Source organism: Pseudomonas sp. ICMP22404 (assembly GCF_006227205.1).
Classification (GTDB): Bacteria; Pseudomonadota; Gammaproteobacteria; order Pseudomonadales; family Pseudomonadaceae; genus Aquipseudomonas.
On record NZ_VCNG01000012.1, the window covers coordinates 112,028 to 169,698 of the forward strand.

General features: G+C 61.2%; 44 protein-coding genes, 4 tRNA genes and 1 riboswitch (2 of these 49 running past the window's edge). Of the genes, 37 read left to right on the top strand and 11 right to left on the bottom strand.

Going from position 1 to position 57,671, the window contains the following annotated elements:
- The 7 genes from FGE05_RS20710 to astE form a co-directional block, all read left to right on the top strand.
- Positions 1 to 70, top strand: partial view of an aspartate aminotransferase family protein gene (locus FGE05_RS20710; protein ID WP_139647832.1) — the end only. Its footprint begins 1,151 nt before the window's first position; only the last 70 of its 1,221 coding nucleotides appear in the window; its start codon lies beyond the left edge, outside the window; the stop codon is at positions 68 to 70.
- A gap of 190 nt (positions 71 to 260) precedes the next feature.
- Entirely contained in the window at positions 261 to 1,280 is a 1,020-nt protein-coding gene (aruF, locus tag FGE05_RS20715) for an arginine/ornithine succinyltransferase subunit alpha (RefSeq protein WP_139647833.1), read from the top strand.
- A gap of 46 nt (positions 1,281 to 1,326) precedes the next feature.
- Positions 1,327 to 2,352: an arginine N-succinyltransferase gene (gene astA / locus FGE05_RS20720; protein ID WP_041023505.1), complete on the top strand. Its 1,026-nt coding sequence runs from the start codon at positions 1,327 to 1,329 to the stop codon at positions 2,350 to 2,352.
- Positions 2,349 to 3,818, top strand: a complete 1,470-nt coding sequence (gene astD, locus FGE05_RS20725) for a succinylglutamate-semialdehyde dehydrogenase (RefSeq protein ID WP_175384715.1) — start codon at positions 2,349 to 2,351, stop codon at positions 3,816 to 3,818. Before astA ends, astD begins: the two co-directional genes overlap by 4 nt.
- A 172-nt stretch (positions 3,819 to 3,990) precedes the next feature.
- On the top strand, positions 3,991 to 5,337 hold the full coding sequence (astB, locus tag FGE05_RS20730) for an N-succinylarginine dihydrolase (protein WP_139647834.1): 1,347 nt from the start codon (positions 3,991 to 3,993) through the stop codon (positions 5,335 to 5,337).
- Positions 5,338 to 5,406: 69 nt separating this feature from the next.
- Positions 5,407 to 5,694, top strand: coding sequence for a hypothetical protein (locus FGE05_RS20735; protein WP_024776525.1), 288 nt, complete (start codon positions 5,407 to 5,409; stop codon positions 5,692 to 5,694).
- A gap of 12 nt (positions 5,695 to 5,706) precedes the next feature.
- Positions 5,707 to 6,714, top strand: a complete 1,008-nt coding sequence (gene astE, locus FGE05_RS20740; RefSeq protein ID WP_139647835.1) for a succinylglutamate desuccinylase — start codon at positions 5,707 to 5,709, stop codon at positions 6,712 to 6,714.
- Positions 6,715 to 6,769: 55 nt separating this feature from the next.
- On the opposite strand, the gene FGE05_RS20745 is transcribed toward astE, so the two are convergent.
- Positions 6,770 to 7,276, bottom strand: a complete 507-nt coding sequence (locus FGE05_RS20745) for a 6,7-dimethyl-8-ribityllumazine synthase (protein WP_139647837.1) — start codon at positions 7,274 to 7,276, stop codon at positions 6,770 to 6,772.
- 100 nt (positions 7,277 to 7,376) lie between these two features.
- Positions 7,377 to 7,545: riboswitch (FMN riboswitch) on the bottom strand.
- Between the two features lie 242 nt (positions 7,546 to 7,787).
- On the opposite strand from FGE05_RS20745, the gene ltaE reads away from it, so the two are divergent.
- The 7 genes from ltaE (at position 7,788) to FGE05_RS20780 (ending at position 13,751) form a co-directional block, all read left to right on the top strand.
- A complete protein-coding gene (gene ltaE, locus FGE05_RS20750; protein WP_139647840.1) occupies positions 7,788 to 8,792 on the top strand; it encodes a low-specificity L-threonine aldolase in 1,005 nt (334 codons plus the stop codon).
- Positions 8,793 to 8,937: 145 nt separating this feature from the next.
- Positions 8,938 to 11,559: an alanine--tRNA ligase gene (gene alaS, locus FGE05_RS20755; RefSeq protein ID WP_139647842.1), complete on the top strand. Its 2,622-nt coding sequence runs from the start codon at positions 8,938 to 8,940 to the stop codon at positions 11,557 to 11,559.
- A gap of 87 nt (positions 11,560 to 11,646) precedes the next feature.
- On the top strand, positions 11,647 to 12,888 hold the full coding sequence (locus FGE05_RS20760; RefSeq protein ID WP_139647844.1) for an aspartate kinase: 1,242 nt from the start codon (positions 11,647 to 11,649) through the stop codon (positions 12,886 to 12,888).
- A gap of 187 nt (positions 12,889 to 13,075) precedes the next feature.
- The gene (csrA, locus tag FGE05_RS20765; protein ID WP_003178872.1) at positions 13,076 to 13,264 is read left to right on the top strand and encodes a carbon storage regulator CsrA; all 189 of its coding nucleotides are present in this window, start codon (positions 13,076 to 13,078) and stop codon (positions 13,262 to 13,264) included.
- A gap of 62 nt (positions 13,265 to 13,326) precedes the next feature.
- Positions 13,327 to 13,417 (top strand) — tRNA-Ser (locus FGE05_RS20770).
- A gap of 108 nt (positions 13,418 to 13,525) precedes the next feature.
- Positions 13,526 to 13,602, top strand: a tRNA-Arg gene (locus tag FGE05_RS20775).
- Positions 13,603 to 13,674: 72 nt separating this feature from the next.
- Positions 13,675 to 13,751 (top strand) — tRNA-Arg (locus FGE05_RS20780).
- A gap of 40 nt (positions 13,752 to 13,791) precedes the next feature.
- On the opposite strand, the gene FGE05_RS20785 is transcribed toward FGE05_RS20780, so the two are convergent.
- Complete coding sequence (locus tag FGE05_RS20785) at positions 13,792 to 14,295, bottom strand: outer membrane protein assembly factor BamE (protein ID WP_139647846.1); 504 nt, start codon at positions 14,293 to 14,295, stop codon at positions 13,792 to 13,794.
- A gap of 457 nt (positions 14,296 to 14,752) precedes the next feature.
- Here FGE05_RS20785 and mgtE point away from each other — a divergent pair, with 457 nt between their 5' ends.
- Positions 14,753 to 16,195 (top strand): magnesium transporter, encoded by a 1,443-nt coding sequence (gene mgtE / locus FGE05_RS20790; RefSeq protein ID WP_041023496.1) that lies wholly within the window; start codon positions 14,753 to 14,755, stop codon positions 16,193 to 16,195.
- A gap of 308 nt (positions 16,196 to 16,503) precedes the next feature.
- Here mgtE and FGE05_RS20795 read toward each other — a convergent pair whose 3' ends face one another.
- Positions 16,504 to 16,830 (bottom strand): Arc family DNA-binding protein, encoded by a 327-nt coding sequence (locus FGE05_RS20795; RefSeq protein ID WP_047701087.1) that lies wholly within the window; start codon positions 16,828 to 16,830, stop codon positions 16,504 to 16,506.
- A 530-nt stretch (positions 16,831 to 17,360) separates the two neighbouring features.
- Between FGE05_RS20795 and FGE05_RS20800 the strand changes: the two genes are divergently transcribed.
- The 10 genes from FGE05_RS20800 to FGE05_RS20850 all read left to right on the top strand — a co-directional run bounded on the left by FGE05_RS20800 (position 17,361) and on the right by FGE05_RS20850 (position 36,654).
- Positions 17,361 to 17,437: transfer RNA gene (locus tag FGE05_RS20800), tRNA-Arg, on the top strand.
- Between the two features lie 284 nt (positions 17,438 to 17,721).
- Positions 17,722 to 19,503, top strand: coding sequence for a ShlB/FhaC/HecB family hemolysin secretion/activation protein (locus tag FGE05_RS20805; RefSeq protein WP_139647848.1), 1,782 nt, complete (start codon positions 17,722 to 17,724; stop codon positions 19,501 to 19,503).
- A gap of 9 nt (positions 19,504 to 19,512) precedes the next feature.
- Positions 19,513 to 20,031 carry a toxin-activating lysine-acyltransferase gene (locus tag FGE05_RS20810; protein ID WP_042728505.1) on the top strand — a complete coding sequence of 173 codons (519 nt, stop codon included), beginning with the start codon at positions 19,513 to 19,515 and terminating at the stop codon, positions 20,029 to 20,031.
- A gap of 47 nt (positions 20,032 to 20,078) precedes the next feature.
- Positions 20,079 to 29,297, top strand: a complete 9,219-nt coding sequence (locus FGE05_RS20815; RefSeq protein ID WP_139647850.1) for a hemagglutinin repeat-containing protein — start codon at positions 20,079 to 20,081, stop codon at positions 29,295 to 29,297.
- The gene (locus FGE05_RS20820; RefSeq protein WP_139647852.1) at positions 29,297 to 29,629 is read left to right on the top strand and encodes a hypothetical protein; all 333 of its coding nucleotides are present in this window, start codon (positions 29,297 to 29,299) and stop codon (positions 29,627 to 29,629) included. Before FGE05_RS20815 ends, FGE05_RS20820 begins: the two co-directional genes overlap by 1 nt.
- 524 nt (positions 29,630 to 30,153) lie before the next feature.
- Entirely contained in the window at positions 30,154 to 31,050 is an 897-nt protein-coding gene (locus FGE05_RS20825; RefSeq protein WP_139647853.1) for a PoNe immunity protein domain-containing protein, read from the top strand.
- A 321-nt stretch (positions 31,051 to 31,371) separates the two neighbouring features.
- On the top strand, positions 31,372 to 32,979 hold the full coding sequence (locus FGE05_RS20835) for a tetratricopeptide repeat-containing response regulator (RefSeq protein ID WP_139647858.1): 1,608 nt from the start codon (positions 31,372 to 31,374) through the stop codon (positions 32,977 to 32,979).
- Positions 32,972 to 33,664: a sensor histidine kinase KdpD gene (locus tag FGE05_RS20840; RefSeq protein WP_139647860.1), complete on the top strand. Its 693-nt coding sequence runs from the start codon at positions 32,972 to 32,974 to the stop codon at positions 33,662 to 33,664. The genes FGE05_RS20835 and FGE05_RS20840 overlap by 8 nt, the downstream gene beginning before the upstream one ends.
- A gap of 341 nt (positions 33,665 to 34,005) precedes the next feature.
- A complete protein-coding gene (locus tag FGE05_RS20845; RefSeq protein ID WP_175385819.1) occupies positions 34,006 to 35,247 on the top strand; it encodes a glutamine synthetase family protein in 1,242 nt (413 codons plus the stop codon).
- Positions 35,248 to 35,316: 69 nt separating this feature from the next.
- Positions 35,317 to 36,654 (top strand): MFS transporter, encoded by a 1,338-nt coding sequence (locus FGE05_RS20850; protein WP_139647864.1) that lies wholly within the window; start codon positions 35,317 to 35,319, stop codon positions 36,652 to 36,654.
- 122 nt (positions 36,655 to 36,776) lie between these two features.
- On the opposite strand, the gene FGE05_RS20855 is transcribed toward FGE05_RS20850, so the two are convergent.
- The 4 genes from FGE05_RS20855 to flgA form a co-directional block, all read right to left on the bottom strand.
- On the bottom strand, positions 36,777 to 37,523 hold the full coding sequence (locus FGE05_RS20855) for a flagellar brake protein (RefSeq protein ID WP_139647867.1): 747 nt from the start codon (positions 37,521 to 37,523) through the stop codon (positions 36,777 to 36,779).
- 92 nt (positions 37,524 to 37,615) lie between these two features.
- On the bottom strand, positions 37,616 to 38,083 hold the full coding sequence (locus FGE05_RS20860) for a flagella synthesis protein FlgN (RefSeq protein ID WP_139647869.1): 468 nt from the start codon (positions 38,081 to 38,083) through the stop codon (positions 37,616 to 37,618).
- A gap of 46 nt (positions 38,084 to 38,129) precedes the next feature.
- On the bottom strand, positions 38,130 to 38,435 hold the full coding sequence (flgM, locus tag FGE05_RS20865) for a flagellar biosynthesis anti-sigma factor FlgM (protein WP_139647871.1): 306 nt from the start codon (positions 38,433 to 38,435) through the stop codon (positions 38,130 to 38,132).
- A gap of 171 nt (positions 38,436 to 38,606) precedes the next feature.
- Complete coding sequence (gene flgA, locus FGE05_RS20870; RefSeq protein WP_041024270.1) at positions 38,607 to 39,371, bottom strand: flagellar basal body P-ring formation chaperone FlgA; 765 nt, start codon at positions 39,369 to 39,371, stop codon at positions 38,607 to 38,609.
- Positions 39,372 to 39,449: 78 nt separating this feature from the next.
- Here flgA and FGE05_RS20875 point away from each other — a divergent pair, with 78 nt between their 5' ends.
- The 6 genes from FGE05_RS20875 (at position 39,450) to flgE (ending at position 44,578) form a co-directional block, all read left to right on the top strand.
- On the top strand, positions 39,450 to 40,376 hold the full coding sequence (locus FGE05_RS20875; RefSeq protein ID WP_139647873.1) for a chemotaxis protein CheV: 927 nt from the start codon (positions 39,450 to 39,452) through the stop codon (positions 40,374 to 40,376).
- A 53-nt stretch (positions 40,377 to 40,429) separates the two neighbouring features.
- On the top strand, positions 40,430 to 41,257 hold the full coding sequence (gene cheR, locus FGE05_RS20880) for a protein-glutamate O-methyltransferase CheR (protein WP_024779771.1): 828 nt from the start codon (positions 40,430 to 40,432) through the stop codon (positions 41,255 to 41,257).
- Positions 41,258 to 41,639: 382 nt separating this feature from the next.
- The gene (gene flgB, locus FGE05_RS20885; protein WP_024779770.1) at positions 41,640 to 42,047 is read left to right on the top strand and encodes a flagellar basal body rod protein FlgB; all 408 of its coding nucleotides are present in this window, start codon (positions 41,640 to 41,642) and stop codon (positions 42,045 to 42,047) included.
- Positions 42,048 to 42,050: 3 nt separating this feature from the next.
- Positions 42,051 to 42,494 carry a flagellar basal body rod protein FlgC gene (gene flgC, locus FGE05_RS20890; protein ID WP_139647875.1) on the top strand — a complete coding sequence of 148 codons (444 nt, stop codon included), beginning with the start codon at positions 42,051 to 42,053 and terminating at the stop codon, positions 42,492 to 42,494.
- Between the two features lie 15 nt (positions 42,495 to 42,509).
- On the top strand, positions 42,510 to 43,232 hold the full coding sequence (gene flgD / locus FGE05_RS20895; RefSeq protein WP_139647878.1) for a flagellar hook assembly protein FlgD: 723 nt from the start codon (positions 42,510 to 42,512) through the stop codon (positions 43,230 to 43,232).
- 29 nt (positions 43,233 to 43,261) lie between these two features.
- Positions 43,262 to 44,578, top strand: a complete 1,317-nt coding sequence (gene flgE / locus FGE05_RS20900) for a flagellar hook protein FlgE (protein ID WP_139647880.1) — start codon at positions 43,262 to 43,264, stop codon at positions 44,576 to 44,578.
- Positions 44,579 to 44,847: 269 nt separating this feature from the next.
- On the opposite strand, the gene FGE05_RS20905 is transcribed toward flgE, so the two are convergent.
- Positions 44,848 to 47,739: a ribonucleoside-diphosphate reductase subunit alpha gene (locus tag FGE05_RS20905; RefSeq protein ID WP_139647881.1), complete on the bottom strand. Its 2,892-nt coding sequence runs from the start codon at positions 47,737 to 47,739 to the stop codon at positions 44,848 to 44,850.
- 761 nt (positions 47,740 to 48,500) lie between these two features.
- On the opposite strand from FGE05_RS20905, the gene FGE05_RS20910 reads away from it, so the two are divergent.
- Both FGE05_RS20910 and FGE05_RS20915 read left to right on the top strand, forming a co-directional pair.
- The gene (locus FGE05_RS20910; protein ID WP_139647883.1) at positions 48,501 to 49,223 is read left to right on the top strand and encodes a response regulator transcription factor; all 723 of its coding nucleotides are present in this window, start codon (positions 48,501 to 48,503) and stop codon (positions 49,221 to 49,223) included.
- A complete protein-coding gene (locus FGE05_RS20915) occupies positions 49,220 to 50,830 on the top strand; it encodes an ATP-binding protein (protein WP_139647885.1) in 1,611 nt (536 codons plus the stop codon). The genes FGE05_RS20910 and FGE05_RS20915 overlap by 4 nt, the downstream gene beginning before the upstream one ends.
- A 117-nt stretch (positions 50,831 to 50,947) precedes the next feature.
- On the opposite strand, the gene FGE05_RS20920 is transcribed toward FGE05_RS20915, so the two are convergent.
- Together FGE05_RS20920 and FGE05_RS20930 are read right to left on the bottom strand one after the other, a co-directional pair.
- Positions 50,948 to 51,673, bottom strand: a complete 726-nt coding sequence (locus FGE05_RS20920) for a 4'-phosphopantetheinyl transferase (RefSeq protein WP_218938877.1) — start codon at positions 51,671 to 51,673, stop codon at positions 50,948 to 50,950.
- Positions 51,674 to 51,886: 213 nt separating this feature from the next.
- Positions 51,887 to 52,678 (bottom strand): dienelactone hydrolase family protein, encoded by a 792-nt coding sequence (locus tag FGE05_RS20930; RefSeq protein ID WP_139647888.1) that lies wholly within the window; start codon positions 52,676 to 52,678, stop codon positions 51,887 to 51,889.
- A 155-nt stretch (positions 52,679 to 52,833) separates the two neighbouring features.
- On the opposite strand from FGE05_RS20930, the gene FGE05_RS20935 reads away from it, so the two are divergent.
- The 3 genes from FGE05_RS20935 (at position 52,834) to FGE05_RS20945 (ending at position 55,560) form a co-directional block, all read left to right on the top strand.
- Positions 52,834 to 53,433: an outer membrane beta-barrel protein gene (locus FGE05_RS20935; protein ID WP_047701062.1), complete on the top strand. Its 600-nt coding sequence runs from the start codon at positions 52,834 to 52,836 to the stop codon at positions 53,431 to 53,433.
- Between the two features lie 106 nt (positions 53,434 to 53,539).
- Positions 53,540 to 54,217: a response regulator gene (locus tag FGE05_RS20940; protein WP_139647890.1), complete on the top strand. Its 678-nt coding sequence runs from the start codon at positions 53,540 to 53,542 to the stop codon at positions 54,215 to 54,217.
- Positions 54,214 to 55,560, top strand: coding sequence for an ATP-binding protein (locus FGE05_RS20945; protein WP_139647892.1), 1,347 nt, complete (start codon positions 54,214 to 54,216; stop codon positions 55,558 to 55,560). Before FGE05_RS20940 ends, FGE05_RS20945 begins: the two co-directional genes overlap by 4 nt.
- Positions 55,561 to 55,696: 136 nt before the next feature.
- Here the strand turns inward: FGE05_RS20945 and FGE05_RS20950 are convergent, their stop codons facing one another.
- Positions 55,697 to 56,695 carry an AraC family transcriptional regulator gene (locus FGE05_RS20950; protein ID WP_139647894.1) on the bottom strand — a complete coding sequence of 333 codons (999 nt, stop codon included), beginning with the start codon at positions 56,693 to 56,695 and terminating at the stop codon, positions 55,697 to 55,699.
- Positions 56,696 to 57,029: 334 nt separating this feature from the next.
- Here FGE05_RS20950 and FGE05_RS20955 point away from each other — a divergent pair, with 334 nt between their 5' ends.
- A protein-coding gene (locus FGE05_RS20955; RefSeq protein WP_139647896.1) for a dicarboxylate/amino acid:cation symporter crosses the window boundary here: on the top strand, positions 57,030 to 57,671 show its 5' portion. 711 nt of this gene lie beyond the right edge of the window; 642 of the gene's 1,353 nt are visible here — the first part of the coding sequence; the start codon lies at positions 57,030 to 57,032; its stop codon lies off the right edge, out of view.

Genomic DNA, 57,671 nt, shown 5'->3' on the forward strand with positions numbered 1-57,671 from the left:
GGAAGACGCCGACATCGACGCCGGCCTGGACCGTTTCGAGAAGGCCGCGGCGAAGCTGACCCAAGCCTGATTCTGAAAACTGGCTCCATGGGAGCCAGGTTCCTGTGGGAGCTGAGCTTGCTCGCGATGGGATCGCCTCGTTGTGAAAGGTGAAGCCCAGTGTCTGCATCGCGAGCAAGCTTTGCTCCCACATGAAGCCGTTTTTTTCTTTGTGTCGACCTTTTGGTCGAACCCTTTATTTCAAGTTAAGGAGTGACACCATGCTGGTGATGCGCCCCGCGCAAATGGCGGATCTGGGCGAGGTACAGCGTCTGGCTGCGGACAGTCCGATCGGTGTCACTTCCTTGCCGGATGACGTGGAACGCTTGAGCGACAAGATCGCCGCGAGCGAAGCCTCGTTTGCCGCCGAAGTCAGTTTCAACGGTGAAGAAAGCTATTTCTTCGTCCTTGAAGACACGGCCACCGGCAAGCTGGTGGGCTGTTCGGCCATCGTCGCGTCGGCCGGTTATTCCGAGCCGTTCTACAGTTTTCGCAACGAGACGTTCGTCCATGCCTCCCGTGAGCTGAAGATTCACAACAAGATCCACGTGCTTTCCCAGTGCCACGACCTGACCGGCAACAGCCTGCTGACCAGTTTCTATGTGGTCCGGGACCTGGTGGGAACGCCGTGGGCGGAACTCAATTCCCGCGGGCGCCTGCTGTTCGTCGCCAGCCATCCGGAGCGGTTCGCCGATTCGGTGGTGACCGAGATCGTCGGCTACAGCGATGAAAATGGCGACTCGCCGTTCTGGGACGCCATTGGTCGCAACTTCTTCGACCTCAACTACGCCGCCGCCGAGCGCCTGTGTGGGTTGAAGAGCCGTACCTTCCTCGCCGAATTGATGCCCCATTACCCGATCTACGTGCCACTGCTGCCGGACGCCGCTCAGGAAGCCATGGGGCAGGTCCATCAGCGTGCGCAGATCACCTTCGACATCCTGATGCGCGAAGGCTTCGAGACTGATCATTACATCGACATCTTCGATGGCGGCCCGACCCTGCATGCCCGCGTCTCGGGGATTCGCTCGATTGCCCAGAGCCGCGTGGTGCCGGTCAAGCTCGGCGAGCCGGTCAAGGGTGCCGGCCGGCAATACCTGGTGGCCAATGCCCAGTTGCAGGATTACCGCGCGGTGTTGCTCGAGCTCGATTACGCGCCGGGTAAACCGGTGACCCTGGACATGGAAGCGGCCGAGGCCCTGGGCGTTGGCGAAGGCGCCAGCGTGCGCCTGGTGGCGGTTTAAGTCTGAGTTTCGCGGGTGGCATGAGCGGCCCGTCTGAGGAGATAGCATGATCGTTCGTCCCGTACGCAGCAGCGATTTACCCGCTCTGATCGCCCTGGCCCGCAGCACCGGCACCGGCCTGACCACCTTGCCGGCCAACGAAGAGCGCCTGGCCCATCGGGTTGGCTGGGCCGAGAAGACCTTTCGCGGCGAAGCCGGGCGTGGCGATGCGGACTACCTGTTCGTGCTCGAAAACGATGATGGCCAAGTGGTAGGCATCTCCGCCATCGCTGGCGCCGTGGGCCTGCGTGAGCCCTGGTACAACTTCCGCGTGGGCCTGACGGTGAGCGCTTCCCAGGAGCTGAACATCTACCGGGAAATCCCGACGCTGTTCCTGGCCAACGACCTGACCGGCAATTCCGAGCTGTGTTCGCTGTTCCTGCATGCCGATTACCGCAATGGCCTCAATGGCCGCATGCTGGCCAAGGCGCGGTTGCTGTTCATTGCCGAATACCCGCAGTTGTTCGGCAACAAGATCATTGCCGAGATGCGCGGCATGTCCGACGACACCGGCCGTTCGCCTTTCTGGGAAAGCCTGGGCCGGCACTTCTTCAAGATGGAATTCAGCCAGGCCGATTACCTGACCGGGGTCGGCAACAAGGCGTTCATCGCCGAACTGATGCCCAAGTTTCCGCTGTATACCTGTTTCCTGTCCGAGGATGCCCGCGCCGTGATCGCCCAGGTTCATCCGGACACCGAGCCGGCCTTGTCGATGCTCAAGAGCGAAGGGTTCAACTATCAAGGCTACGTCGACATCTTCGATGCCGGCCCGGCCGTGGAATGCGAAACCGCTAAGATCCGTGCTGTCCGTGACAGCCAGGCCCTGGTGCTGGCCATCGGTACGCCGGGCGACGACGCCACGCCGTTCCTCATCCATAACCGCAAGTGCCTGGATTGCCGCATCACGGCGGCACCGGCGCGCTTCGCCTCGGGCACCCTGGTGGTCGATCCGTTGACCGCCAAACGTCTTCAACTCAATGCCGGCGATCAAGTGCGCGCCGTTGCGTTGTCTGCTGCTCGGGAGTCGAAATGATGAACTCGCTGTATATCGCGGGAAGCTGGCTGGAAGGCCAGGGCGACATGTTTGAGTCGTTGAACCCGGTGACCCAGCAAGTGCTGTGGTCGGGCAAGGGCGCCACGGCCGCGCAGGTCGAGTCGGCGGTGCAGGCTGCGCGTCAGGCGTTCCCGGACTGGGCCCGGCGTTCCCTGGATGAACGCATTCAGGTGCTGGATGCCTTTGCCGCGGCGCTGAAGAGCCACGCTGACGAACTGGCCCACTGCATCGGCGAGGAAACCGGCAAGCCGTTGTGGGAAGCGGCCACCGAAGTCACCAGCATGATCAACAAGGTCGCCATCTCGGTGCAGAGCTACCGCGAGCGGACCGGCGAGAAGAGCGGCCCCCTGGGCGACGCCACTGCGGTCCTGCGGCATAAGCCCCACGGTGTGGTGGCGGTATTCGGCCCTTACAACTTCCCTGGCCACTTGCCCAACGGCCACATCGTGCCGGCGCTGCTGGCAGGTAACTGTGTGCTGTTCAAACCGAGCGAGCTGACCCCGAAAGTCGCCGAGCTGACGGTCAGGTGCTGGGTCGAAGCCGGTTTGCCGGCGGGTGTGCTGAACCTGTTGCAAGGCGCACGGGAAACCGGCATCGCCCTGGCGGCGAATCCGGGCATCGACGGGCTGTTCTTCACCGGCTCCAGCCGCACCGGCAATCTGCTGCATCAACAATTCTCCGGTCGCCCGGACAAGATCCTGGCGCTGGAAATGGGCGGTAACAATCCGCTGGTGGTGGACGAAGTGGCGGACGTCGATGCGGCGGTCTACACCATCATCCAATCGGCATTCATTTCCGCCGGCCAGCGCTGCACCTGCGCGCGCCGGTTGCTGGTCCCGGAAGGGGCGTGGGGCGATGCCCTGCTGGCGCGCCTGGTGGCGGTCAGCTCTGCGATTGAAGTCGGTGCTTTCGACCAGCAACCGGCGCCGTTCATGGGCTCGGTGGTTTCCCTGGGCGCGGCGAAAGCCTTGATGGACGCACAGAATCACCTGTTGGGCCTCGGCGCCGTGGCGCTGCTGACGATGACTCAGCCACAGCCTCAGGCCGCGTTGCTGACGCCAGGGATTCTCGATGTGACGGCGGTGGCCGAACGTCCAGACGAAGAGCTGTTCGGGCCATTGCTGCAAGTGATCCGCTACGCGGATTTCCCAGCGGCCATCGCCGAGGCCAACAACACCCAATACGGCCTGGCCGCCGGCTTGTTGTCCGACTCCCAGGAGCGCTACCAGCAGTTCTGGCTGCAAAGCCGTGCCGGTATCGTCAATTGGAACAAACAGTTGACCGGCGCTGCCAGCAGCGCGCCGTTCGGCGGCGTCGGTGCTTCTGGCAACCATCGCGCCAGCGCCTATTACGCGGCTGACTATTGCGCGTACCCGGTGGCGTCCCTGGAGACGCCAAGCCTTGTCATGCCAGCCAGTCTCACGCCGGGTGTGCGAATGGTATGAATCCATCGCGGGCAAGCCTTGCTCCCACAGGTTCCATGCCGTCCCTGGGGGAACTGACCTTGGCCCACAGGCTTTGTATGAATCCCCTGTGGGAGCAAGGCTTGCCCGCGATGGCCGCGCCGCAGTTGCTACTTGATGCCTATAAAAAACAGATCCTCGTGGAGCCTCGCTGATGAAATCCTTTGAAGTCAACTTTGACGGTCTAGTGGGGCCGACCCATAACTACGGCGGGCTCTCGTACGGCAACGTCGCGTCCCAGAGCAACAGTCAGGCGTGCTCCAACCCCAAGGAAGCGGCGTTGCAGGGCCTGGCGAAAATGAAAGCGCTGATGGACATGGGCTTCCAGCAAGGTGTGCTGGCGCCACAGGAGCGTCCAGACGTGGCAGCCCTGCGCCGGTTGGGTTTTGCCGGCAGCGACGCCGAGGTCATCCAGCAGGCCGCGAAAGAAGCGATGCCGCTGCTGGTCGCCAGTTGCTCGGCCTCCAGCATGTGGGTGGCGAATGCCGCCACCGTCAGCCCGAGTGCCGACACCGCTGACGGCCGCGTGCATTTCACCGCCGCCAACCTGAACTGCAAGTACCATCGCAGCATCGAGCACCCGACCACCAGTCGCGTACTGGGGGCGATGTTTGCCGATCAACAGCACTTCGCCCATCACGCCGCGTTGCCCGCGGTGGCACAGTTCGGCGACGAAGGGGCGGCCAACCACACCCGTTTCTGCCGCAGCTACGGTGAGGCAGGTGTCGAATTCTTTGTGTTCGGTCGCAGTGCTTTCGACACCCGTTACCCGGCGCCGCAGAAATACCCGGCTCGCCAGACCCTCGAAGCGTCCCGCGCGGTCGTCCGTTTGCATGGCCTGCGGGAAGAGGGCGTGGTGTACGCCCAGCAGAACCCGTCGGTGATCGACCAGGGCGTGTTTCACAACGACGTGATCGCGGTCGGCAATGGCGAGGTGTTGTTCTATCACGAGGACGCGTTTCTCGAGACCGACCGGATGCTGGCCGAACTGAGCAGCAAACTCGCCAAGGTCGGTGGGACCTTTCAGTCGGTGTGCGTGCCGCGCTCCGCAGTCAGCGTCGATGACGCGGTACGTTCCTACCTGTTCAATAGCCAGCTGCTGTCGCGTCCCGACGGCTCGATGCTGTTGATCGTGCCGGAAGAGTGCCGCAGCAATCCGCGCGTTTGGCAATACCTGCAAGGCCTGACGGGTTCTGGTGGGGTGATTCGCGAAGTGAAGGTCTTCGACCTCAAGCAGAGCATGCAGAACGGTGGCGGCCCGGCTTGTCTGAGGTTGCGCGTGGCGCTCAATGAAACCGAGCTGGCGGCCGTCAACCCAGGGGTTATCATGACGGCGCCGCTGTACGATTCGCTGACCCAGTGGGTCGAGCGGCATTACCGCGACCGTATGACCGAAAGCGACCTGGCGGACCCGCAATTGCTGCTCGAATGCCGGTCGGCACTGGATGAATTGACACAAATCCTTAAACTTGGCGCGGTCTATCCTTTCCAGATCAATTGAAAGCGCGCGCGACCTGACTACAGTCAAAGCAGGGCGCGTGGCCTTATCTCCAGACGAGAACGTAAAAACATGAGCGATGCACTGCAGCTGATTCTTGAAGACACCGACGGCACCCAACTGGAAACCTCTTGCACCCGCGTGGCGGTGATGTGGCAGGGCAAGGAGTTGTGGATCCAGCAGGACGGCCGCGGTCAGCTGCTGATCGGCGTGGACGTCGAGGAAGGGGATGAGGAATACGCCAACCTGTTGTTGCGTCCGCTGGCAACCAACCTGGTCAGCCTGCAGCTGGAAATGGAACCGGCCGACCTTGGCGACGACGACCATGTCCATGGCCCGGATTGCGGCCACGACCATTAAGGAAACCGCGCTATGCTCGCCCTCGGCAAACTGCTTGAACTGACCCTCGCCGGCCGTGAACCGGCGGAGAAGACTCAACTGACTGTCGAAGGCGTACGGATGCGCTGGTTGAGCGAGGGCGCGCTGGAGGTCAAGCCGCCCGAAGCCCGGGATAATGGCCTGGACCTGCTGTTATCGGCGGGGATCCACGGTAACGAAACCGCGCCAATCGAATTGCTCGACCGCCTGCTGCATGACATCGCCCGTGGAGACGTGAAGCCTCGGGCACGCATTCTGTTCCTGTTCGGCAATCCCGAAGCCATCCGCCGCGGTGAGCGTTTCGTCGAACAGGACGTCAACCGGCTGTTCAATGGCCGTCATGAACTCAGCGGTGGCCCGGAAGCGCTGCGGGCTTGCGAGCTGGAGCGGCTGGCCGCCAGCTTCTTCAACCGGCCAGAGCGCAGTCGCTTGCATTACGACCTGCACACGGCCATCCGTGGCTCGAAGATCGAGCAGTTCGCCCTGTACCCCTGGAAGGAAGGTCGCCAGCATTCACGTCGTGAACTGGCCCGCCTGCGTGCGGCGGGTATGGAAGCCGTGTTGCTGCAGAACAAGCCGTCCATCGTCTTCAGTGCCTACACCTACGACCAGCTCGGCGCAGAATCCTTCACCTTGGAACTGGGCAAGGCGCGGCCGTTCGGGGAGAACGAAGGCGTCAATGTCAGCCTGCTGGAAACCCGCCTGAAGCAGATCATCGAAGGTAACGAGCCTGAGCTGGACGACGGGCTGGATGGCCTCCAGCTGTTCAGCGTGGCCCGGGAGATCATCAAGCACAGCGACAGCTTCCGCCTGAACCTGCCGGCGGACATCGAGAATTTTTCGGAGCTGGGAAAAGGCTACGTGCTGGCCGAAGACATTGCCCAGACCCGTTGGGTGATCGAAGAAGAGGGCGCGCGGATCATCTTCCCGAATCCCAAGGTGAAGAATGGCTTGCGGGCGGGCATCCTGATTGTGCCGGCCACCGGCGAAAACCTGGCCTGAACCAACACCGAACCCTTGTGGGAGCGAGCAAGCCCGCTCCCACAGGAGGATGTGTTTAGACGGCTAAGGCGCGCTGTTCGCTACGGCGTAGCGCCCGGGTCTTGTGCAAGGTGTCAGCGCAGGTCTTCGCCGCTTCCTGGCCCTTGTGCACGAAATGCTCGAAGAAAAACTTCTGGTGCTCTTCCCCGGCATGGAAGTGGTGCGGCGTGAGCACCACCGAGAACACCGGCACCTCGGTTTCCAGCTGTACCTGCATCAGGCCGCTGATCACCGATTGGGCGACGAATTCATGCCGGTAGATGCCGCCATCCACCACCAGGCCGGCGGCGACGATGCCAGCGTAGCGGCCGGATTTGGCCAGCAGCTTGGCGTGCAGCGGGATCTCGAAGGCGCCACCGACTTCGAAGAGGTCGATGTCACTTTCCTGATAACCCTGGTTGATCATTTCCGCGACGAAGCCGTTACGGCTCTGGTCGACAATTTCCTTGTGCCAGCAGGCCTGGATGAACGCAATGCGCTCGCCCGGATGTTTGATTTTGCTGTCGATTGCAGTGGGTTGCATGTTCTGGTTCCTGTTTGTGTGAAAAACAGGGCGTCATGAATCGAAGGGGAGTCGAGGATGCGCCGCGCACAAACAGCCGCAAGCGGTCCTTGGGTGCCGATCCCGTTCTCTCTTCATCCGGACTATGACCGTCGGCCCCGGGATCACACCGGGTCTGCTGACCTTGCCGCCGCACCGCAAAAAGCCGTGCCTCGCCAAGCGCTCGCGGGCTATGCACCTTGCGTGCAATTACCGCCGGTGGGGAATTACACCCCGCCCTGAGAACGTTTTTGCCGCTACGCTGTGTGGCGGCGCAGGATTTTTAACACATAACCCCCTGTGGGAGCGAGCCTGCTCGCGATGGCGGTCGTACATCCAGCATCGCTGCAAGCTGAACCACCGCTATCGCGAGCAGGCTCGCTCCCACAGGGTGTGTCTTTTCCTTCTGGCGGTCTTGATTATTCGTCGCCGTGACCGCAGTAATTGCCATTCGAAAGGGAATTCCCCCGCACCCACACCCGAGGCCCGATTCATGAGCGTTATAGACCTTCGCAGCGACACGGTCACCCAACCTTCCGCCGCCATGCTGGATGCCATGGCCGGCGCGCCGACCGGCGACGATGTGTATGGCGAGGATCCGACGGTCAATCGTCTCGAAGCCGAGCTCGCCGGACGCCTGGGGTTCGCGGCGGGGCTGTTCGTGCCCAGCGGCACCATGAGCAACCTGCTGGGGTTGATGGCTCACTGCGAGCGTGGCGATGAATACATCGTCGGCCAGCAGGCCCACACCTACAAATACGAAGGCGGTGGCGCGGCAGTGCTCGGTTCGATCCAGCCCCAACCCCTCGAGGTGCAGGCGGATGGCTCCCTGGACCTGGCGCAGGTCGCCGCGGCGATCAAGCCGGATGACTTCCATTTTGCCCGCACCCGTCTGCTGGCCCTGGAAAACACCATGCAAGGCAAGGTGCTGCCGCTGGAGTACCTGGCCCATGCCCGGCGTTTCACCCAGGAACACGGCCTGGCGCTGCACCTGGACGGGGCGCGGTTGTACAACGCGGTGGTCAAGCTCAATGTCGATGCGCGGGAGATCACCCAGCACTTCGACTCGGTGTCGGTGTGCCTGTCCAAAGGCCTGGGCGCGCCGATCGGTTCGGTTCTGTGCGGCAGCGTCGGATTGATCGACAAGGCGCGCCGGCTGCGCAAGATGGTCGGCGGTGGCATGCGCCAGGCCGGAATTCTGGCGGCAGCGGGGCTTTATGCCCTCGATCATCAGGTCCAGCGCCTGGCCGACGACCACGCCAATGCCCGGCGTCTTGCCGAAGGGTTGCAGGCGGCGGGTTATGAGGTCGAGCCGGTGCAGACCAACATGGTCTATGTGCAAATGGGCGAGCGGGCCGAGGCGATCAAGGCATTTGCCGCTGAGCGAGGCATCAAACTCGTAGCCGCACCGCGCCTGCGGATGGTGACCCACCTGGACGTCAGCGCTGCGCAAATCGACCGGGTGATCGCCACTTTCGTCGAATTTTCCGGCAACTGATCGCCCAAGCGGCCCAATTGACAGTTTCTATCGCATAACACGCTGTACCCCAAGCGCAGGGCCGATATAATGCGGCCCTTTGCCGTTGCTTCGTCTGTTGACGTTTTGCACAGGCCTTTGGCCGCAGCCTCCGTGGAAGAACCTAATGAAAAGCGCAGAAATCCGTGAAGCCTTCCTTCGCTTCTTCGAAGAGCAAGGCCACACCCGAGTAGCCTCCAGCTCTTTGATCCCGAGCAATGATCCGACCCTGCTGTTCACCAACGCGGGGATGAACCAGTTCAAGGACTGCTTCCTGGGCCAGGAGAAACGTGCCTATACCCGCGCGGTGAGCAGCCAGAAATGCGTGCGTGCCGGCGGCAAGCACAACGACCTGGAAAACGTCGGTTATACCGCTCGTCACCACACGTTCTTCGAAATGCTGGGTAACTTCAGCTTCGGCGACTATTTCAAGCGCGACGCCATCACCTTCGCCTGGACCTTCCTGACCTCCGACAAGTGGCTGAACCTGCCCAAGGAGAAACTCTGGGTAACGGTCTACGCCACCGATGACGAAGCCTATGACATCTGGACCAAAGAGGTCGGTGTCCCGGCCGAGCGCATGGTGCGCATCGGCGACAACAAGGGCGCGCCTTACGCCTCCGACAACTTCTGGACCATGGGCGATACCGGCCCGTGCGGCCCTTGCACCGAGATATTCTACGATCACGGCGCCGATATCTGGGGTGGTCCACCCGGCTCGCCGGAAGAAGACGGCGATCGTTACATCGAGATCTGGAACAACGTCTTCATGCAGTTCAACCGCACCGCCGACGGCGTGTTGCATCCGCTGCCGGCACCGTCGGTCGACACCGGCATGGGCCTGGAGCGGATCAGTGCGGTGCTGCAGCATGTTCACTCCAACTACGAAATCGACTTGTTCCAGAGCCTGCTGGACGCTTCGGCCAAGGCCATCGGTTGCACCAACGACAACCAGGCTTCGCTGAAAGTGGTGGCCGACCATATCCGTTCCTGCGGCTTCCTGATTGCCGACGGCGTGCTGCCATCCAATGAAGGCCGTGGCTACGTGCTGCGCCGGATCATTCGTCGCGCCTGCCGTCACGGCAACAAGCTGGGCGCCAAGGGCAGCTTCTTCTATCAGATCGTCGCGGCCCTGGCGGCCGAGATGGGCGACGCCTTCCCGGAACTGAAAACCCAGCAGGCGCATATCGAGCGCGTGCTCAAGGCCGAAGAAGAGCAATTCGCCAAGACCCTGGAGCAGGGCCTGAAGATCCTCGAGCAGGACCTGGCCGAGCTCAAGGGTAACGTGGTACCGGGCGACGTGGTGTTCAAGCTGTACGACACCTACGGTTTTCCGATGGACCTGACCGGCGACATCGCCCGCGAACGCAACCTGACCCTCGATGAAGAAGGGTTCGAGCGTGAGATGGAAGCCCAGCGGGTGCGTGCGCGCTCCGCCAGCGCCTTCGGCATGGACTACAACAGCCTGGTCAAGGTTGACGTGGCCACCGAGTTCACCGGTTATGCCGGCACCACCGGCTCGGCCAAGATCGTGGCTATCTATAAGGACGGCCAATCGGTCGACATCCTGAGCGAAGGCCAGGAAGGCGTGATCGTGCTCGACACGACCCCGTTCTACGCCGAGTCCGGCGGCCAGATCGGTGATAGCGGTTACTTGCAGGCTGGCAGCTCGCGTTTCGACGTGCGCGACACCACCAAGACCGGCGGTGCGTTCCTGCACCACGGCGTGCTGGCTTCGGGCAGCCTGATGATTGCCGCCCCGGTGTCCGCCCATGTCGACGCCGAAGTGCGTCACGCCACTTCGCTGAACCATTCCGCCACGCACTTGCTGCATGCTGCGTTGCGCCAGGTGTTGGGCGAGCATGTCCAGCAGAAGGGGTCGTTGGTGGATAGCCAGCGCCTGCGCTTCGACTTCAGCCACTTCGAAGCCATCAAGCCGGAGCAGCTCAAGGCCCTGGAAGACATCGTCAACGCCGAGATTCGCAAGAACTCCCCGGTGGAAACCGAAGAAACCGACATCGACACCGCCAAGAAGAAAGGCGCGATGGCGTTGTTCGGCGAGAAGTACGGCGACAGCGTACGCGTGCTGAGCATGGGCGATTTCTCGGTGGAACTGTGCGGTGGCATCCACGCCAACCGGACTGGTGACATCGGCCTGCTGAAGATCATCAGTGAAGGCGGTGTGGCCTCCGGCGTGCGCCGTATCGAGGCGGTCACCGGTGCCGCGGCACTGGCGTACCTCAACGCTGCCGAAGAACAACTCAAGGAAGCGGCGAGCCTGATCAAGGGCAGCCGTGACAACCTGATCGACAAGCTGTCGGCAGTGCTGGAGCGCAACCGCCTGCTGGAGAAGCAACTCGAGCAGTTGCAGGCCAAGGCTGCCAGCGCCGCGGGCGACGATCTCTCGGCCCAGGCCGTGGACGTCAAGGGTGTGAAAGTGCTGGCCGTGCGTCTGGACGGTCAGGACGGCAAGGCCCTGCTGGGGCTGGTCGATCAGCTGAAAAACAAACTCGGCCGCGCAGTGATCCTGCTCGGCAGTGTCCATGAGGAAAAGGTCGTTCTCGTCGCAGGCGTGACCAAGGACCTGACCGGCCAACTCAAAGCCGGTGATTTGATGAAGCAGGCCGCTGCGGCAGTGGGCGGCAAGGGCGGTGGTCGTCCGGACATGGCGCAAGGCGGCGGTACCGACGTTGGCGCACTGGACGCAGCACTGGCCCAGACTGTTGCATTTGTAGAACAGGGTATTTAAGGCGGTGCTTCGGGCTCGCGGTCTAGTCGCGGGCCCGACCGCCGTAGTAACTATTGGGCGCCCTTCATGGGCAGAGGCGGCTTTGAAATGGCTTTGATCGTACAGAAATTTGGAGGCACCTCGGTCGGCACTGTCGAGAGAATCGAACAAGTTGCCGACAAGGTTAAGAAATTCCGTGATGCGGGCGATGACCTGGTGGTTGTGCTGTCGGCAATGAGCGGCGAAACCAACCGTCTGATCGATCTGGCCAAGCAAATCAGCGGCGAGCAGCAGCCGGTTCCTCGTGAACTGGATGTGATCGTGTCCACTGGCGAGCAGGTGACTATCGCCTTGCTGGCCATGGCGCTGATGAAGCGTGGCGTGCCGGCGGTGTCCTACACCGGCAACCAGGTGCGTATCCTGACGGACAGCGCGCACAACAAGGCGCGTATCCTGCAGATCGACGATCAGAAGATCCGCGGTGACCTGAAGGCCGGCCGCGTTGTGGTGGTCGCCGGTTTCCAGGGCGTGGACGAGCACGGCAACATCACCACCCTCGGTCGCGGCGGTTCCGACACCACCGGTGTTGCGCTGGCGGCGGCTCTCAAGGCTGATGAGTGCCAGATCTACACTGATGTGGATGGCGTCTACACCACCGATCCGCGAGTGGTTCCCGTGGCTCAGCGCCTGGATAAGATCACCTTCGAAGAGATGCTGGAAATGGCCAGTCTCGGCTCGAAGGTGCTGCAGATCCGTGCGGTCGAATTCGCTGGCAAGTACAACGTTCCGCTGCGCGTCCTGCACAGCTTCAAAGAGGGTCCGGGCACCCTCATTACTATTGATGAAGAGGAATCCATGGAACAGCCGATCATTTCCGGCATCGCCTTCAACCGCGATGAAGCCAAGCTGACCATCCGTGGCGTGCCAGACACCCCCGGCGTGGCCTTCAAGATTCTCGGCCCGATCAGTGCCGCGAACATCGAAGTCGACATGATCGTGCAGAACGTCGCGCACGATAACACCACCGACTTCACCTTCACCGTGCACCGCAACGACTACCAGGCCGCTGAAGCGGTGCTGAACAAGACCGCAGCCGAAATCGGTGCCCGGGAAGTGGTGGGGGACACCAAGATCGCCAAGGTTTCGATCGTCGGCGTCGGCATGCGCTCCCACGCAGGCGTGGCCAGCCGGATGTTCGAAGCCCTGGCCAAGGAAAGCATCAACATCCAGATGATCTCGACGTCGGAAATCAAGGTTTCCGTGGTGATTGAAGAGAAGTACCTGGAACTGGCCGTGCGCGCCCTGCACACGGCTTTCGAGCTCGACGCCGCCGCCCGACAGGGCGAATAAGGCGTTGTCCCAAGGGCGCGGTTTTACCGCGCCCTTTTGTTTTTTTGAATGGCGCGTCTCAAAACTGTTCTTTTGCTCGCGCTGGTCAATACTGAGGCCTGTAGGCTGCGACCGTTGCGGTTGCAGGTCCGACGTCCTTGTTTTGCAGACTTGTAGTCCCTGAACTGAATTGCGTGAGGAGAAAGGTATGCTGATTCTGACTCGTCGGTGCGCAGAGAGCCTGATTATTGGCGATGGCGAAATCACCGTGACCGTGCTCGGCGTCAAAGGAAACCAAGTGCGTATTGGCGTCAATGCCCCGAAAGAGGTCGCGGTGCACCGGGAGGAAATTTACCTGCGTATCAAGAAAGAGAAGGACGACGAACCAAGCCATTAATTTTTATCGATTTTTATGTTTGCAAACGGGGAGGAAGGTGGTTAATATACGCCCCGTGTTGCGGAGAGCTGGCCGAGTGGCCGAAGGCGCTCCCCTGCTAAGGGAGTACACCTCAAAAGGGTGTCGGGGGTTCGAATCCCCCGTTCTCCGCCATTATTCATGTAGTGCGTTGTAATCTGGCTTGTTCGGTAAGTTGTTGAAATTACTAGAAAAAAGCGCTTTACAAAAAGATTCGACGACCTATAATGCGCGGCAACACATGCACTCGTAGCTCAGCTGGATAGAGTACTCGGCTACGAACCGAGCGGTCACAGGTTCGAATCCTGTCGAGTGCACCATTTAAGAGTCGTTTGCAGCAATGCAAATAACTTGGCTTCAACCAGTTGTGATCTGGTATAAAACCACAACCTGCACTCGTAGCTCAGCTGGATAGAGTACTCGGCTACGAACCGAGCGGTCACAGGTTCGAATCCTGTCGAGTGCACCATATATCAAAAAGCCCGCGTTTAACGCGGGCTTTTTGTTGTCTACGATTTGCCTTTCACACAGCCTTTCTCATCGAACACGACCTCTGCGCTGCGACCGTTTCTCGCTTTATAGGTGTAGCGGGTGCTCGAATTCCTGATCCTGATTGAATCGGGTTTGCCGAGGGCGCTTTCCACGTCCTGCTGGTTCATGCCGGTGACGATTCGCCTGTCCATGATTGCATCACGACGCTGCCCGGGGCTCAGCAGGTTCCCGCAGCGCTCTTCGAGCTGGCCAACGACCGTCGGTTCCCTGCGCTTGGTTTTGTTGCTGGATGTTTGTCGGTGTTCCGCTTCGGGCAGCATAGATTCGCGGGTTGGCTCGGTTGAGCCCGGGCTGTACGGATGGATTCGTTGCAATGACAGATCCTCCCCTGGCCCGCAGCTCAAGGTGGTAAAGGTGACATGCCCTGCGCTGTTTTCGCAGCGATGAACGGTGTGTTCGGTGCCCCATGAGGGCAGGCAGTACAGGGTGGCGAGCAGAAAAATATAGCGATTGAGCGGCATTCGAGCGCCTTCCTTGCGGATGAAAAGGTGGGGGTTGATGCATTCATTACCTGTGGGAGCAAAGCTTGCTCGCGACAGCGGCAGCTCAACCGATTCGCTGTCTGTTGACTGGCTGCAATCGCGAGCAAGCTTTGCTCCCACGGCTCGTGATCGGCTGACTGACCTCAGGGTAGCCGCTCCATTTTTGCCGGGTGGTGTGTTTTCTTTTCAGGATAAAACGTCGTAAATCCACAGGTTCAGCCTGTGTTCAGGTTTGTCTCGCAAGCGCTTGTTCTTGCCATGATTTTTTAACGTTTTAAAACGCCAAGCGGTGTATGATTGCGCCCGTCAGCCCCGCCGGGGCTTTGGAATACTTCCATGGACTTACCCAGTAGTTACTCAAAAGCTCGTTTCACCAATCATGAATTGACTGATTGATCCTTCCGGCGTGCCCCACTGCTGGGAGTGGAGTTCGCCTATGACCGAAGTTGAAGTAAAGAAAACGCAGGAAAGCCTTCAGGACCGTCTCGCGCAAGTCGTTGAGCTGCTGCATCGCCAGCGGGTCGTGGAGGACCTGACGCATCGTCAGGAAGGCCCACATCATGACCGGGTCGAGAACCTGGTCCACCGGCAGAACCTCGTTGAGCTGCAACGCAAGCTTGATGACCTGCACTCCGCCGACGTTGCTTACATCCTTGAAGCCTTGCCACTGGAAGAGCGTCTGACGGTCTGGCAACTGGTCAAGGCTGATCGCGACGGTGACATCCTGCTCGAAGTGTCCGACTCGGTTCGTGAAACCCTGATCGCCGACATGGATGATCACGAGTTGTTGGCGGCGGCCAAGGAAATGGACGCCGACGAGCTCGCCGACCTTGCGCCCGAACTGCCACGGGACGTTGTTCACGAACTGATGGAAACCCTCGACGGCCAGCAGCGTGAGCGCGTGCGCTCGGCGTTGTCCTATGACGAGGAGCAGGTCGGTGCGCTGATGGACTTCGAGATGGTGACGATCCGTGAGGATGTCAGCCTTGAAGTGGTATTGCGCTACCTGCGTCGTCTCAAGGAACTACCGGGGCATACCGACAAGCTCTTTGTGGTCGATTACGACGGCGTGCTCAAAGGCGTGCTGCCGATCAAGCGATTGCTGGTCAACGATCCTGAGAAGCAGGTCGCCGAGGTCATGGCCAGCGATCCGGTGAGTTTTCATCCGGACGAAGACGCCTATGATGCGGCCCAGGCGTTCGAGCGTTATGACTTGATTTCCGCCCCGGTGGTCGACAAGAACGGCAAGCTGATCGGCCGTCTGACCATCGATGAAATGGTCGACTTGATTCGTGAGGAAAGCGAGAGCGAAGTCCTCAACATGGCCGGTCTGCGTGAAGAGGAAGACATCTTCGCCTCGGTCTGGAAATCCCTGCGCAACCGTTGGGCCTGGCTGGCCATCAACCTGATCACGGCGTTTGTCGCCTCCCGGGTCATCGGTTTGTTCGAGGGCTCCATCGAGCGGTTGGTGGCGCTTGCGGCGCTGATGCCTATCGTTGCCGGTATTGGCGGCAACTCCGGCAACCAGACCATCACCATGATCGTTCGTGCCATGGCGCTCGACCAGGTCAGCACCGGCAATACCTCGCGATTGATGCGCAAGGAGCTGGCGGTGGCCCTGATCAACGGCGTGCTGTGGGGCGGAGTGATCGGTGTGGTGGCGTATCTGCTTTATGGCAGTTGGTCATTGGGAGTGGTCATGACGGCCGCGATGACCCTCAACCTGCTGTTGGCGGCATTGATGGGCGTCTTGATCCCCATGACCCTCGCCCGCTTGGGGCGTGACCCGGCCATGGGTGCGAGTGTGATGATTACCGCCATGACCGACAGCGGCGGGTTCTTTATTTTCCTGGGTCTGGCGACCATCTTCCTGCTCTGAGTCGTTGGTCAAAAAAACCGCTTATCTGGTGTAACGCTGTCCACTTAAGGCTTGCCCAGCTCATTGTGGCGAGGGGATTTATCCCCGCTGGGGCGCGCAGCGGCCCTAAAATCAGACTACTCGGTGCATCAGGCAGAGCGAGTCGACTGCTTTGGGGCTACTGCGCAGCCCAGCGGGGATAAATCCCCTCGCCACAACGGCATTACGCTTGTCTGGCGGTTTTTTATGGGGCTCGAAAATACAAGTCGAGCCCAAATCCCAGGCAAAAAAAAGCCAGCGCAAGGCTGGCTTTGGGTATTGCAGTGCGATCAGGACGCGTCGGCGGCCATCTCTGCGTCGTGGGCAATCAGCGAAACGAGGGCGTTCTGCTGACGGTGGGAGAGTTGTCGGAAGCGTTGAAGCAATTCGCGCTCATGGAGTGACAGCTCCGGGCTGTCCAAGCGCATGCTCAATTCTTCACCCAACGCGCCTTCCTGGATAAGGCTTTGCTCGAGGCGCGCGATGATTTCAGAGTTCATGCTGCGGTGATGATTGCGAGCCACCTCGGCAATGCGTTCCCGCATTCCGTCTGGCAGACGTACGACGAACTTGTCAGCCGTACGGCTGGAATAAATTGCCTTTGTCATTGGGCGCATATTTATTTAACCGGTTAGTTCAGGGGAGCGGTTCTCGGGATTGGCCGCAGGATGTCGCATAGGACAAGCACCGTGACCAAATGTTCAACCTGAATTGTTAAGAGGCCCGCATCATGCCTCAAAATTGCCAGATCATTGGCGCCAATTCTGTGACAAATATTGATCCGCGTAAAGGCGTTCTGCCATTACCCTTCATCAAAAATGCGGACTGGTTTGAAAAACCAACAGGTCTGCACGTTGTGACCACCGCATCGTGTCTATGTGCCATACCGTCCGGCGGATAACCGAAACGACAGCAAAGACCGGTGCTGTCCTTGTATTGTATAGGATAGTGGCAATTTGCCGATTTACTAGCAGGGGCGGGCTGGGGAGGATGAGCGGCGTCCCGTTTATCCGTGTCATCGCACGGAGGGGTGGTGAACGGCAGCATTTGCCTACACTTAAAAGGCCTACGGACGACATGACAAACGCCAAGCCGGCCGTTAACATGCACGCCGTCCATCGCACCGCGTTTCTCGTGGTCGACCTGTGTCTCAGTAGCTCAATTGGATAGAGCATCCCCCTCCTAAGGGGAAGGTTGGCAGTTCGAACCTGCCCTGGGACACCACTATTGTCAGCCTGCCTCCCTGTAGCGCATTGCCCCTTCCTCTATTCACATGATCGATTGGCGTTAACCGTCAGCCAGCACGGCCTCCCGCAGCCCGTGCTGTGAACCAGTGCCCATTTTTTCAACCGTGTCACAAACGCGTTTACCGGACGCGAAACTTTCTCCTCTGATGGCAATCTGACCGTCTCGGTACGTTGTAGGAAACTTCCTAATTACGTGCCTTTTTAATGGGCATCAGTGCCGATGCTCACCGTACTCCCGGATTCAAGCCACAAGGATGTGTCATGCGCGCAGCCGCACCTTGCCGAACGCGTCAATCACGCACTGCTCGTCGCCCGGTCGACCGCGCTCGTTCTTCTTCACAAAACGCTCAGCGGCTTGCGCTGCTGTTGCTGGCCGCCTGGACGGTGGGGGCGGGGAGCGTTGCCCAGGCGGCTGGGCCGGAAGAAGAGTTGCTGCGTCAGCGTGAGCGTGAGCGGGTGTTGCGTGATCAGTTGGAGTCCCGGCCGGATGTGCGCCTGCAAGCGGCGCCTGTCGCGGACGGTGCCGATCGCCTGCCCGCCAAGGAAAGCCCATGCTTTGCCATCGACGACATCCGCCTGATCGGCGAGGCGTCGGAAAAATTCCAGTGGGCCTTGCGCGCCGCCAACCCCAAGCATGATCCGGCCATCGGTCGTTGCCTGGGGGGCGCGGGGATCAACCTGACGATGAAGCGCATGCAGAATGCGATCATCGAGGCCGGCTATGTCACCACTCGGGTGCTCGCCGAATCCCAGGACTTGAACAGTGGCGTCCTGGTGTTGACCCTGGTGCCGGGGCGCATTCGCGAGATTCGCTTCCAGGAGGGCACCAGTTCCCGGGCCAATGCCTGGAATGCGATGCCGGCCAATCCGGGCGACCTGCTCAACCTGCGGGACATCGAGCAGGCGCTGGAAAACTTCAAGCGCGTGCCGACCGCCGAAGCCGACATTCAGATTGCACCGGCCCGTGCCGCCGACGCCAAGCCCGGTGAAAGCGACGTGGTGATCGCCTGGACCCAGCAGTTCCCGGCCCGCGTCAGCCTGTCGGTGGACAACTCGGGTAGCAAGACCACCGGTAAGTACCAAGGCAACGTGTCGTTGTCCCTGGACAACCTGCTGTCGCTCAACGATCTGTTCTACGCCAGCGTCAACCACGACCTGGGTGGCGGCGAGTCCGGCCATCGCGGCTCCGACGGCAACACCCTGCATTATTCGCTGCCGTTCGGTTACTGGCAGTTGGGTTTCACCACCAGTGAATACAACTACGAACAGTCCGTCGCTGGCGCCAACCAGACCTATCAGTACCGCGGCGAGAGTCGTAACAACGAACTGCGCCTGTCGCGCCTGCTGTATCGCGATGCCGTTCGCAAGACCACCGCGTGGGGCAGCCTGTGGACGCGTTCGTCGGAGAACTTCATTGACGACACCGAGATCGGCAACCAGAAACGGCGCATGGCCGGCTGGCAACTGGGGCTGAACCATCGCGAGTTCATCGGCGCCTCGATTCTCGACCTGGGCGCCGCCTACCGCCGTGGCACCGGGGCCCATGACGCGCTCAGGGCGCCTGAAGAAGATTTCGACGCGGGCACCTCACGCTCGCAGATCATCACTGCCGACGCCCAGTTGCAGGTGCCGTTCCAGGTCAGTGACCAGCGCCTGCGCTACATCGGCGGCTGGCGTGCGCAATGGAACCGGACGCCGCTGGTGCCCCAGGACCGCTTCTCGATTGGCGGGCGCTACAGCGTGCGGGGCTTCGACGGGGAAAACATTCTGTCCGCCGACCGTGGCTGGACCCTGCGCAACGAGGTCGGCCTGTTTTTGGGGCAGACCGGCCAGGAACTCTACACCGGCATCGACTATGGCGAGGTCAGCGGCCCTTCCAGCGAGTTCCTGATCGGCAAGCGTCTGGCGGGGGCCGTGGTGGGTATACGCGGCGGCTACAAGGGCCTGTCCTATGACTGGTCGTTCGGGACGCCATTGAAGAAGCCCGATGGTTTCGAGACGGCCAACGTGACCAGCGCGTTCACCGTCATCTGGTCATTCTGAGGTGATCCCATGCAGTTCGAGACGCTAGACATCATTGCCCCCGGCTTGATCGACGAGCCCTGGAACGAGGCTGCCGTGTTCGGCTCGGCCACTTGGTTGTGGATGCATTCCAAGGCCCACCGCGATGCGCCGTTGCACAGCTTGCCGACGTTGTTGTTGCCGGCCCTCAAGCATCGTCAGTTCGTGCTCGCCAGCGAACAGGGAAAACCGGTGTTCTACCTGTCCTGGCTCAACCTCGACGCGGCCACCGAGCAACGCTACCTGAGGCAATCGCCACTGACCCTGACAGAGGCCGACTGGAACAGCGGCGAGCGCCTCTGGCTCAACGACTGGGTCGCGCCGTTCGGCCACACCGGCGTGGTCACCCGCCTGCTGCATCGACAGTTGTTCGCCAACCGGTGTGGGCGTGCGCTCTATCACCGAGGCGAGGAGCGCGGCCTGCGGGTCAAGACATTCCAAGGGATCGGTGTCATCCCTGAACAGGCCAAGGCCTGGTTTGCCGCTCACCCGCTGGCAGTCGCACCGTAACGCTAACCCCGAGTTAATTGCGGGCCAGAACCGCAAATGGAATTGCCATGAACAAGCACCTGTACCGAATCGTTTTCAACAAGGCTCGCGGACTGCTGATGGTGGTGGCCGAGAATGTCACCAGCCAGGTCAAGGCTCCGGGGACCCGTTGCGGCCCGATGACGGGACCGGTGGCTTGTACGGCGACCCTCGGGCCGTTGCGCTTTGCGGTGATGGCGGCGATCGGGCTGGTGTCCTTGAGTGCGGCGCCTGCCTGGGCCGCTACCATCGTGGCGGACCCCGGGGCGCCGGCCGGCCAGCGCCCCGGCGTGATCGAAAGCGCCAACGGTACGCCCCAGGTGAACATCCAGGCCCCCAGCGCGGGGGGCGTTTCGCGCAATACCTACAGCCAGTTCGACGTCGACAACCGTGGCGTGATCCTCAACAACGCCACGACCAACAGCCAGACCAAACTGGGCGGCTGGATCGAAGGCAACCCGATGCTGGGCAATGGCAGCGCGCGGGTTATTCTCAACGAAGTCAACTCCGCCAACCCCAGCCAACTGCGCGGCTATGTCGAAGTCGCGGGCCAGCGCGCCGAAGTGGTGATTGCCAACCCGTCCGGCATTACTTGCAACGGCTGCGGCTTCATCAATGCCGACCGGGCGACCCTCAGCACCGGTCGGGCGCAGTTGGAGAACGGACGCATCAGCGGCTACACCGTGCAGGGCGGGACGATCAATATTGAAGGCAAGGGCCTGGATGCCCGCGAGACCGACTACACGGACCTGATCGCTCGTAGCGTGCAGGTCAACGCCGGAGTCTGGGCCAACGACCTGAAGGTCACGACCGGACGCAACCAGGTCAACGCCGATAACACCCAGGCCACGCCACTGCCGGGTGACGACGCAGAAAAGCCCAGCGTGGCCATCGACGTCGCCAAGCTGGGCGGCATGTACGCCGGCAAAATCATGCTGGTGGGCACCGAGTCCGGCGTGGGTGTGCGCAACGCCGGGCAGATTGGCGCCATGGCCGGTGAGGTGGTCGTCAGCGCCGACGGTAAGTTGCAGAACCAGGGCGCGATCAGCAGCGCTACCGCGACCCGCATCAAGGCCACCGAGGTCGACAACAGCGGCACGCTCTACGCCAAGGGCGACATGACGCTCGACAGCACTGGCGACATCGACAACAGCGGCACCGTTGCCAGCCAGAACCACACGACGCTGACCGCCCGCAACATCCGCAGCACCCAGGCGTCCAGCGTGGCGGCGGGTGTCGGCGCGGACGGCAAGCTGGCCGGCGCGGGCAACCTCGCGCTGCGGGCCGGCACGGTCAAGGCGCAAGGGCAGAACCTGGCGTCCGGGGACGTCAGCGTCGCCGCTGCTGACCTGGATCTGAGCGGCAGCCAGACCCAGGGGCGCAATGTCACCCTGACCGCCAGCACGGGCGACGCTAATCTCGCCGGCAGCCAGGTCGATGCCACCCAGGCGCTGAACGCAACGGCGGCCAAGACCCTGCGCACCGACGCGGCCAAGGTCAACGCCGGCAACCTGCAATTGAGCGCCCGGGACATTGCCAACACCGGCGGTGAGCTGATCCAGACCGGCACTGCAGACGCCTCGATCAAGGCCAGCGCGACCCTCGACAACCGCGACGGGCGAATCGCCGCCAATGCCGACAACCTGAAGCTGGGCGCCAGTCGCCTGGACAACGGCAAGGGCAAGGTCGAGCACGCCGGCAAAGGCACCCTGGATATCCAGGCCAATCAATTGGCCGGCGGCAAAGGCAGCGTGGCCAGCAACGGCAAGGTGACGATCAAGGCTACTGACGTGGTGGTGGACGATGGCCTGACCCAAGGCCAGCAGATCACGTTCGACACCCAGACCCTGTCCAACCAGCGCGGACAGATTGTGCAGACCGGCGCGCAGCCCTTGCAGGTGACCGCCCGTGAGCGCTTCGACAACCAGGACGGGCGCGTCAGCAGTGCCGGCGCGGTGAACCTGGATGTCGGCACGCTGAACAACCAGGGCGGCAAAGTCGTCGCCACCGACGGCGGGGCGCTGACGGTGACCGCCGGCCAACGGATCGACAACAGCTCAGGCACCCTGGCCGCCAGCGGCAACGCTCAGGTGAAGGGTGCCCGCCTGGACAACAGCCAGGGTACCGTGAGTGCTGGGGGCGAGTTGCGGGCGACGTTCGATCAGTTGAACAACATCGGCGGCACGATGGCCGCCACCCAGCGCATGGAGATCATCGCCGGGCAATTCAATAACACCAATGGCGTGCTGGGCTCGGTGCAGTCCGGGCTGCGGGTCAGCGTCTCCGGCGATGGGCTGAACAACAGCGGCGGGCGTCTTGAAGCGCTGGGTGACATCACACTGTCGGCCCTGGGCCTGAATAACCAAAGTGGCGTGATCAGCGGCGGCGCCCTGGACCTGGACAGCCACGGCAACCGGGTGGACAACAGCCAGGGCACGCTGAACGCCACCGCAACCCTCGACCTGCGCAGCGGCCAATTGCATAACGCCGCCGGCTTGATCCAGGCCAAGGGCAAGCTGCTGATCGACACCGGCAACCAGGCGCTGAACAACCTGCAGTCGGGCACCACCCAAGGGATCAGTGGCCAGGACAGCGTCGAGATCCGCACGGCCAGCCTCGACAACAGCGCGGGCTTCCTGGGGGCCAAGGGGGCCCTGTTGCTCAAGGCCACCGACCTGGGCAATGGCAGCGGCGGCCAGATCATTGGCGAGAAAACCGTACGGGTCGAGAGCGCCCGGGTGGACAATCGTGGCGGTCAGTTGCAAGGCCTCGGCGATGTCCAGATGGTGCTGGGGAAGACGCTCAATAACCAGGGCGGGTTGATCCGCAGCGCAGGAACGCTGGACGTACGCGCCGACGTGCTCGACAACAGCGCCACCCGAGGCACCCAGCAAGGCCTCGAAGGCCGTGCCATGACCCTGGCGGTCAATACGCTTTCCAACCAGTCCGGTGCGATCCGCGCCGACCAGGGGCTGAGCCTGGGGATCAGCCAGGCGTTGAACAACGAAGGCGGGCTGATTTCCTCCGGCGCTGGCTTGAGCATCAGCGACCGCGACCCGGCGCAACGGCGCCAGGCCGTGCACAATCAGGGCGGCACCTTGCTCGCGGGCAGCCTGCTATCGCTCAATGCGGCCTACTACGGTGGCACCGGCAGGGCCCTGAGCCTGGGTGACCTGACCTTCAGGCTGCAAGGCGGCCTGGACCTGAGCGGCCAGATCCAGGCCAACGGTCAGGTCGACCTGAGCACCGAGGGCGCCTTCAACAACAGCGGGCAACTGCTGGCCGGTAACCTGCTGACGGTCCGGGCGCAGACGCTGGACAATGCCGGCACCGGCGAGATCAGCGCCGGCCAGGTTCGCCTGACCGTCAACGACAGCCTGACCAACCGTGGCCTGATAGATGGCCAGCAGGTGCGGGTGCAGGCCCTCTCGCTCAACAACATGGGCACGGGCCGGCTCTACGGCGACCGCCTGGCGATCAGCGCTTCGACGCTAAACAACCGGGACGAAAACGGCATCGGCGCGACCATCGCCGCCCGCGAGTCGCTGGACATTGGCGCCGGTAGCCTGGACAACCGCGAGCAGGCCCTGATCTTCAGCGCTGGCGACCTCGCCATCGGTGGCGCATTGAGCGCGGCTGACAAGGCCCAGGACCGCGCCCAGTTGCTGACCAACGCCAGCGCGACCATCGAGGCCCTCGGCAACCTGTCGCTGAACGTGCAAAGCGTGCGCAACACCAACGAGCATTTCAGCACCCGGCAGGTGGAAGTCAGTCGTACCGCCTTGCAGGAATTCCAACTCACCGGTTCGACGAACCGCTACCAGGGCAACCAGGTTTCGGTCAGCAGCGACGAGGTGCTCTACCTGGCCACCCCCGAGGGCCGGCAGGACAACTGGAACCGCTACGACTACACCCGGGTGGTGGAGGAAACCCAGATCGCCACCTCGGCACCGGCGCAGATCCTCTCCGGCGGGACGATGCAGATCAGCGCCGGCGACGTGCTCAACGACAAGAGCCGGATCATTGCCGGCGGACTGCTGCAAGCCGACATCGGCAGCCTGACCAACACTGAGCTGACGGGCCAGCGCACCACCACCGACAGCGGCACCGCCACCCACTTCTATCGCATCCAGCGCAAGGGGCGCGACCGCCAGGGCACGGCCGTCACAGGCTACACGCCGGCACCGATGATCCAGGACATCACCCTGCAACCGACCGTGTTCGCCGAGAACACCGCGGGCAACGGCACCGGCACCCAGATCGCCGCGCGCGCCACCCAGGGCGTCACCGAGCAGGTCGCCGCCGCAGGCGCGGTCAACGCCACGGGCAGCCGCACCCACCAGGTCGCGCCGATCGTCCAGATCGCCGCCCAGACCACCCTGAACAGCAAAGGCGTGGCCGAGCAGATCCGCAGCGGCGGGCCGTCCCTCGAGCTGCCCAACAACAGCCTGTTCAACACCAACCCGCAGAACACCGGCGGCTACCTGATCGAAACCGACCCGCGCTTTGCCAGCTACCGCACCTGGCTGTCCTCGGACTACATGCTGCAGCGTCTGCAAGTCGACCCGGCCCTGACCCAACAGCGCCTGGGCGACGGTTTCTACGAACAGAAGCTGATTCGCGAGCAAGTGGCGCAACTCACCGGCCGACGTTTCCTCGATGGCTACGCCAATGATGAACTGCAGTATCGTGCCCTGATCGACAACGCCGTCACCGTCGCCAACCAATGGCAATTGGTGCCCGGCGTGGCGCTGACGTCCGAGCAGATGGCCCAATTGACCAGTGACATCGTCTGGCTGGTGCAAAAGCAGGTGACCCTCCCTAACGGCGACACCCGCAACGTGCTGGTGCCGCAGGTCTACGTGCGGGTCCAGGAAGGCGACCTCAACGGTTCCGGTGCGCTGATCGCCGGGCAGCGCCTGAACCTGAACATCGCCGGCGACCTGGTCAACAGCGGCAGCCTGGCCGGGCGCAGTGTCATGGCGATCACCGCGCAGAACATCGAGAACCTGGGTGGGCGTATCCAAGCCGACAACGCCTCGGTCACCGCCAGGGACAACCTCAACAACCTCGGTGGCCTGATCGGCGCCGTGGACAATCTGTCGGTGAAGGCTGGGCAGGACATCAACGTCATTTCCAGCAGTCGCGACAGCAGCAGTGCCCAAGGTACCCGGACGCAGTTGTCACGGGTGGCCGGGCTGTTCGTCAGCGGTGCCCAGGGCACGATGAATGTCAGCGCCGGCAAGGACCTGAATCTCACCGGGGCCCAGGTCGTGAATGCAGGCCAGGGCGGCAGCACGTCGCTGGAGGCCGGCAACAACCTCAACCTCGGCACCGTGGGCGAGGCGCATCAGCAAGCGTTGACCTGGAACAGCAGCAACTGGCGCAACGACGCCAGCCAGACCGAAGTCGGCTCGCTGATCCAGGGCCAGGGCGACGTCCGCCTGAGCGCGGGCCAGGACCTCAACGCCCGCGCCGCCCACGTGACCAGCGAGCAGGGCGCGGTGTTTGCCGAGGCCAAGCGTGACGTCAACCTCACCAAGGCCCAGAACTACCAGTTCGCCGACGAAGCGCACAAGGTCAAAGGCAAGAGCGGGTGGTTCTCCAGCAAGACCACCACCACCCGCGACACCGTCAGCCAGACCCAGGCCGAAGGCTCCACCCTGAGTGGCGAGCAGACTTATGTGCAGGCTGGTCGCGACATCAATCTGAGTGGCAGCAACGTGGTTTCCACCACCAAGACCATCCTGGTGGCGGACAACAACGTCAACATCGAGGCGGCCACCGCCAGCAGCAGCGAACGCCACGACAAGACCGTCAAGAAAAGCGGCTTGTTCAGCGGCGGCGGCATCGCCGTGACCCTCGGTACCCAGAAACAGAGCGTCAAGGATCTCGCCACGGAGCACACGGCCGTGGCGAGCACCGTGGGCTCGACCACCGGCGATGTGCTGATCGAAGCGGGCAAGGGGTACCGTCAGGTGGGCAGCCAGGTGTCGGCGCCCCAAGGCAACATCGACGTCACGGCGCAGACCATTGATGTCGTCGAAGCCCGTAACACCCGTGAGCGCGAGCGCGAAACCCTGTTCAAGCAAACCGGGTTCACCCTCACCGTGACCAACCCGGTGATCAGCGCGATTCAAACCAACCAGCAGATGAAACGGGCCTCGGAGAAAACCGACGACGGACGCATGAAGGCCCTGGCCGCCGCGACCGCCGTGCTGGCGACCAACAACGCCGCCACCGCCGTGGCGATGGACCCAGGCTCGGCCGGCGGGATCAACATCAGCCTGTCGCTGGGCACCAAGAAAAACCAAAGCACCACCACCTACACCAGCGACAGCGCGGCCGGCTCGACCATGACCGCCGGCAACGACATCCGCCTGCGTGCCACTGGCGCGGGGGCGGCCAGCGACATCACCGTGCAAGGCAGCGATATCAAGGCCGGACGCAACGCCAGCCTGCTGGCGGACGGCGACATCAACCTGCTCGCCGCCCGCAATGTCGACAAGCAGGAGACCGACAGCAAAGGCAGCAGCGCGAGCATCGGCGTCGGCTTTTCCCTCGGTGCCCGCAACGGTTTCACCCTGGACCTGGGAGCGTCCGGCAGCCGTGGCCAGGCAGACGGCGATGGCCTCACTCACACCAATACCCATGTGCAGGCGGGTAACCAGTTGCTGTTGTCCTCGGGCGGCGATACTCACCTCAAGGGCGCGGTGGCCAGTGGCAAACAGGTACTGGCCGACGTCGGCGGCGACCTGACCATCGAAAGCCTGCAAGACACCAACACCTACGTCGTCGATGAGAAGAGCCTGGGCGTTGGCATCAGCCTGTGCGTCCCGCCGTTCTGCTACGGCATGAGTTCGGTCAACGGCATGAGTGGCAGCTTCGGGGCCACGGACATCGACTCCAACTACGCCAGCGTGATCGAGCAATCCGGGATCAAGGCCGGCGACGAGGGCTTCGACATTCGCGTGGGCGGCAACACCGACCTGGTCGGCGGGGTGATCGCCAGCAGCGACAAGGCCGTGCAGGACGGCAAGAATCGCCTGGTCACCGCCAGCCTCACCAGCCGCGACATCAAGAACAAGGCCGAATACGACGCCAGTTCCGTCAGCGTCGGGGGCGGCTATCGCGAAGTCGGCAAGGACCAGCAGGGCAACGCCACCAGCGGCGGCACGCAAACCCCGGGTACCGGGCTGCCGCAGAACGGCAATGAGCTCAGCGCCACCATGCCGATTGCCATCAGTGCCAGCGACGACGCCAGCAGCGTCACCCGCAGCGGCATCAGTGGCGGCACGGTCGTCATCACCGATGATGCCGAGCAGCAGAAGCGCACCGGCAAGAATGGCGAGCAAACCGTCGCCAGCCTCAATCGCGACGTCTCCAGCGACCGCGATACCAGCAACGCGCTCAAGCCGATCTTCGACGAAGATGAGATCCGCGCCGGTTTCGAGATTGTCGGCGCGTTCGCCAACGAAGCCAGCACTTTGCTCGCCAACAAGGCCAAGGAGGTCGATGCCAAGCGCAACCAGGCCGAGGAAGACAGGGCCAAGGCCCTCGACCCGAATGCGAACCTGACCGACGCCGAGCGATTGGCGTTGCTCAACAATTCCCAGCGGCTGACTGTCGAAGCCCGCGACATCGCCGACAAGTGGGGCGCGGGCGGCACTTACCGCCAGATCACCACCGCCCTGGTGGGCGCGGCCAGCGGCAACATCAGCGGCAGTAACGGCGCATTCGTCCAGAGCCTGGTGGTCAACTACGTGCAACAGCAAGGCGCGGGCTACATCGGCGACCTGGTGGCGGACGGCAAACTCACTGAAGGCTCGCCGCTGCATGCCGCGCTGCATGGCATCGTCGCCTGCGCGGGCGCCGCGGCCAGTAGCCAGAGCTGCGGCAGTGGCGCAGCGGGCGCGGCGGCGTCGAGCCTGCTCACTGGCTTGTTCTCCGAAGCCAGCCCCAACGAAAGCGAAGCCCAGCGCGAAGCCAAGCGAAACCTGATCGTCAGCCTGGTCACCGGCCTGGCCGCCAGCAGCGCCTCGCTCGACCCGGCCACCGCCAACAGCGCGGCCGGCGCGGCGGTGGACAACAACTGGCTGGCGACCCAGCAACTGGTCCAGGCCGAGAAGGAATACAGCGCAGCCGATGGGCTGGCGGCCAAGGCGCAGGTGCTCGCCAAATGGGCCTACATCAACCAGAAACAAGACGTACTGACCCGCTTCGGCGTGGGCAAGGGCCTGGTGCAGGCGGGATGGGGCGACGTCGAAGGCCTGGCGCAGTTCCTCCTCCATCCGATTGACGGAATCAACGGCCTCAAGGCCCTGATCAACGACCCCGAGGCCCGCAAGCAGTTCGGCGATGGCGTGGTCAATGAACTCAACGCCAAACTCGATCGCGTCAAGGATGCCCTGGAAAATGGCGGCGACGACCGCGCCGTGCAGTTGGGTCAGGACCTGGGCGAACTGGTTTGGCAGGTGGGTAGTATTGCCACGGGCGTGGGTACGGCGGCCAAAGGCGGCGTGGCGCTGGCAAAAACAGGGATCAAGGTTGGGGCGCAAGGGCTTGAAAAGATGGCCGATATGGCCAAAATTGCCAAAGCTGAAGCGTCGGCTGGTAAGCCGGTGCAGTGGAGCAGCGTGGAGGGAGCCTATAGCGGGAAGCTTGAGGGGGGGTATGGCCCTGGCACGACGACCGTTAATGGGAAGGTTGTTGAAAATCCTGGGGATTACAGTGCTGGGATAAAAAAACCTAGTAAAGTGCTTCGCGAAGTAGAAATTAACTCTGGTGGTAAGGGCGCATGGTCCAAAGAGCTCAACAAACCTGAACCCAATACAATTTATAAAGTTGATGGGAACAAAATTTATCAAACAGATAGTTTGGGGCGCGTTGAAAAAGTTGAGTCTGATCTTTCTTTTGTGAAGAATGACAGGAACACGTATCAGCAGTGTGTGGCTGGTAAATGCGGGGTGGCGGGTGATGAGGGTGGGCACCTAATTGCAAGTATTTTTAACGGTCCAGGTGAAAAGTTAAATCTACTCCCCATGAATGGGAACTTAAACAAGGGTGTCTGGAAAGCAATGGAGAATTCTTGGGCGGATGCTCTAAAGGAGGGTAAGGCTGTTAGGGTAAAAATTGAGCCTGTTTACTCTGGTGGGAATGTTCGGCCAGATAGTTTTAACGTCGAGTACTCAATTGGTGGTGGTCGTCCTAAAGAAGTTTTGTTTAATAATTCACCAGGAGGTATCTGATGCGTAACGATAGCGATATTTATAATGATATTGGCGCGATTTTATTTGATGTCGCTCCAGAGGGGGCGTGTAAAGTTGTAATGCGCGCACAGTTAGCGCAGGAGTTGGACAGCTGCGAATATGAATATGACTTCGTGGATGAGCAAGGTAACGTGTCCTGGTTTACTGCTGGAGGACGTGCAAATGCTGATATGTTGAAGCTGTTGGTGGAACTCCGAAATTGGTATTTCCAGAATAAGCTAACGGCAGGTATGTCTGTTTGGAGTGGCTGTGAAGTGACGATTGACTTGGTTGAGGGAAAAATCGGGATTGAGTTTGTATATCCGCAATGAGGACGACTTCTGTGCGGGAAGTTTTGGGTCTTAAGTTTTGATTATGGGGCGGGACAGGATGTATTTAGAGGGAGGGTTTTTAATTGCTTGATTTTTAATGGTTTTTCCCTGTTTTATGAGGATTTCTGGGGCGAAGTGATGGGGGGAAGTGTTGTTTCAATCTTGAGAGAAGGGCTAGCTCAAGCACTGGAGGAACTATGTAAGTTTCATTTCTCCAATTCTTAGGACGGCGGTGCGGCGTGGGGTCCTGAGTTCAAATACACACCTTTCGATCTGCTACCTTTAGAGATTCACGCAATTTTCCGTGTGCGATAAAAACTAGGTTTGACTACGCCGGTTGTGGCAAGTCCTTTGCTGTTTGCCGAGGCGGTTGAGCTAGAGAGCATAGGCATCATTCTGATCAGCTTGTTGACCGGGTGGAGGCAGCCTACGCGCGTTTCTTCGGACTTCAGCAGCAAGAGTGACTACGGGTTCCTAACGTAAATACCAGAAATTTTCACGATATGGGCTTGAAGGAAACTTAAATGGTTCGGGCACCACTGGGAGATTCTCGCTACTGGTCTGAATGGGTTGCGTATGTTGACGAACGCATTGCCCGAGCGCTTGAGAACGCGCGGGCCCCGGCGGGCGATCCCGACTACGCGCCGCAGTACGTCTATACCATCGCCCAGGACCATTGGCACCAGATGCTAAGTCGCTACTCTGCCGGATGCCCTGTCGCCGACTTGCCTCCTTATTTCCCTGGGCTACTCGATGCCTGTGAAGAGGCCGAACGCCTGGGGGCAACGGTCTGGACACCTGAGCAGCAATTCACCCGCCACAGCTGGCGCGTCAACTATGACCATTACATCGTCTGCTTCTGGCTGGTGGGCTTGGGGTTGGCTCTGGAGATACCAGATGATCAATGGCGAAGGCTGCTGACCCTTATCGGCAACGAAGGCGAGGACGTGTTGCTCGACCGGGTCATCGCGAGTCGCACTCCCGAGCGCAAAGTGGGGGCCGCTCTCCTTTATCCCAAACCTTATGGACGACTGTTGGCGGCGGTGGATGCGCCGGTGGAGACGCAGGCTTCCAAGTTGGAAGCCTTTGTCAGTCACTGGTATCAGGAAGTCCGAACAGGGGCGAAATCCGGCTCCGATCCCCAGGCAGTCAGTTACAAGCATCCCTACTGGTACACCTATGGCGACGAGAATTTTGAAGGTGGCGCGTATTTCGGTCGCTGGTGCGTGGAAGCCGTGGCGGCGGTGAAGGCTTTTGGGTTGGATGATTCGCAGTGCCTGGGGCTTGAGCATTATCCAGGGGATTTACTCCGGTCCGATGGTCCGAGTACGCATCCGGTAAGGCAGGAGGTCGTGCCACCTGCGCCAGTGGTCGAGGAGACTAAAGTGGGATTTTGGGGACGGCTGTTGGGGCGTCGCTAAGTGACGATCTGACGAGCAAAGCCGGGCATGGCGCTGCCAGTTCAGCGAATCCCAAGTGGGCACGCTGTGGCGAGGGAGCTTGCTCCCGCTGGGCTGCGCAGCGGCCCCGACAAGGCAAGGGCCGCTTCGTGCCCCCGCGGGAGCAAGCTCCCTCGCCACAGATTCCACCTGGGGCTGCCAGATCTTTCTGACGAACTGGCATTAGCGCCTTTCTCGCACTAAACCTCTCCCATACGATCGGTTAACGGAACGCCACTTGCGGCCGATAAGCTGACGAGCACCCTTTTGGGCGCATCTTTTTTACTTGCCTGGACATCCTCGATGCTGGCGTACCACCAAAAAAGTTTTCTGATCGTCGATGATTTCTCGGATTTCCGCAGTTCGATCCGCTCCATGTTGCGTGAGCTGGGTGTCAAGGACGTGGATACCGCCGACACCGGTGAAGTGGCGTTGCGCATGTGCTCGCAGAAGCGCTATGACTTCATCCTGCAGGACTATCACCTGGGCGACGGCCGCAAGAACGGTCAGCAGGTGCTGGAAGACTTGATGATCGAGAAGCTCATCAGTCATGAAAGCGTGTTTCTCATGGTGACTGCCGAGACCAGCCAGGCCATGGTACTCAGTGCCCTGGAGCATGAGCCCGATGCCTACCTGACCAAGCCTTTCAACCGCTCCGGCCTGGCCCAGCGGTTAGAGCGGCTGGAGCAGCGCAAGACCCTGCTCAAGCCGATTCTCCAAGCGCTGGATCGTGGCAAGCCGCTGGAAGTGCTCAATGCCTGCATCGCCCTGTGCAAGCAGGATCCGCGCTACGGGCCGTTGTGCCTGCGATATCGGGCCGATGCGCTGCGGGACCTGAACCAGAACGAAGCCCTGGAGCGCCTGTACAACACCATCCTGGCCGATCGTCCGTTGCCTTGGGCCTATGCGGGCCTGGGCAAATTGATGTTCAAGCGCGGTCAGGTGGCGCAGGCCAAGGCCGTTTATGAAAAGGCCCTCAAGACATTTCCTATGATGCCTGCCTTGTATGACGGCATGGCCGATGTCCTGGTGGCCGAAGGTGACACGAAGCAGGCGCAGGAGGTGCTGGAAGAAGCGGTTCGCCTGTCGCCCCTGGCGGTGCGTCGACAATCGCTGCTGGGCAAGTTGGCAATGACCAACGAAGATTACGACACCGCCTCCAGGGCCTACCGCCAGGCGGTCGGGCAGGGCGCGCAGTCGCGTTTCAAGGATCCGGAAAGCAACCTCGGCCTGGCCCATGCACTGATCAGCAAGGGCAGCGAGAAAGGCCTCGACACCCGGACCCGGCTGGAGATCAACACGACCCTCAGCGCGGTGGCGAAGGAAAATCTCAACGACCCGGGACTGCAGGTCCGGGCGCGACTGATGAAAGCCACGAGCCTGTTGCTGAACGATGCCGAAACCGCGGAAAAACTCACCGAGCAGGCTTTGCAGCGTCTCGACGGCATGGAGCAATTCATGAGCGCCGAGGCCGCGCTGCTGGTGGCCAAGCAGTTGCAGATGCTCGGCCAGACCAGCGCCGGCGAGTCGATGCTCAAGAACTGTGCGGAAATCTACGGTGATGACCCGACGGTAATGCAAGGCATTGCCAAGCTCACTGACGACCCGAATATTCTCAATCAGGGCAATGCCGCCGCCGAGCTGAACCGCGAAGGTGTGCGTGTCTACAAGACCGGTGCGTTGCCCGAGGCGCGGGAGTTGTTCCGCCGTGCGCTGAAGATGCAACCGAAGAACATCAGTATTGCCCTGAACATGGCGCAATCCCTGCTGCATGGCACCGATACCAGTGTGGAATCGGAGCTGCTGGAGGAATGTCGCGCCTGCCTGAAACTGGTGGGCATGATACCCGACACCGATGCGCGTTTTGCGCGCTATCAGAAACTGCGAAGCAAGGCATTTGGCGATGAATGACAGCGAACAGGCACTCGATTTTTCCACGGTGATCGCGTCGACCGTGCACGACATGAAAAACTCCCTGACCTTGCTCATGCAGGCTCATACCCAGTGGCTCGAGCGCCTGCCCGAAGCGGCGCAGCAGACCCCCGAGCAGGGTGTGATGGAGTTTGAATTCGCCCACCTCAATGGCTTGATGGTGCAACTGCTGGGACTGTACAAGCTGGGTGTCAACCAGTTGCCGCTGCACCCGGCCTACCATGAGCTGGACGATTTCATCGAGGCGCAGTTGGCCGGCCATCAGGAGGTGTTCCGCAGCCGTGGGATCATGGTCACCTATGAGGTCGACCCTTTGAGCCCCCTGGGCTTTTTCGACCGAGAGCTGATTGCTTCGGTGCTCGACAACTGCATCAACAATGCCATTCGCCACGCCCGGCAGACGCTGTTGATCAGTGCGAGCGATGAAGCCGGGCAGTTGGTGCTCACCATCAACGACGACGGCCCAGGCTATCCACCCGAAATGATCGAGCGTCAGGCCGACTATGTTCAGGGCATCAACCACAGCAGCGGCAGCACCGGGCTGGGCTTGTACTTCGCCGCGCGGATCGCCGGGCTGCACCAGCGCGGCGGTGTGTGCGGGCGAACCGAAATTGCCAATGGCGGTGTGCTGGGGGGAGGCGTGTTCAGGATTTATCTGCCCTGAGCCTGTCCCACGCAGGAGGCCCCGGCAGCCTGCATCCTTGTGGGAGCGAGCCTGCTCGCGATAGCGCCGGGTCGGTTTATGCCGGGTTGTCTGATACGCCGCCATCGCGAGCAGGCTCGCTCCCACAGGGTGTTCCCAGGCTCGATGTTTATTGTCTCCAGGTGCTTGATATTCCGAACAGCTGAAGCCTATTTTGTACGGGTTGCCGTTCGCGGCTCGCACATAACAAGGAATGCGTCATGACGACCGATGGCCTGGGTTCACTCGCGCAGCGACTGACGGGCATTGATGAGATTGAATGTGTCACGCCGGACCTCAATGGCGTACCGCGGGGCAAGGTGATGACCGCTGCGGGTTTCCTGGAGGGGCGGCGGTTGCAGATGGCCCGGGGTGTGCTGTTGCAATGCATCATGGGCGGTTATCCGCCATCGCGCTTCTATGGCAGTGACGATGGCGACCTGGCGTTGGTGGCCGATCCGAAACAGATCCACCGCCTGCCCTGGAGTTCGCACCCCCGCGCCCTGGCAATCTGCGATGCCGATGAACTGACCGGTGAAAGCTCTCGTCTCTCGACACGCGGCCAGCTCAAGACGGTGATCGCCCGGTATGCTGCCCGGGGCTTGGCGCCGGTGGTGGCGACCGAACTGGAATTTTTCGTCTTCGCGCCCAACCCGGATCCGACCCAGCCATTCCAGCCCCCGGTGGGCTTGGATGGACGTCGTGAAGACGGCCACTCGGCATTCAGTGTCAGTTCCAACAACGGCCTGCGCCCATTCTTCAACGAGGTCTATGAATGCATGGCAGCCCTGGGGTTGCCGCGCGATACCTTCATGCATGAAATGGGTGTGAGCCAGTTCGAGATCAATCTGCTGCATGGCGATGCTCTGCTGCTGGCCGACCAGACCTTCCTGTTCAAGCACCTGCTCAAGGAGGTCGCTCTCAAGCACGGCCTGACCGTGGTGTGCATGGCCAAACCGCTGGCCCATACGCCGGGCAGTTCGATGCATATTCACCAGAGTCTCGTCGAGCTGGACAGCGGCCGTAATGTGTTCAGCGACGAGGCCGGCGAGCCAACGGCGGCGTTCAGGCACTTCATCGGCGGGCAACAGGCCGGCATGGCGGACTTCACGGCGCTGTTCGCGCCGAACGTCAACTCCTACCAGCGCCTGTGTCATCCGTTCGCGTCGCCGAACAATGCCTGTTGGTCTCACGACAATCGCTCGGCCGGGTTACGGATTCCGGCCAGTTCACCAGTGGCCCGACGGGTCGAAAATCGCTTGCCCGGGGCCGATGCCAACCCTTACCTGGCTATCGCTGCCAGCCTGGCGGCCGGTCTTCATGGGATTGAAAATCGCCTGGAGCCGAGCGCTGCGATCCAGGGTGAATTCCAGGTGCCGGATAATCTATCGTTGCCATGTACCTTGCATGCTGCCCTGGAGCGTCTGAGACGTAGCCTTCTGGCGAAGGAACTGTTCGGTACAGAGTTCATCGAAGGCTACATCGCGACGAAAACCCTGGAACTGACCAGCTACTTTGATGAAATCACGCCCTGGGAACGGCGTGTGCTGGCAGCCCAGGCTTAACGAAACGTCGCATTCGGGCTGCCTTCACAGGCGGCCCCTACTTATCTCAAGGAGCCGCTCGGAACGCCGATGCGCCAAGTCTGGAAACCTTTTCGAGCGCTTTATTTCGCCTCGCTGATGATGCTGATCGGTTCGGGGCTGTTGAGTACTTACCTGGCCTTGCGCCTGGCTGCCGAGCATGTGGACAGCCTGTGGGTCGGTGCGCTGATGGCCGCCAACTATTTCGGCCTGGTGCTGGGCGGCAAGATCGGCCATCGGCTGATTGCCCGTGTCGGGCATATTCGTGCCTACTCGGCCTGTGCAGGGATCGTCGGTGCGGCGGTGCTGGGTCACGGCCTGGTGAGCTGGCTGCCGGCCTGGGTGGTGCTGCGGGTGATCGTCGGTCTCGGCATGATGTGCCAGTACATGGTCATCGAGAGCTGGCTCAACGAGCAGGCCGATGCGAAGCAGCGTGGGGTGGTGTTCAGCGGCTACATGATCGCCTCGTACCTAGGGATGGTGCTGGGTCAACTGATCCTGGTGATCCACCCGGCCCTGGGGCTGGAACTGCTGATGCTGGTGGCGCTGTGCTTTGCCCTGTGCCTGGTGCCGGTGGCGTTGACCCGCCGGATCCACCCGGCGCCGTTGCGTCCGGCACCGATGGAGCCGCGGTTCTTCATCAAGCGCGTGCCACAGTCATTGAGTACGGTGTTGGGCTCCGGGCTGATCGTTGGCTCGTTCTATGGCCTGGCGCCGCTCTATGCCTCCCAGCAAGGGCTGTCGACCGAGCAGGTCGGCCTGTTCATGGGTAGCTGCATCTTTGCCGGCCTGCTGGTGCAGTGGCCGCTGGGTTGGCTGTCCGACCGTTACGATCGCGCGCTGCTGATCCGTTGCTTTGCCCTGTGCCTGGCGGTTTTCGCAGCGCCATTGGCAATTCTGTCGGCGGTGCCGCTGGAGGTGCTGTTCATCGCGGGGTTCTTCTGTTCGCTGATGCAATTCTGTTTGTACCCGCTGGCGGTGGCGTTTTCCAACGACCACGTCGAAGCTGATCGCCGGGTGTCGCTGACCGCCATGCTGCTGGTGACCTACGGTGTGGGTGCGAGTATCGGCCCGTTGGTGGCCGGGGTGCTGATGAAGTCGTTCGGCAGCCACATGCTGTATGCCTTCTTCACCTTTTTTGCATTGGTACTGGTGTGGCGCATACGGCCGAAAGCGGTGACCAACCTGCATCAGGTCGATGACGCACCGCTGCATCACGTGGCGATGCCCGACAGCATGTCCAGTTCGCCGCTGGTGGCGTGTCTCGATCCGAGGGTTGATGAGCAGGTGGTGCAGGAGCAGATGCAGGTGTCGCCGAATCCGGAGGTCGAGCCGGTGGCAGAGCCGGTTACCGAGGCGGCTGAGGCTGAGGAGCCTCAGGCCAGGTAAGAGAAGTGCGGCGCGCCCATCGCGAGCAGGCTCGCTCCCACAGGGACTTGGGTAACCCATGTGGGAGCGAGCCTGCTCGCGATGAGGTCAGTCCAGAAGCAGCGATACTTTAGGGCTGAAGATCAGAGATCGTCTTTATCGAAACGGCGAGCTTCACGCTGCAACTGATAAACGAAACGCTCGACCTGCCGCTGCACCAGGCCACTGATATTGTGGAAGCGCACGCCGGCGAAAGTGGTGTTGATGCGCTCTTCGAAATGCAGGTAGCGCAGCTCGACCGGCGCCGTCATATTGCCAAAGGGCAGGGCGGCGATGAAGCGCTCATACACCTGGCCCAATTGCAGGCGCTCGGTGATGTCGCCATCGAAGCGCAGCTTGCAGCCGGTGGCGGAGATATCCAGCAGTTTGCCGTTCACCGGTGACTTGAGCTTGTCGCCGCCCAGTTCGATGTTCACCAGTTGCGCCAGTTTCAGGGCGGCGCGGAAGGCGTTGCGACGTTGGTGATAAACCACTTCGTCGGGCAAGGCGCCGCGATAGCAGCGGCCATCGTTGGACTCATTGATCGTCAGCGGGCCATTGCCTTCCCATGCGATGCGCACGCCATCATGGAAACCCTCGACCCGAAACGGCTCGCCCGCGAGCAGGAAGCGTTCTCCGTCGCGAGGGATCATTTCATCCAGGGCAATGGTGTTCTTCTCGCGATCGACGTCGACCAGGTAGCTCTGGAAGCGTTGTGTGCGTTCATGAAAGGTAATGATCAGTGGATCGTGACTATCTTGCAGCATCCGCAAGTTGCCGGAGATTTCCAGGGGCGTGGTAAGGACCTTAGGCGGTTGCGGAGCATCATCCGCGTTTGAGGCGTTGAACACGGTGGGTCAATCTCCAGGCAAAATACGACTACGAATGGCTAGCATTTTGCCAGCATCTATCGCGGGTTGATAGAGCGCATGCATGGTTCGTTTCATGCCTGGCTGAGCGGGCGATGCTTGACCATTTTGGCGGTCGAGCCGCGAGCATCGTAAAGCGTCGGGATTTCACCGCCATTGAGGATGCGCAACTGGTTGGCGGTAGCGGCCTGCTGGAGTTGGATCGATTGGCCATTGCGGGCGTTGGCGGCCTGGCACTGGGCGAGCAGCTCATTGAGCACTGCACTTTGGGAGAGCAACTGATCGCCGATCGTCGACTGGCTCGCCAGTTGCTCGAGGCCATCGTTGTTCGCGGGCAGGTTAAGGCTGGCGAGAATCTCGCTACGTTTACGGCCATGCTGATCGAGCAAAATGATCAATGCCTGTTTCTGTGCCAGGATATTTTCCAGCAAGGGCATGTCGCGACCGTGCAGCGCCAGGGATTCGGTCTGCAGGAGTTCCAGCAATTGTTGCGCTGGAACAAAATCGTCGATGATCAGTTGCAATAAATGAGTGTCGTGCATGGCTGGCCTTGGGTCTTAGCGTCCAAAAGCCTGCGCAGGCGGCGGCCTAGCGCTGGGCTTCGAAGTTGAGCAGTTTGCTGGCTACACGGTTGCTGTCGACTTTATAGCTGCCATCGGCGATGGCTGCTTTCAACTCGGCCACGCGGGCGTTGTTGACGACAGGTTGATCGCGCAGCTTGTCAGTGACCTTCTGCAACTGTTGAGCCTCATCACTGAGGTGTACCGATTCCCCATTCTTGACGACTGTCGCTTGCTCGGCCGGCGAGGATTTTTCGGTTTCCTTGCTGGCGCTGGGGCGCGTGGTGCCCGTCAATGGTGAAGAGCTGTTTAAACGGTTGAAATCGATGACCATGGTAAAAAACCTCTGGGTATTTGGACGCTTGCCATGTTTTCGGCCATCCCCAAAAAAACTTTAGGCTCATTTGTTCAATGAGCGTGCGCACGTCTGCGCTTGCCTTGCGTAAGGCACAGTCTAGGGAACAGCAGGGTCAAGCGCCAGCTTTCTACCCATTTCTACCGATCGCTACATAGCCACTTCCACCTGGCCTGGGGCTATCACCTGCGCCTTGATGACGCGCTGGGAATTGAGGTTTTTCACCCGAATCTGTTCATTCATGCCGCCATTGGACAGGGCTTCACCAGGCATTCGTACGGCCAAGGTGCCGCTGCGGGCGGTGATCACTACCTGGTCACCTTTACGAACGACTTCGGCCTGCTCCAGATGCACGAGGGTCACGATCTGATCGGCTACCATTGGTCGGACAAGTTTCTGTCCAATGGCCTGATCGACAGAGGTCAGGAAGCCCTGGGTTATCTGGCTGACGTCCCGTTCACGCAGCGTCACGTCCTGAGGTTCAACGATTCCGGCCCGTTTCAATGGTCGGGTGGTGGTGACGATTTCGCGGAACAGGCGCACCTGGGCCGGCACGAATACCGTCCAGGGCGCCGCGCTGTCGCAACGGACCTTTACTGTTACACGTCCCAGGGGCCTGGCGGGGCTTTCCAGGGAGGCAGTCAATTCCTTGTCGCACATCGGCATGCGCAGGCGCGGGTCGATCTGGTTGACTTCGATTTCGTAGCGACCTTCGGTTTGACTGGAAGCCAGATAGTCTTCTACGGTGAATTCAAGAAAGCCCTGAGTGACGCCGATAAGGAGATCAGGCAAGGTAACCGGAGCATCGGCAAGGGCACGTCCCCCCGAGGCGAACAGGCAGGCAGCCAACAGCACACCGAGCCAGAGGCGGCAATGAGTGGTCAGGCGTCGAGAAAATGTCGTTTGTGCGTTCATGCCGGTTGAATAGCAAGCCCCGTGCCGTTTAGTGATGAATGCGCGTCGGACACATTAGCGTTAGGTAGGAGTCAGGGCATGGCGGGAGTGATGGATTCGGTAAACCAGCGCACGCAGCTGGTCGGTCAGAATCGCCTGGAGCTGTTGTTGTTCCGTCTCGATGGCCAGCAGTTATATGGGATCAACGTATTCAAGGTCCGCGAGGTGCTGCAATGCCCCAAGCTGACCTTGATGCCCAAGTCCAGTCCCGTCGTGTGCGGTGTGGCGAACATTCGGGGAGCGACCATTCCGATTCTCGATCTGGCGATGGCCACCGGTTCCGGTCGGCTGCTGGATCAGAGCAGTCCGTTTGTGATCATCACCGAGTACAACACCAAGACCCAGGGATTCCTGGTGCGCTCGGTGGAGCGCATCGTCAACATGAACTGGGAGGAGATCCATCCACCGCCCAAGGGGACCGGCCGCGATCACTACCTGACGGCGGTGACCCGGGTTGATGGCCAGTTGGTGGAAATCATCGACGTGGAGAAAATCCTCGCCGAAGTGGCGCCGACCACGGAAACCATCTCCCACGGTGTGGTGGATGCCGAAACCCAGCACAAGGCGGTTTCGCTGCGGGTGCTGACGGTGGACGATTCGTCGGTGGCGCGTAAGCAGGTGACCCGTTGCCTGCAGACGATCGGCGTCGAAGTGATTGCATTGAACGATGGGCGGCAGGCGCTGGATTACCTGCGCAAGTTGGTCGACGAGGGCAAGAAGCCGGAAGAAGAGTTCCTGATGATGATCTCCGACATCGAGATGCCGGAGATGGACGGGTACACCCTGACATCGGAAATCCGCAGTGATCCGCGTATGCAAAAGCTGCACATCATCCTGCATACGTCCCTGTCGGGTGTCTTCAACCAGGCGATGGTCAAGAAAGTCGGTGCCGATGATTTTCTCGCCAAGTTCCGCCCTGACGACCTGGCTTCCCGGGTAGTCGATCGGATCAAGACAGCGGAATAAAGGTCGGGCGCGTTGTGCGCCCGGCAAATCAACACAATGAAAGAGGCGGTAACTTGTCTACGGGTAATTTGGATTTCGAACAGTTCCGGGTCTTCCTGGAAAAAGCCTGTGGCATATTGCTTGGTGAAAACAAGCAATATCTGGTGTCGAGCCGTCTCAACAAATTGATGGAGCAGCAGGGCCTCAAATCGTTGGGCGAACTGGTGCAGCGTATCCAGACCCAGCCGCGTAGCGGTTTGCGCGAAATGGTGGTGGACGCCATGACCACCAATGAAACCCTGTGGTTTCGTGATACCTATCCGTTCGAAGTCTTGAAGAACAAAGTGCTGCCGGCGGCCATCAAGGCCAGCCCGGGCCAGCGCCTGCGGATCTGGTCGGCCGCCTGCTCGTCGGGTCAGGAACCGTATTCGCTGTCGATGTCCATCGACGAGTTCGAGCGGACCAATATCGGCCAGTTGAAGGGGGGCGTGCAGATCGTCGCCACGGACCTGTCCGGGACCATGCTCAACAACTGCAAGACCGGTGAGTACGACAGCCTGGCTATCGGCCGCGGCCTGTCGCCCGATCGCCTGCAACGCTACTTCGATCCGAAAGGGCCGGGGCGCTGGGTGGTCAAGGCACCGATCAAGAGCCGGGTGGAGTTCCGCTCGTTCAACCTGCTGGACAGCTACGCCAGCCTGGGCAAGTTCGACATCGTGTTCTGCCGCAACGTGCTGATTTACTTCTCCGCCGAAGTGAAGAAGGACATCCTGTTGCGCATCCACGGCACTCTGAAGCCCGGCGGCTACCTGTTCCTAGGCGCCTCTGAAGCACTGAACGGCTTGCCGGATCATTACCAGATGATCCAGTGCAGTCCGGGGATCATCTACCAGGCGAAGTGATGCAGTCGGGTCGTCAAAAAGCGGGAGCCCCTACAGGCTCCCGTTTTTTTTTGCCTGCTGATTAGTGCTTCGCTCACTCTGTGGAGCGAGCTTCTGTGGGAGCCGAGCTTGCTCGCGATGCAGGCAACACGGTTTCAACTCCCGACCGCGTCATCGTTCATCGCGAGCAAGCTCGGCTCCCACGAAAGCCCGGTCCCACTGTAATTGCCAGTGTCACTCAAAAAGCGGCAGAAAAGCGGCAGCCGGCGGAAAACGGTTGCCGCTTTTCTGGCATTGCCGCCTTGCCCATGCCCGCAAAGCCCCGGTTTATGGGGTTTTGGAAAGTGGCACGACGCTTGCTAAGTCCATGTACGTACATTCTGGTCACCCAAAGGTTTCCGACATGAGCATCAGCTTCGATAAAGCGCTCGGTATCCACGAACAGGCCCTGAGCTTCCGCGCCCAGCGTGCCGAAGTTCTGGCCAACAACATCGCCAACGCCGACACCCCGAACTACAAGGCGCGGGACCTGGACTTCTCCAAAGTGCTCGCCGAGCAGAACGAGAAAACCAAGAACGGCTCCTTCGCCCTGAACATGACCAACAGCCGTCATATCGAGGCCGAAGGCTTGGGTAACGGCGACGAGTCGCTGATGTATCGCACGCCGATGCAGCCTTCGATCGATCAGAACACCGTGGACGCTCAACTGGAACAGTCCAACTACGCGGAGAACTCCGTGAACTTCCAGGCCAGCTTCACCCTGCTCAACAGTAAATTCAAAGGGCTGATCTCGGCCCTGCGCGGAGAGTAAGTCATGTCGATTGCGAGCGTATTCAACATCGCCGGCAGTGCCATGAGTGCCCAGACCACTCGCCTGAACACTGTCGCCAGTAACATCGCCAACGCCGAGACCGTTTCGTCGAGCATCGACCAGACCTACCGCGCCCGTCACCCGGTGTTCGCCACCATGTTTCAAGGTGGCCAGTCGAATGGCAGCGGCTCGCTGTTCCAGGAGCAGGACGCGGCCGGGCAGGGCGTGCAGGTAATGGGCGTGGTCGAAGACCAGAGCAACCTCGAAGCGCGCTATGAGCCGAACCATCCGGCTGCCGACGCCAAGGGCTATGTCTATTACCCGAACGTCAACGTCGTCGAAGAAATGGCCGACATGATTTCCGCCAGTCGTTCGTTCCAGACCAACGCCGAAATGATGAACACCGCCAAAACCATGATGCAGAAGGTCCTGACCCTGGGTCAGTGATAAGGGGCGAGTCACATGAGCGTTACCAACACCACCAGCGGTTTGAGCCTCAACGAGATTCTGGCCAACTCCTCGGTCAAGACCAACACCACCACCGACGGCCTGGGCTCGCTGACAGGTGCGGCGACCGGCAAGAAGGAGCTGGGCAAGGATGCGTTCCTGCAACTGCTCGTCACCCAGCTGAAAAACCAGGACCCGTTGTCGCCGCAGGACAACGGTGAGTTCGTTGCCCAGCTGGCCCAGTTCAGTAGCCTGGAAGGCATCACCACCCTCAACGATACCGTGAGCGGGTTGGCCAGCAACTACAACTCGTCCCAGGCCTTGCAGGCCTCGTCGCTGGTGGGGCGTTCAGTCATTGCCCCTGGCGACAAGGCGGTGGTCGACACCTCCAAGAGCCTCAACGGCACGGTGGTGGTGCCCTCGGCGGTATCGTCCGTCGCGGTCAAGATCGTGGACAAGGATGGCAAGACGGTTCGCACCATCGACTTGGGCAGCCAGAAGGCCGGTAACTCCGCCTTTATCTGGGATGGCAAGAACGATGCGGGCACGACGGTCGAAGCGGGTACTTACAGCTTCGTAGCCTCGACCACCATCGACGGCCAGGCCACGTCGCTGATCACCAACCTGCCGGCGACCGTCAGCAGCGTGACGATCAGCCAGACAGGGGGAGAGCTGATGCTCAACCTCGCCGGGCTGGGCAGCATCGCCCTGTCCAAAGTACAAACTATTGGTATGTAGAGCCGACTAACCCGGCAAAGGAGTGGAATATGTCTTTCAACATCGGCCTTAGCGGTCTCTATGCTGCCAACAAACAGCTGGACGTCACCGGTAACAACATCGCCAACGTGGCAACCACCGGCTTCAAATCGTCCCGCGCGGAATTCGAAGACGTCTACTCGGCCACCAAGCTGGGTTCGGGCAGCAAAACCGTGGGTAACGGCGTGCGCCTGTCCAACGTTTCCCAGCAGTTTGGCCAGGGCGACGTCAACAACACCGGCAACGTGCTGGACATGGGTATCCAGGGCCAGGGCTTCTTCGTCCTGAGCAACGACGGTTCCCTGAGCTACACCCGTGCCGGTACGTTCAAGACCGACAAGGAAGGCTATATCACCAACAGTGACGGCACTTCGAGGCTGCAGGGCTATGGCGTGGATGCGAACGGCAAGATCCAGAACGGGATCCTGACCGACCTGCGTATCGACACCTCCAACCTGCCACCGAGCGCTACCAGCCTGGTTTCGTCGACCATCAACCTGAACTCCACGGCCACTGCTATTACCGCTGCGTTCAATCCGACCGATACTTCGACCTTTACCAAGCAGTTCACTACGCCGGTCTACGACACCCAGGGTAACCAGCACTCCATGGACCAGTACATGGTCAAGACGGCTGGCAATACCTGGAACGTCTATACCTTGATCGATGGTCGTAACCTGGACGGTAGCTTGCCGACCACGACCGGTGCGACCGCGCCGATTCCTTCGACCATGACCTTCGATTCGAGCGGCAAACTGACCCAGGTCAGCACTCCGCCAGTGCCACCTGCCACTGTGCCGACTATCAACAGCGATCTGGTCTTGACTGGCTGGGTGCCTGGCACAGTGACCAACGGCGTATGGGCCGCCAACGGTGCCGCGAGTGCGCCAACCATCACGATCTCCATGGGCAACACCACCCAGTTCAACGCCGACACCGCGCGTTCGATCCCGACCCAGAACGGTTACGCCACCGGCCAGATCACCAACCTGACCATCGATGGTTCTGGTGTACTGCTGGCCAACTTCAGCAACAACCAGACCAAGCCGATCGGTCAGCTCGCCCTCGCCAGCTTCACCAACGAGCAAGGCCTGCAGCCGGTAGGCGGCACCAGCTGGAAGGAAACCTTCTCGTCGGGTATCCCGGGCTACGATGCTCCAACCACCGGTACCTTGGGTTCCATCGTTTCCAACGCCTTGGAAGAGTCCAACGTCAACCTGACCAACGAACTGGTCGAGCTGATCAAGGCCCAGAGCAACTACCAGGCAAACGCCAAGACCATCTCCACCCAGAGCACGATCATGCAGACCATCATTCAGATGGCCTGATTCTCGATGGTTGCTTGAAAGGTTACACAAGGAGCCCCTCGCAAGAGGGGCTTCTTTTTGGGCGGGTGTTTTGTGCTGCCTGGACTGGCCTCATCGCGAGCAGGCTCGCTCCCACAGGGGAACGCATTCCAATGTGGGAGCGAGCCTGCTCGCGATGAGGTCAGCCCGGCCACCACTTTCCTCCAGGCAAAAGAAAACCCCCGATAAACCAGCGGTCTATCGGGGGCTTTCTTTAAAGGTAGGCGCCTTGCAGCGTCCACCCGCTCAGCTTATTGGCAAGCTTCGCAATCCGGTTCGTCGATCGCGCAGGCCTTTGGCACTGGTGCCGGGCCGGCTGGAGCAGCCAGGACCGAGTCGTCACCGTGGTTGCCGCCGCTGGAAACAGCGTTCAGCTTGCCGGTGTTGATGGTCGACTTCTCGGTGCTGGTGGCGGCCAGGGCACGGAGGTAGTAAGTGGTTTTCAGACCACGGTACCAGGCCATGCGGTAGGTCACGTCCAGCTTCTTGCCCGAGGCGCCGGCGATGTACAGGTTCAGCGATTGAGCCTGGTCGATCCACTTCTGGCGACGGCTGGCTGCGTCGACGATCCAACGGGTGTCCACTTCGAACGCGGTCGCGTAGAGCTCCTTGAGCTCCTGCGGAATGCGCTCGATCTGCTGTACCGAACCGTCGTAGTACTTCAGGTCGTTGATCATGACCGAGTCCCACAGGCCGCGGGCCTTGAGGTCGCGGACCAGGTACGGGTTGATCACGGTGAACTCGCCCGACAGGTTCGATTTCACGTACAGGTTCTGGTAGGTCGGTTCGATCGACTGCGACACGCCGGTGATGTTGGCGATGGTGGCGGTCGGTGCGATGGCCATGATGTTGGAGTTACGGATGCCTTTCTGTACACGGGCGCGAACCGGTGCCCAGTCCAGGGACTCGGTCAGGTCGACGTCGATGTACTTCTCGCCACGGGACGCGATCAGGATCTGTTGCGAGTCCAGCGGCAGGATGCCCTTGGACCACAGCGAGCCCTGGAACGTCTCATAGGCGCCACGCTCGTCGGCCAGGTCGCAGGAAGCCTGGATCGCGTAGTAGCTGACCGCTTCCATGGACTTGTCGGCGAACTCGATGGCCGCGTCCGAACCGTATGGGATGTGCTGCAGGTACAGCGCGTCCTGGAAGCCCATGATGCCGAGGCCGACCGGACGGTGCTTGAAGTTGGAGTTCTTCGCCTGCGGCACCGAGTAGTAGTTGATATCGATCACGTTGTCGAGCATGCGCACGGCGGTGTTCACGGTGCGTTGCAGCTTGGCGGTGTCCAGCTTGCCGTCGACGATGTGGTTCGGCAGGTTGATCGAGCCCAGGTTGCAGACGGCGATCTCGTCCTTGTTGGTGTTCAGGGTGATCTCGGTGCACAGGTTCGAGCTGTGGACCACGCCTACGTGCTGCTGCGGGCTGCGCAGGTTGCACGGGTCCTTGAAGGTCAGCCATGGGTGGCCGGTCTCGAACAGCATCGACAGCATCTTGCGCCACAGGTCTTTGGCCTGGACGACCTTGAACAGCTTGATCTTGTTGTACTCGGTCAGGGCTTCGTAGTACTCGTAGCGCTCTTCGAAGGCCTTGCCGGTCAGGTCATGCAGGTCCGGTACTTCGGATGGCGAGAACAGGGTCCACTTGCCGTCGTCGAAGACACGCTTCATGAACAGGTCGGGGATCCAGTTGGCGGTGTTCATGTCGTGGGTACGACGACGATCGTCACCGGTGTTCTTGCGCAGCTCGATGAACTCTTCAATGTCCATGTGCCAGGTTTCCAGGTAGGCACAGACCGCGCCCTTGCGCTTGCCACCCTGGTTGACCGCGACAGCGGTGTCGTTGACGACTTTGAGGAACGGTACGACGCCCTGGGATTTACCGTTGGTGCCCTTGATGTACGAGCCCAGCGCACGAACCGGCGTCCAGTCGTTGCCCAGGCCACCGGCGAATTTCGACAGCATGGCGTTGTCGTGGATCGCGCCGTAGATGCCCGACAGGTCGTCCGGCACGGTGGTCAGGTAGCAGCTCGACAACTGTGGACGCAGGGTACCGGCGTTGAACAGGGTCGGGGTCGATGCCATGTAGTCGAAGGACGACAGCAGGTTGTAGAACTCGATGGCACGCTCTTCTTTCTGCTTCTCTTCGATGGCCAGGCCCATGGCCACACGCATGAAGAAGATCTGCGGCAGTTCGAAGCGGATACCGTCCTTGTGGATGAAGTAACGGTCGTACAGGGTTTGCAGGCCCAGGTACGTGAACTGCTGGTCGCGCTCGTGGTTGATCGCCTTGCCGAGTTTTTCCAGGTCGAAAGAGGCCAGGACCGGGTTCAGCAATTCGAATTCGATACCCTTGGCTACATAGGCCGGCAGGGCCTTGGCGTACAGGTCGGCCATTTCGTGGTGGGTCGCGCTCTCGGCGACTTCCAGGAAGCCCAGGCCTTCGGCGCGCAGGGTGTCCATCAGCAGGCGGGCGGTCACGAAGGAGTAGTTCGGCTCGCGTTCCACCAGGGTCCGCGCAGTCATCACCAGAGCGGTGTTGACGTCCTTGAGCGCGACGCCGTCATAGAGGTTCTTCAGGGTTTCGCGCTGGATCAGGTCGCCATCGACTTCTTCCAGGCCTTCGCAGGCCTCGGTGACGATGGTGTTCAGGCGGCCCATGTCCAGCGGCGCCAGGCTGCCATCGGCGCGAGCGATGCGGATCGACGGGTGGGCCTGGACCGGTGCGTCGGCCGGGTTGCGGGTGGCGCGTTCCTTGGCACGGGAGTCGCGGTAGATCACGTAGTCACGCGCTACCTTTTGCTCGCCGGCACGCATCAGGGCCAGTTCGACCTGGTCCTGGATTTCTTCGATGTGGATGGTACCGCCCGACGGCATGCGACGCTTGAAGGTCGCGGTGACCTGTTCGGTCAGGCGGGCCACGGTGTCGTGGATGCGCGACGAAGCGGCAGCGGTGCCACCTTCAACTGCGAGAAATGCTTTGGTGATGGCGACGGTGATCTTGTCATCGGTGTAAGGAACGACAGTGCCGTTACGCTTGATCACACGCAGTTGGCCAGGCGCGGTGGCAGCCAGATCCGGAGTCGAATCAGCGGCCAGCGGCGCGGTGCCCTGCGGGTTCTCGCGAGTTGTGTCGGTGTGCATGGGTGTCTCCACGTTCTCTATGTTTGTTTGGGCACCATCACGGTGCCCACCGTTCCGTCCTGAAGCACTACAACCGACTGGCGCCGGGTATAACAACTTCGGGACAGTAGGAAGCAGCCCTGTGGGGCTGCGTCCATCCGAAGTTCATGGGTTGCGAGCCTGGGCTCGAAACCGGGGTTGCAGGGGTGGCAGCAATGGACTGCAACACCCGTACCGTTTCGGTCGTTTTCGACCTTTGAAACAGTGGCCATCCGCAGGGGCGGTCTGGTCTTTGGAAAACACGATGTTTCAAGTGGAGAGAGGCACGAAAAGCGCTTGAATTCTCTGTCCGACTTGTGTTTGGTTTTTGGCTTCAACCCCTACATGTAGGGTTTTTTTTGCAGCGGGCTACAAGATAATGCGTTTTGGGGGATGAATGCAACGTACTGCCTGTGGATAAACCTGTGCGTAATTTGTGTGCGAAACAGGGAACTGCGCTGTAGGCCGCGACCCTGCTGGAGTGGGCCTTTTTTCATCGTTTTCGAGGCGCTGAAAACAGCCTGCCGGTTTTTGCGGGCGCGGACGTTACCACACAAATCCCGCTCGACCGAACGCATTTGTTCGCTTGTTTTCTCCCAAGGCGCCGTTTATACAATCGGCCCGTGCGTCGGACAGGGTTATCCTCCTTTGACATGACAAAAGAGCGAGGGGGCGAGCGCGAATACCCTCGCCACAAGGGATGAGCATTTGTCCTTTTATATTCACAGCAGACGAGGTCCCCCGTGGAACAAGACGCCTGGCATATATTGATCGTCGAGGATGACCAGCGTCTGGCCGAGCTGACCCGTGACTACCTGGAAAGCAACGGGCTGCGTGTCGCCATCGAAGGCGACGGCGCGGTGGCGGCGCAGCGGATCGTCGCCGAGCAGCCGGACCTGGTGATCCTCGACCTGATGCTGCCCGGCGAAGACGGCCTGAGCATCTGTCGCAAGGTCCGCACGCAGTACGACGGGCCGATCCTGATGCTCACGGCCCGCACCGACGACGCCGACCAGATCCAGGGCCTGGACCTGGGCGCCGACGATTATGTCTGCAAGCCGGTTCGCCCGCGTTTGTTGTTGGCGCGTATCCAGGCCCTGCTGCGGCGTAGCGAGCCGGAGCCGTCCTCCCCACAGAAATCGCGGCGCCTGCAATTCGGCCCCTTGGTGGTGGACGACGCTCTGCGCGAGGCCTGGTTGCAGGGCAACGGCATCGAACTGACCAGCGCCGAGTTCGACCTGCTGTGGCTGCTGGTGTCCAATGCCGGGCGCATCCTGTCCCGGGAGGAAATCTTCACCGCCCTGCGTGGTATCGGGTATGACGGCCAGGATCGCTCCATCGACGTCAGGATCTCGCGCATCCGGCCCAAGATCGGCGATGACCCGGAGCATCCACGGCTGATCAAGACCATCCGCAGCAAAGGTTACCTGTTCGTGCCTGAAGCTTGTGTAGATCCGGCACCGTGAATTCGATCTTTCTGCGCATCTATGGCGGCATGTGTGCGGCGCTGGTGCTGGTGGCGGTGCTGGGAGTGCTGGCCCTGCACTTGCTCAACCAGACCCGTAGCGAGCAATACCGCGAGCGCCTGGCCCATGGCACGTTTTCCCTGATGGCCGAAAACCTGCGGCCGATGAACGACACCGAGCGTCACCGGGCGCTGCTGTTGTGGGAGCGGCTGCTGGGGATCCCCCTGGCGTTGCAGACCTTCGCCCAGACCGATCTGGACCTGGGGCAGCGCACCCGCGTGCTGCGTGGCCAGGCGCTGGTCGAACAGACCGGGCCCCATGCGGCGAAGGTCTATCGACTGGTCAGCGATGGCGAGCAATTGATGTTGGTGGGGGAAGTCCAGCAGATCAGCGAGCAACTGGCCCGGGCAACTATTTATCTGCTGGCCGACGAACTGGTGCGCTACCCGGTGGGCGAGCAACCCCGGCGACTCGCCCAGCTCATGGAAGAAAAAGGTTTCGGCTTCGATCTGCGGTTGATGACCGCCGAGCAGGCGGACATGGACGAAGACCAGCGCCGTCGTGTGTCCGAGGGCGATACGGTGATGGCCTTGGGCAAGGGGGGCGATTCGATCCGAGTGTTCGCCGGCATGGTGGGCACGCCGTGGGTATTGGAAATCGGCCCGCTGTACCAGATGAATCCTTATCCGCCCGAATGGCTGGTGCTGATCGCCGCGTTGGGCTTGAGCCTGATCGGGTTGATCGTCTACCTGTTGGTGCGTCAGTTGGAACGGCGCCTGAGTGGCCTGGAGGCCGCCGCCACCCAGATTGCCCAGGGCAGTCTGGAAACCCGCGTGCCAGCTCGTGGTGCCGACTCGGTCGGGCGGTTGGCCGCCGCGTTCAACGGCATGGCCGAGCACCTGCAACAACTGTTGGCGATCCAGCGTGAGTTGGTACGGGCGGTTTCCCACGAACTGCGTACCCCGGTGGCGCGCCTGCGTTTCGGCCTGGAAATGCTCGGCAGCGCTGCCACCCCCCAGGCCCGGGAAAAATACCTGGCGGGCATGGACCATGACATCGAAGACCTGGATCGGTTGGTGGACGAGATGCTGACCTATGCGCGACTGGAGCAAGGCTCACCGGCGCTGAACTTCCAGCGGGTGGATCTGGATGCGCTGGTCAACCAGGTAATCGAGGAACTCGGCCCGTTGCGGGCCGGGGTCACGGTCGAGCGCGGGCTGTGCCTGTCTGCCGTCGATTGTGACGGCGCCTGGGTCGAGGCCGAGCCACGCTTCCTGCATCGCGCCTTGCAGAACCTGGTGGGCAACGCCATGCGCCATGCCAAGTCCCGGGTGACCGTCAGCTATCAGGTGGGCCAACTGCGTTGCCGGGTGGACGTCGAGGATGACGGGCCCGGTGTGCCGGAGGCGGCCTGGGAGCGGGTGTTCAAGCCCTTCCTGCGCCTGGACGACAGCCGTGCCCGGGCTTCGGGCGGTCATGGGTTGGGGCTGTCGATCGTGCGACGGATCATTTACTGGCATGGCGGCCGGGCGTTGATCGCCAAGAGCAAGAGTCTGGGGGGGGCATGTTTCAGCTTGAGCTGGCCGAGGCATCAGGACAGAGGTTGAAGGATATAGCGACTGGATTGTCCTCATCGCGAGCAGGCTCGCTCCCACATGGGAACGCATACCCCCTGTGGGAGCGAGCCTGCTCGCGATGGCGCCGTCAAAAGCGACAGGAAAGCTTCAGGCCTTGACGCCCACCAGACTCAACAACTGCCCATCCTTCACCCCAAACCGCGCCTGCAACTCACTGCCATGGCGCCATTCGGCCGACAGGTCCGTCAGCAAGCGCAATCGCACCTGCCCGTCGCGGGTCCATTCCAGCATCTCGGCATGTTCGAAATAGAAGCGCTGCCCGACGATCGGGTACAACGCCTTGAACAGGCTTTCCTTCACCGAAAAGGTCAACGTCACCAGCAAGGCCCGGTCATCTCGCCGGGTGGTGGCCATGCGTTGCAGTTCCGGTGGGGTCAGGATTTCACTCGCCAGCCGCTCGGCGCGCTCCGGGTCGAGCAGGTTCTCCAGATCCATGCCGAGCCCTTGCCAGTGGTCCTTGCTGGCGACGATGGCCGCCGCCCGGCCGGTGCTATGGGTGATCGAGCCGCTGACATGGGCCGGCCAGATGGGAGCACGGTCTTCGCCGATCGCCGGTACGCAGTGCTGGCCGTTCAGCTGATGAAGGGCTGCCCGGGCACAGATCCGCCCGGCAAGGAATTCGGCCTGGCGCTTGGGCACCGAACGCTGGATGCTCGCGGGCGGCTCGATGGCACTGTTCGGAAAGTCGTCACCGATCAGCAACAGCGGATCGAAGCGGGTGCTCAGCAGGATTGTATCGGGCAGGGCGTCGGGCAACAGCCAATGTTCATCCAGGGGCGAGCAGCAGGCGGGCAGGGCAGGAAGTCGGTTCATGCCGGGCATTTTGCCGGGTTGGCTTGATGCTGGGTAGTGGGTGACGCCGGGGAGTTGTGAACACTGTTGTGGCGAGGGGATTTATCCCCGCTGGGCTGCGAAGCAGCCCCATCCCAGAACACTCGATCTGTCTGACATACCGAGTCAGCAGGTTTTGGGGCTGCTGCGCAGCCCAGCGGGGATGAATCCCCTCGCCACAGATAGCTTCAGTGATCAACCAAAGATCTTCTTGAAGAACTTCTGCATATCCGCCCACGACTGCTCATCGGCCGCCTTGTTGTAGCCGATGTCCGGTCCGCCATGTTCACCGTGGCTCAAGCGGTCGGCATCGGGGTTGCTGAAGCCGTGCTTGGCGCCTTTCAGGCTGACGAACTTGTAGTCGGCGCCGGCCTTGTCCATCTCGCTCTTGAACGCGCTGACGTTTTCTTCGGTGACCATGCTATCCAGCGCGCCGTGTTCGACCAGTACCTTCGCCTTGACGCTGCCGGGCGTGGCCGGGGTGTTGGTCACCAGGGCGCCGTGGAAGCTCACCACGCCGGCCAGTGGAACGCCCTGGCGAGCCGCATCCAGCACCACTTTGCCGCCGAAGCAGTAGCCGATGGCGGCGAGTTTGTCCGGATCGGTCTGGGGCTGTTTCTTCAACAGGTCGAGCCCGGCCTGGAATCGCGCGCTGGCGGCTTTGCTGTCCTTGAGCGCCGCTTGCATGAACGCCATGGCGTCCGTGGGGTGCTCGGTGTTCTTGCCATCGCCGTACATGTCGATGGCCATGGCGCTGTAGCCCAGGCCAGCGAGGTCGCGGGCACGGCGCTTGGCATAGTCGTTCAGCCCCCACCATTCATGCACCACCACCACGCCCGGGCGCGGCCCCTTGATCGCATCGTCGTAGGCGTAATAGCCGATCAGCTTCGTGCCGTCGGCACTGGTGTAGGGGATTTCCTGGGTCTGGACGGCGGCGTGGCCCGCGCCGCTCAAGGCCAGAAGTACAACAGCAAGCAACCTGCGCATGGGGAATCTCCTTGAAAGAATGGGTTCGCTCGAGACTGGACACTCTAGCCGATTCATTCAGCGCAGGTTCAGAGAACGTTCAAGGGGTGTTCAGGGACCGCTGGTTAACGTGACCACGACTTCACACACCACCCACGTTTCAAAGGAACCTGAACATGACACACATGAAAAAACTGCTGCTGGCTTTCACTGTGCTGGGTGCCAGCGCCATGGCCCATGCCGATGACAACTTCGCCAGCCTGACCCTTGGCCAAACCAGCGACAAGGTCAAGAAGTCCAGTGCCCTGGACCAGGCGCTGAACAATCCGAACGCCGACGGCGTGATCGGCAAGGACACCACCTATGGCCTGCGCCTGGGCAAGCAGAACGACCAGGGCCGCTACTACGCCACTTACGACAACGTTTCAGGGACCCACAACGGTATCAAGTTGCGCCAGGAAAACCTGCTGGGCAGCTACGACCTGTTCTACCCCGTCACTGGCAGCACCAAACTGTTCGGCGGTGCGACGGCGGGCCTGACCAAAGTCACCCAGGACTCCCCCGGCTTCAGTCGCGACAGCGACATCGGTTTCACGGCAGGCCTGCAGGGCGGCGTCCTGCAACAAATTTCGCAGAACACCTCGGTGGAACTGGGTTACCGTTACCTGCGCAGCAACGCCAGCACCGAGATGAGCCCCCACGGCGGCGACAAGGTGGGGTCGCTGGACCTGACCAGCAGCGCCCAGACCTACCTGTCCGCCAACTACACGTTCTAAGCGGTCGGAGGGTGAGCGTGTCCCGCCGGATCGGCCCAAGACGATCCGGCGGCTTTCGTTGCGCTGCACAGCATCGGATTGTCTGATTTGCCTGGAGAGAGGCTCCATGAAGTTACTGGTCGTCGAAGACGAAGCGCTGTTGCGCCATCACCTGCAAACCCGTCTCACCGACAGCGGCCATGTGGTGCAGGCCGTCGCCAATGCCGAGGAGGCGCTGTACCAGGTCGCGGAATTCAACCACGACCTGGCGGTGATCGACCTTGGTCTGCCCGGGATCAGCGGCCTGGAGCTGATCCGCCGGCTGCGTGCCCAGGACAAGACCTTTCCGATCCTGATCCTCACCGCCCGTGGCAACTGGCAGGACAAGGTCGAAGGCCTGGCCGCCGGGGCCGATGACTACGTGGTCAAGCCGTTCCAGTTCGAGGAACTGGAGGCCCGGCTGAATGCCCTGTTGCGCCGTTCCAGTGGTTTTACCCAGTCGACCATCGTCGCCGGTCCGTTGCTGTTGGACCTCAACCGCAAGCAAGCCTCCCTCGACGAGGAGCCCCTGGCACTGACGGCCTACGAATACCGCATCCTCGAGTACCTGATGCGCCATCACCAGCAAGTGGTGGCCAAGGACCGCCTGATGGAGCAGCTGTATCCCGATGACGACGAGCGCGACCCCAATGTCATCGAAGTCCTGGTCGGGCGCCTGCGCCGTAAACTCGAAGCCCCCTCCGGCTTCAAACCGATCGATACTGTGCGTGGCCTGGGCTACCTGTTCAACGAGCGCTGCCAGTGATTCGTTCCCTGCGGCTGCGGTTGATGCTGGCCGCCACGATCCTGGCGGTGTTGTTCATGCTGGCACTGCTGCCTGCCATGCAAGGCGCGTTCAGCCTGGCGTTGCAGGAATCCATCCAGCAACGCCTGGCCTCGGACGTGACCACGCTGATTTCCGCCGCCCGGGTGGAAAACAATCACCTGAAGATGCCGGCACAGTTGCCCGACGAACGTTTCAATCTCGCCGACGCCCGTCTGCTGGGTTACATCTATGATCGTGACGGGAAACTGGTCTGGCGGTCGAAGGCGACCCGGGAAGAAAACATCAACTACACGCCTCGCTATGACGGCCAGGGCAATGAGTTTGCTCGCATTCGCGAGCAGAGCGGCGAGGAGTTCTTTGTCTATGACGTCGAGATCAAGTTGCTCGCCGGCCAGAACGCGGCGTTCAGCATCGTCACCTTGCAGCCGGTGCGCGATTACGAAGTGACCCTGCAGGGGTTGCGGGACAAGCTCTACCTGGGGTTCGGGGCGGCGCTGGCGGTGTTGCTGGCGTTGCTGTGGATCGGTCTGACCTGGGGGCTGCGGGCGTTGCGCCGCCTGAGTCAGGAGCTGGATGAAATCGAAGGCGGCACGCGGGAGAGCCTCAGTACCGAGCATCCCCGGGAACTGCTGCGCCTGACCGGCTCTCTCAACCGACTGTTGTACAGCGAGCGGGAGCAGCGCAGCCGCTATCGCGACTCCCTCGACGACCTGGCCCACAGCCTGAAGACGCCGTTGGCGGTGTTGCAGGGTGTCAGTGAAGACATGGCCCGACGCCCTGAAGACCGTGGGCAGGCCTGGGTGCTGCAAACCCAGATCGAGCGCATGAGCCAGCAGATCGGCTACCAGTTGCAGCGGGCCAGCTTGCGCAAGAGTGGGCTGGTGCGCCATCAGGTGCGCCTGCGACCGGTGCTGCAAAGTCTCTGCGACACCCTGGACAAGGTCTATCGCGATAAACGGGTCAACGTCCGTTTCGACCTGCCGGAGCACTGCCAGGTGCCGATCGAGCAGGGCGCCTTGCTCGAGATGCTCGGCAACCTGCTGGAGAATGCCTATCGGCTGTGCCTGGGCGAAGTGTGCGTCAGCGTGCACCAGACCCTCGGCGGGATCGAGCTGTGCGTCGAGGATGACGGGCCGGGCGTGCCGCCGGACCAGCGTGCGCGGATTCTGCAGCGCGGCGAGCGGCTGGACCGCCAGCATCCGGGACAGGGGATTGGCCTGGCGGTGGTCAAGGACATCATCGAGAGCTACGGTGCGCGCTTGACCTTGGGCGACTCGGAGCTGGGCGGCGCGGCGTTCCGGGTGCTTTTTCCAGCGGTTTGATCGGGGTTGGGTGGTGGAGCCGCTGACGCCATCGCGAGCAGGCTCGCTCCCACAGGGGATGTGTGCCGATCACAAAACCCTGTGGGAGCGAGCCTGCTCGCGATGACGGCAGTCAGTACACCGCAAACCCCCAGCCTTAGTTCTCCTGCTCCCGGTAAGCCCCCGGCGTCAGCCCCGTCCATTTCTTGAATGCCCGGTGGAACGCCGACGGCTCCGAGAACCCCAACTGCTCGGCGATCTGCTGCAACGACAGGTCCGCGCGTCCCAAGTGGTAGATGGCGATATCCCGCCGCAGGTGATCCTTGAGCTCCTGGAAGCTGGTGCCTTCCTCCCGCAGATGGCGGCGCAGGGTCTGGGGGCTCAGGTGCAGGTGATTGGCGGCAGCCTCCAGGTCCGGCCAGCGTGCGGTATCGCGGCCGAGCAACCGACGCAGTTGGCTGCTCAGGCTGTGGCCATCGTCCGGACGCGAGAGCAGATCGGCGGGGGAGTGCTCGAGAAAACGCTTGAGGGTCCGTTCGTCCTGAAGCAACGGCATGTCCAGGTAGCGGCTGTGGAACAGCAGGCCGCTGTGTTGCGCCTCGAACGCCAGCGGACAGGGGAACAGCAAATCGTACTCGGCGCCATGGGCGGGCCTGGCATAACTGAAGCTGGCCTGCTCCAGGGCGATTCGCTGACCGATCAGCCAACTGGCGAGGCGATGCCATACCACCAGCAGGCTTTCGGCGAGGAAATGATCCGGGTCCCACAATGCCGAATCGTTCAGCACCAGGCGCACCCGTTCGCCTTCGGCGACCAGTGTCAGGTCCGGGGCGTCGGGGAACAGGCGGTAGAACAACAGCCCACGTTGGAGAGCCTTGCCCAGGGTCCGGCAGTGGATCAGCGTATGGCACATCATGGCGAACGTCCCGGGTTTACTCGGGGCGCTGCCAAATCCAAGGTATTCATCACCCAATGCCAGCCACAGCGATTGCAACAGACGGGCGAACTGCTCCGGCGCGATACGCGCGCGGGGTTCGTCCAACAGCTCAGGGCTGATGCCCAGTTGTTGCAGTAGGGGAAGAGCGTCGAATCCCTGCCGACGTGCGCCGCCCAAGGCTGCGCGGGCAAAGTGACTGGCGATCGTGCGTTGGCGCATGGCATCAATCCGTTCGATAAGCGACCGATGGTAGCAGGGAGCTCCATCGCGACAAGGCGGATATCCGCCAAATCCTGGAACAGGAATCAAGCTGTTGGCGGAAATCCGCCATCTTATACGCTATCGTTTAACCTTTGATTAGTCATAAAACCTGTCTGCCATGGCGGCTGTAGGGCATTTCTGAGAAATGGCACGGGCTTTGCGATGCGTTACGTAGGTCTGCCCCTGTGCAGCCGACAAAACAAATCCCTCCAGTGCAGGAGGGTTCGCAAAGTTGAGGTGTCGTGGACAACAGATGGATGTTGTCACACGGGACGCTTGAGGAAGGTTTGCCATGACGACTCGTCAGCCCTTGTACAAATCCCTGTATTTCCAGGTGATCGTTGCCATTGCCATCGGTATTTTGCTCGGTCACTTCTACCCGCAGACCGGTGTGGCCCTCAAACCGTTCGGTGACGGGTTCATCAAACTGATCAAAATGGTCATCGCCCCAATCATCTTCTGTACCGTTGTCAGCGGTATCGCCGGCATGCAGAACATGAAGTCGGTGGGCAAGACCGGCGGCTACGCGCTGCTGTACTTCGAAATCGTCTCCACCATCGCCCTGCTGATCGGCCTGGTCGTGGTCAACGTCGTGCAACCGGGCAACGGCATGCACATCGACGTGACGACCCTGGACACCAGCAAGATCGCCGGCTTCATTTCGGCTGGTAAAGACCAGAGCATCATCGCCTTCATCCTCAACGTGATCCCGAACACCATCGTCGGCGCATTCGCAAACGGCGACATCCTGCAAGTGCTGATGTTCTCGGTGCTCTTCGGTTTCGCCCTGCATCGCCTGGGCGCCTATGGCAAGCCGGTGCTGGACTTCATCGATCGCTTCGCCCACGTGATGTTCATCATCATCAACATGATCATGAAGCTGGCTCCCCTGGGTGCGTTCGGTGCCATGGCGTTCACCATCGGCGCCTACGGC

Excerpts from the sequence above, each read along its gene's own strand:
- flgC (WP_139647875.1), top strand. The coding sequence starts at position 42,051 with ATGTCGATTGCGAGCGTATTCAACATCGCCGGCAGTGCCATGAGTGCC.
- FGE05_RS20930 (WP_139647888.1), bottom strand. The coding sequence starts at position 52,678 with ATGCGCAGGTTGCTTGCTGTTGTACTTCTGGCCTTGAGCGGCGCGGGC.
- FGE05_RS20905 (WP_139647881.1), bottom strand. The coding sequence starts at position 47,739 with ATGCACACCGACACAACTCGCGAGAACCCGCAGGGCACCGCGCCGCTG.
- FGE05_RS20950 (WP_139647894.1), bottom strand. The coding sequence starts at position 56,695 with ATGCGCCAACGCACGATCGCCAGTCACTTTGCCCGCGCAGCCTTGGGC.
- astA (WP_041023505.1), top strand. The coding sequence starts at position 1,327 with ATGATCGTTCGTCCCGTACGCAGCAGCGATTTACCCGCTCTGATCGCC.
- flgM (WP_139647871.1), bottom strand. The coding sequence starts at position 38,435 with ATGGTCATCGATTTCAACCGTTTAAACAGCTCTTCACCATTGACGGGC.
- FGE05_RS20875 (WP_139647873.1), top strand. The coding sequence starts at position 39,450 with ATGGCGGGAGTGATGGATTCGGTAAACCAGCGCACGCAGCTGGTCGGT.
- FGE05_RS20805 (WP_139647848.1), top strand. The coding sequence starts at position 17,722 with ATGCGCGCAGCCGCACCTTGCCGAACGCGTCAATCACGCACTGCTCGT.
- FGE05_RS20845 (WP_175385819.1), top strand. The coding sequence starts at position 34,006 with ATGACCGCTGCGGGTTTCCTGGAGGGGCGGCGGTTGCAGATGGCCCGG.
- FGE05_RS20860 (WP_139647869.1), bottom strand. The coding sequence starts at position 38,083 with ATGCACGACACTCATTTATTGCAACTGATCATCGACGATTTTGTTCCA.
- FGE05_RS20850 (WP_139647864.1), top strand. The coding sequence starts at position 35,317 with ATGCGCCAAGTCTGGAAACCTTTTCGAGCGCTTTATTTCGCCTCGCTG.
- FGE05_RS20735 (WP_024776525.1), top strand. The coding sequence starts at position 5,407 with ATGAGCGATGCACTGCAGCTGATTCTTGAAGACACCGACGGCACCCAA.
- FGE05_RS20835 (WP_139647858.1), top strand. The coding sequence starts at position 31,372 with ATGCTGGCGTACCACCAAAAAAGTTTTCTGATCGTCGATGATTTCTCG.
- astD (WP_175384715.1), top strand. The coding sequence starts at position 2,349 with ATGATGAACTCGCTGTATATCGCGGGAAGCTGGCTGGAAGGCCAGGGC.
- FGE05_RS20825 (WP_139647853.1), top strand. The coding sequence starts at position 30,154 with ATGGTTCGGGCACCACTGGGAGATTCTCGCTACTGGTCTGAATGGGTT.
- astE (WP_139647835.1), top strand. The coding sequence starts at position 5,707 with ATGCTCGCCCTCGGCAAACTGCTTGAACTGACCCTCGCCGGCCGTGAA.
- flgB (WP_024779770.1), top strand. The coding sequence starts at position 41,640 with ATGAGCATCAGCTTCGATAAAGCGCTCGGTATCCACGAACAGGCCCTG.
- aruF (WP_139647833.1), top strand. The coding sequence starts at position 261 with ATGCTGGTGATGCGCCCCGCGCAAATGGCGGATCTGGGCGAGGTACAG.
- csrA (WP_003178872.1), top strand. The coding sequence starts at position 13,076 with ATGCTGATTCTGACTCGTCGGTGCGCAGAGAGCCTGATTATTGGCGAT.
- FGE05_RS20920 (WP_218938877.1), bottom strand. The coding sequence starts at position 51,673 with ATGAACCGACTTCCTGCCCTGCCCGCCTGCTGCTCGCCCCTGGATGAA.
- FGE05_RS20745 (WP_139647837.1), bottom strand. The coding sequence starts at position 7,276 with ATGCAACCCACTGCAATCGACAGCAAAATCAAACATCCGGGCGAGCGC.
- astB (WP_139647834.1), top strand. The coding sequence starts at position 3,991 with ATGAAATCCTTTGAAGTCAACTTTGACGGTCTAGTGGGGCCGACCCAT.
- FGE05_RS20810 (WP_042728505.1), top strand. The coding sequence starts at position 19,513 with ATGCAGTTCGAGACGCTAGACATCATTGCCCCCGGCTTGATCGACGAG.
- FGE05_RS20785 (WP_139647846.1), bottom strand. The coding sequence starts at position 14,295 with ATGCCGCTCAATCGCTATATTTTTCTGCTCGCCACCCTGTACTGCCTG.
- FGE05_RS20840 (WP_139647860.1), top strand. The coding sequence starts at position 32,972 with ATGAATGACAGCGAACAGGCACTCGATTTTTCCACGGTGATCGCGTCG.
- FGE05_RS20935 (WP_047701062.1), top strand. The coding sequence starts at position 52,834 with ATGACACACATGAAAAAACTGCTGCTGGCTTTCACTGTGCTGGGTGCC.
- FGE05_RS20940 (WP_139647890.1), top strand. The coding sequence starts at position 53,540 with ATGAAGTTACTGGTCGTCGAAGACGAAGCGCTGTTGCGCCATCACCTG.
- alaS (WP_139647842.1), top strand. The coding sequence starts at position 8,938 with ATGAAAAGCGCAGAAATCCGTGAAGCCTTCCTTCGCTTCTTCGAAGAG.
- FGE05_RS20795 (WP_047701087.1), bottom strand. The coding sequence starts at position 16,830 with ATGCGCCCAATGACAAAGGCAATTTATTCCAGCCGTACGGCTGACAAG.
- mgtE (WP_041023496.1), top strand. The coding sequence starts at position 14,753 with ATGACCGAAGTTGAAGTAAAGAAAACGCAGGAAAGCCTTCAGGACCGT.
- FGE05_RS20760 (WP_139647844.1), top strand. The coding sequence starts at position 11,647 with ATGGCTTTGATCGTACAGAAATTTGGAGGCACCTCGGTCGGCACTGTC.
- flgE (WP_139647880.1), top strand. The coding sequence starts at position 43,262 with ATGTCTTTCAACATCGGCCTTAGCGGTCTCTATGCTGCCAACAAACAG.
- FGE05_RS20815 (WP_139647850.1), top strand. The coding sequence starts at position 20,079 with ATGAACAAGCACCTGTACCGAATCGTTTTCAACAAGGCTCGCGGACTG.
- flgD (WP_139647878.1), top strand. The coding sequence starts at position 42,510 with ATGAGCGTTACCAACACCACCAGCGGTTTGAGCCTCAACGAGATTCTG.
- flgA (WP_041024270.1), bottom strand. The coding sequence starts at position 39,371 with ATGAACGCACAAACGACATTTTCTCGACGCCTGACCACTCATTGCCGC.
- ltaE (WP_139647840.1), top strand. The coding sequence starts at position 7,788 with ATGAGCGTTATAGACCTTCGCAGCGACACGGTCACCCAACCTTCCGCC.
- FGE05_RS20820 (WP_139647852.1), top strand. The coding sequence starts at position 29,297 with ATGCGTAACGATAGCGATATTTATAATGATATTGGCGCGATTTTATTT.